Origin of the sequence: Shewanella sp. SR43-8 (genome assembly GCF_014163775.1) — a bacterium.
Taxonomy (GTDB): Bacteria; Pseudomonadota; Gammaproteobacteria; order Enterobacterales; family Shewanellaceae; genus Shewanella; species Shewanella vesiculosa.
In genome coordinates this window covers 230686-288356 of the sequence record NZ_JACJDX010000003.1, presented here as the reverse complement: position 1 = coordinate 288356, position 57671 = coordinate 230686, and the positions used below count along the sequence as shown (strand labels likewise).

Here is a 57671-nt window from a genome sequence, read left to right as displayed (position 1 = left end):
ACATATACATGGTTGCTATGATTAACGAAATCGAGGTAATCTAAAATGATTGTTTTTCAACGGAGTTGGGCTGTTGAGGGGGAATCAGAAGATAATTAACCTCAGTTTTGGATAATAAACGGTTTTCAAACAGCCTGGTGAGTAAAGCACAGTGTAGGTTTGATTTTGTAGATTTGGTATGACTCCCGTTTAAACGTTTTATCCTGTCTATTATCCGCGAGGTGAGGTTAGTTAATAATAATTATAACTTTAGACATAAATCATTACTCATTATGAGGTTTTTACATGGAAGCAGTCACACAATTTGTCAATATGGTTAACGGTATAGTATGGGGTGTTCCCATGCTAATTATGATTTTAGGTGTCGGGCTATTTCTGTCGATTGGCTTAAAATTCATGCCTATTTTAAAGCTAAATCGAGGCTTTAGATTGTTATGGGCGGGTCGTCAGGTTACAGATGATAGCGAAAAGGGTGATGTCAGCCCGTTTAATGCATTAATGACCTCATTATCAGCCACTATTGGTACCGGTAACATTGCGGGTGTGGCAACGGCGATTTTTATTGGTGGTCCGGGTGCGCTATTTTGGATGTGGTGTACGGCGCTCGTGGGTATGGCGACTAAGTTTTCGGAAGCTGTTTTGGCGGTGAGGTTTCGTGAAACAGATGCTAATGGCAACCATGTTGGTGGCCCTATGTATTACATCAAAAACGGTTTAGGCAGTAAGTGGGCTTGGTTAGGTACTGCATTTGCTATTTTTGGCTCTATTGCTGGTTTTGGTATTGGTAATACCGTACAAGCTAACTCGGTTGCGGATGCGATGAGCAGTAATTTTGGCGTGCCTAGTTGGGTGACCGGCGTGGTGTTAATGGTGCTGGTTGGTGCGGTACTGATGGGCGGTATTAAGCGTATTGCAGAAGTAGCTGGTAAGCTAGTGCCATTAATGACAGTGTTTTATATTACTGCGGGTTTAGCGGTATTGATTGTTAATGCAGCGCAAGTACCCGCGGCTTTTCTGTTAATTATTGAAAGTGCTTTTAACCCGGTCGCAGCCCAAGGTGGTTTTGCAGGCGCAGCGGTATGGGCTGCAATTCGATTTGGTGTAGCGCGAGGCGTATTTTCCAATGAAGCTGGTTTAGGTAGTGCCCCGATTGCTCATGCCGCAGCACAAACTAATAATCCTGTAAAACAAGGTTTAGTCGCTATGTTAGGCACGTTTATTGACACCCTTATTGTGTGTTCAATTACCGGTTTGGCTATTGTGGTTTCTGGTGCGTGGACATCAGGTGAAAATGGCGCGGCGTTAACCTCATTGGCATTTTCAAATGCATTGCCTATGGGAAATTATATTGTGGCAATTGCATTGGCTATATTTGCCTTTACCACCATTTTAGGTTGGAGTTTTTACAGTGAAAAATGTGTCCAATACCTTTTAGGTGATAAAGCCGTCAAACCATTTCGTCTAATTTGGACCTTAGTTGTACCGATAGGTGCAGTCAGTTCGTTAGAGTTTATTTGGTTATTAGCTGACACATTAAATGCGATGATGGCGATTCCAAACTTAATTGCGTTGGTGTTGTTAAGTCCTGTGGTGTTTGGCTTAACTCGTGAGTATTTTATTAAGCAACGAGCTTTGAAAGCTAACGCTTAAACTCGTCTAGTTAACGACTCACGTTAATATTTCGCAATTGTGGTTAAGCATGTTCATTGGTAAATAGATGAACATGCTTCCTTAAAAGGATTTTTATGAAACATCTTACTTTTGCTGTATCAAGCGCAGCGTTATTGATGGTGATGCTCTTGTCCGGGTGTTCTAATCTGTCGCTGCGAACAAATGCGGGTACCATTGCGCTTGGCAATGCCAAGATAGCAGAGATTGATACTTATACCTCTGGAGAAATATCCCGGTTCAAAGCAAAGTTTCTAGGCGATGTGACCACTTCATATTGTGAAGTCTCATCGGATCCTGATAAGTTAGATGATCTCCCTAGCTTGTCTTCAATGACTAAATCGCTCAAATTACAAGTGAAACAACGTGGTGGAAATGCCATTGTTATGAAGCAATGCGGCAAAGTTAATTACCCATCGTGTGCTGTGTATTTAGAGTGTAATGGTGAGGCGTATGTCATCGACCGAGGCATTTAGATAGATTCGTTACTTAGTGTCTATTAGTGCAATATAGTGAGCGTTACCTGCATCATTTAAAAGAAGTTTATTTTTATTTTTAATAGGTTAAGTGTGACTATCGCGCACTTAACCTATTACATTATCACTGTGGTTTATTCGAAATTGTTATCAAACTCTGAGTCTTCAAATAAGTCGACGGCAGAACTTGGAACAACATTTTTGAATTGGCGAGCAAAATGGCGTTGCACCCCTTTGAGGTCGATATTGCCTATTCCTGAGGCAAAACCAAACCAAGCATAAAGCCCGCTAATATCTTCAAACATCGGAGGTAAATACTTAGGGTGGGCAATAATACCTTCTTGATAAGCTTGGTACAGTACCGGAATATCCTCAATGGCTAATTTGCCTAAAAATAGCATAGGGATTAACTCAGGTAGCCCAGTGCTGATGGCACTACGAATAAAGTTAATATTTTCTACATAACCGCGCACGTAAGAGATGTCTTTAGTAAAAAAGCTACCGCCGCCTACCATGCCACCACGAAATACCCGTTGAGTTACCCGATAGCTGTCTTTTGAGCTTAAATTAAGGTCCCTGAAATAGCGGTACACTTCAATAAAATCAGCCCCTTTCTCTGCCATGTCTACCGCAGATACTCGATCGCTAATACGTCGAGCGCGGCCCGGATTTGAGCTTAAGGTGAGCATTTCCATGAGCACAGCTAAGCCTTCTTGCGAAGCGGTAACGCGTGGTGATCCAACGCTGAGCCAAGTGGCATGAGGTTGAGCTCGGCCATTGAGTGTGGTGCCCACATGAACCCAGCCTTCATGAACTTCATAGATATTCAGATCTGATTCGCTGAACATGGCGCGAGTATTGAGCTTAACCGTATCGCCACCGACGGCGGCATCGGACACAATACCATCACTCAATTTAACGTGAATTTCATCATTATGAAAATACTTCACTAAGCGTTCGCTGAGGACATTTACCGCTTCTGGTGCCGTTACAATCTTAGGATGGCGGCTATTCATGTGGCGCGCCGCTGGCAAAGAAAATATATGGCTTAAGCGATCGCCCAGTTGGCGTAATGTATGGCGATCGCCATGTAATTTGTGGCTGGCACTGCCGTAAAGCTCTTGGCTCAGTTTACCAAACATCGGCTTGCCACGATTATGCAGCATGTCTATTACTATGCGATATTGATCAATATTGGCCAGTAAAATTTTACCTAATTTATCGCGTTTACCTAAACCACGCTCAACGGCAGTTTTTAAACCTTGCAGGTCTGTTTGAGTTTGATCTGCGTTAAACGATAGCGGAATTGACTGATAAAAGTCATTACTAACGTTGGGTAATTGTTTACTTTTTTGCGCTAAAAAATCATCTTCAATTTGTCTTGGCCATTTTATTGAGTCTAAAATTTTAATTGGCGCTTGGATGCGAATTAATTCATCAGAAAAACGACGAATATCTTGTTGATAACGCAATAAAGAGTCAGACATTGTCTTTTCCTAATCTAGAGAAGTTGTTAGTAGTGCTAGCGGCCATATTAGCAGATGTTGATCATAAAACTGCAATGAAAAAATAACCATCTAGTCAGCACTATTTTAGTGCAATTTATCATGGCGTATAGCAATGTCTTAAGGGTGGTTTTTTTAAGTTACTAAAAATATTCAATTATTTTCTTGGCATTAAAACTGCTTTACCTAAAGTAGTAATAATTAAAAGGAAAATTTATGGCAGCGATGAGCTATTTAAGTGTGATTGAGCGTTATCATGAATATGAGCATTTAGTGCACGAGCTACTAGAGTCTATTTTGATTGGTGTGGGCGATATTAATTTATTCGAGCAACCTATATCGGCTAAAATTTTTGAAGATATGGCGATAAGCTATCCCTTCGTGGAACTGATTTATTTATTGAATGCTCAGGGCATACAGATTTGCCCCAATATCAGCGTCATTAACCAGCAGGTTAAATTAATGAATTGCGGTGACCGTGCAGATCGAAGTCAGCGGCCTTACTTTACCCAATTGACTGCGGTTGATACTGTGCATATTACTCGACCTTATTTGTCTAATTCTGGTGGTGGCTTGTGTTTGTCTGCATCACAAATGATTAAATCTGCGTCTGGGCAAGTGGTAATTGTGGTTATTGATGTCAACTTAACGCGCTTAATTGAGTTTATGATGGGTGACAGTGCTAGACGCAAAATGTCGCCTTTTTTTAAAAGTATTTATGCTGCAATTGTACTGGGCCTTTTTGTGTTAGTGAGCGTGCTAATGTGGACTGTAGTTCGTGACATTTATACCCTTTTTAGCCAAATTTCTGCTACCCATGATCCATTGCAACCCTTCGGCATTATTATTTTTCTTACCTTGGCATTAGCCATTTTTGATTTGGGTAAAACCATTTTGGAAGAAGAAGTATTGATGCACAAAGATATTTTTCGTCACAGTTCAACTCGACGAACGATTACGCGGTTTATTTCGACCATTTTGATTGCGATTTCAATCGAAGCCTTGTTGACTATGTTTAAAGCGTCGCTAGGGGAAAAGCAATATATTGAGCCAGCAATTTTAATGATGTTAGCCGTAGTGGGCTTGTTGGTAGGGCTGGGAATCTATGTCTATCTAGGGGCCAAAGCCGAGCTGCTGCTCACCCAAACCCAAGCGGGTAAGCATATGCGGCGCGAACAAATTAAAAGCGTATAACATATTGATCAGCGCCTAACATCCGCTGAGATAAAGATGATAATACAGACAGGGATAAACGCTATAAGCGTTTATCCCTATTTTTTAGAAAAAGTCATCGTCACCAATTGCTTTGCGTAATTGGGCTTGTTCGAGAAAATCTTCTAATCTTCGTTTCACTTGGCGTTTATGCTGTAAACTTTCGGCAGACTTAACGTTTCTAGGCGTCGTCATCGCATCTATTTCTGTGTCATCAGGCACTATTTCACTAATATTAGCCATCACAAAACCCTCATGTAAAATAAAAGCGTGGTATTAATTCAATGAGCATTTTCTAACTAAAAAAACGTTAATAGGGAAGTAAAATATTTTTCCTTAATTGGACAGCTATTTTTACCCTTCGTTTTGAGCTTAGCAGTAAATGTATTTCTTGCTAGTAAAACATAAAGCCAAGTGCGAAGAGTGCATGCTTAAACAAGTATTATCTATGCCATGATGTCGCCAGAGAATACTGCTTCTATCTGCTACAGATAGAAAAACGCCACCTGTTAATGAGGTGGCGTTGATATACTCATAAAGCGAGCCAGTAATGGTGTTACTCGTTATAGTGTAAACCCGTAAGAGTAGCCTAAAACAACTTTTGCATCATTGTCTGGTAAGTCAGTATCAGAAGCCATGAAGGATACGGTACCTATGTCTGTTTCAGCACTTAATGTGACGTTGTAGTCTGCATAAGTGTCACCGAACAAATCTTCAACTACATCGCCTTGTGAATAACCATAGTGGAATGCGACGCTGAGCTTTTCTGTTAACGGGAAGCTGGCATTGGCCTGGATATAGCTCCAATCTGTTTCGTCACTGGCACCAGAAACACCTGAATCAGCATTAATTACTTTAGAATAGCCAACATCTAGCCATTTCCATCCAAGAGTGAGCGCGACTTCACCAAAATCAATACTGCCACCAGCATCTGGGTAAGCATAATAAAGGTAGCTAATGTCGTAAGTTAAGTCTTCAGTAAAGTTACCACCATAACCGCCGTACAAATCTAACTCGTAACTGGTTTCATCACCGAAATCGACATTAGATACCCAAGTGCCAGCATAAAAACCAGAGTCATGAGCATAATCAATGCCACCTTGAACCGCAGCCGCATCATTAGTTTGTGTGGTGCCACGCCATAAATAGTTTGATGTTGCGCCAATATTACCCGTAACTTCAGCAAGGGCAGAGCCACTCAGTAATAAGCCTGTTGATAATGCAATTGCTTGATATAGTGATTTTTTCATCTTCATCCCTTAACGTTTTATTATCAATGAGGCATTTATGTGTCACTAAATGAACTCAATGTTGGTTTGTCTGAATATTAATTAGCGAATCGCATGCCAACTCTATTTTCTTATTAAAGTCAGCTGCTTATGTATTTATGGATCATTTTGTTGCATATTTGTTGCAACTTAATGATGCAAGCTCGCCCCTTTTTTGTGCAACAGTGCTCAGCATCCCAATATTCGTTGATGTTGAATTAAGAGATAATATTGTTTGCAGAGGATAAATATAAAAAGCAGGCAATAAAAAACCTCCATAAAGGAGGTTTCTAGCAAAAAAAGAGTAAACGAATAATTAATTAACGCTATCTTTTAGTGTTTTTCCAGCTTTAAACTTAGGCACTGTAGCTGCTGCGATTTGAATTTCTTTGCCAGTTTGTGGATTACGACCAGTACGCGCGGCACGTTGAGTGGTTTCAAAAGAACCAAAGCCAACAATAGAAATTTTATCACCATTTTTCATGGCTTCAGTTACCGCTTGTTCGAAAGACTTTAGAGCGCGGCCAGCTTCAGCTTTTGTTAGTTCCGCATTTTCAGCGATTTTTGCAATTAATTCACTTTTGTTCATATTGATATTCTCTGCTTTCCATAGAAGTGTTTTTTTAAAACATGATTAACATGCCACAAGCGATGCTGGTTTAAAAGCACTTTATCCCATAAATTCAGTATCTGTAATGGTTTTAAAGCAAAATTAGCACAAATAATGTCTTTATTTGCCTTGTTGTTACTCTTCTAAGAGCTGATAAAGAATTTTCTTAACTAACTGCGGCTCGAAAGGCTTGTCACAAAGCGCATTGACGCCAGCACTAAATACATTACTCAGATGAGTGTCGTTGGCTTCTGACGATACCATTAGGATTGGAATATGAGATTGTTGACTGTGGTTACGGATGTACTGAGTCAGTGCAAGTCCGTCTACCGAGGGCATATTGTAATCAGTGATCACTAAATCATACATATTGTCTTTCATTAGGCTAATCGCTTGTTCACCATCAACAGCCTCAGTAATTAGCTGTATGCCTAAATTGCCTATGGTGCGCTTAATAACATTTCGTGCCATTCGGCTATCATCAACCACCAATACTCTAATGCTGTGAACATCAAAGTGGGTTAAATCGAGCTCGTCATTGCTCAGTAAATCAATGGTTGAGTTAAGTGCCGTAGCTAAGTGTTCGGCATTAAATGGTTTTGGTAAAATAGCCACCACGCCTGATTGTCTAAAAATTTCTAGCTGTTCACGACGACACTCACTGGAAACCAGCATAAATTGAATATCACTCAATGCTGGAGTCATTTTAATGTACTGCAATAACTCAGTGGCTTCGCCATCGATAAAATGCAGTGCGCTGGCAATTAAGTCTGGTTTATGGCGATGGATTATCTCTTTAGCTTCAGCAATGGTTGCGGCAGTTTGGATGCTGCTGACACCTTCTTGCTGAAGGCGAGTAATAATGATCTTACGTTGAGTCTCGGAAGGCTCAAGTAATAGGATGGATAATTCACTTGGAGATAAGCTAGTCATAATTCACGTTCCACAGATATTTATTATTAGTATTATTTTTAATGTTGCATGTGTGAATAAATTGTACACTAAAAAAATGCTAGAGATGATAGTTAAGCTAGGCCTATAGCACTTGGTGTTTATTTTTGAGCAAGATAGTCTCTGGTCGCGTTCGACAGACCAACCCACCATTGAAACACCACCACACTTAACAGTAATAACCATAGCGGAATTAATGGAATATTATAGCCTCGAAATACCAGTTTGACGTCTTCAGGGGTGATTTGATAGGCAATCAACGCCGTTGTTGTCATTGCAACTAACCCTAGGCTTTGTAAGGCGACATAGCTGAGTAGCAGTACTTTTGTCCATGGCGCACGTATTAGTAAACCAATAAAAACCGGTATCACTCCCAGAGTTAATAAGTCAAAGGCTTCAAAGGTGATCGCGCGCCAAATAGCAACAAGAGTGAGTACAACATACAGTGAGATAAGGATCATCACTCTAACGGGCATTCGTTGGGCTGAATTTTGGTTCATATTGATCATCGTACTGGAGAATTTGAGGTAGAATATCGCACAAAACAGAGTGATGGGTATATTTTGATGACAGAAACACATTTTTGGGCGCTAGTGACCCGCGATAAACCTGAGCAGTCTTCTGCAGATCTCACCCTGAGTTTACGCCAGCAATTAGAAAGCTTGGACGATGAAGCACTCAAGGCATTCGATAAAATATTAGGCCAACAATTACGTCGCAGTTATTCCTGGTCGATTTGGGGAGCAGCATACATAGTGACAGGTTGCGATTCTGATGATGCTTTTACTGAGTTTAGGTGTTTTTTATTGTCGTTAGGTCAGCAATGGTACAACAAGATTATCGCCAATCCAGATAGCTTAGGGGAATTAGAACATTGGCCGTTAGTGGACGATTATGCCTACCCGTTTGTTGAAGATTATGATTTGATTGCAGGACAAGTCTACGAAGACCGCACTGGCTTAGAGCTGCCATTCTTACCCTCAGGACACAGTACTCCAGAAGGGAAAAAATTTAGCACTAAACCAAAAATTATGCGTCAAACCTATCCTTTATTGAGTGCGCGTTTTCCATTTTAGTGGACCGCTTGATCTTAGGCGTTGTTAAGCTTTGGTTCAGCTTATGAGGACTATAGTCAATTTATAGTGATGATAGCTTAATGGCTAACATTTGATTTGATGATAAGTATCGGCGTGCAAATATGGTCAAAGTTGCTTTAACAGAAGCTGAATAGCGTTATCTAAAGCAGCCGTTTAAACCTGTGTTATCACAAGCGCCTAAGTCTCAGGAGGTCAATTATGAATGTAAAATATATAATGCTAGCTTCGGTATTAGTATCCCAAATTGTTATGGCTGAAGATGCGCCACCACCTAATCCTGTTACTGAAGTTGGGCTGGTAAAAATTGAATGGCAAAATCCAAAAGATTTCAGTGATATCAGAACTTCTAACGAGCTTCAGTCACGATTTGAAAACCGTTTATTTGACACTTTAACCAAGAATATCAATAAAGAAGCCGAAAAAAACCTCAAGCCAGGACAGACACTGCAAATGACAGTGACTAACTTTGATCTAGCGGGAGACATGCGACCAACATTTGGTGCCACGCCGGGTGATTTACGTGTTGTAAAAGATTTATACCCACCCAGAGCCACCTTTAGTTACACGATTAAAGAAGGTGACAAGGTGATTATTGTTGGTGATGAGAAAATCACAGATATGAGTTTTATGTCTAACTCACATCGCTTTAATGACCGACCATTTCAGTACGAAACAACTTTATTTACCGATTGGTTACAAAAGAGTGTCGCACCTAAACTATAGCCCTTGGCGACAGTACTTAGGATTATATCGATAAGGTTGATTTAGTGCAGGGGTTGTCTGTTTTATCTGTAGTGACTTGATGAATCGTTGTTGATAACCAAATGTGCCAGTGACGCTGGTTACGCTTGATTGTCGCCATTGGGTTTTATCAATGATTGTCGCCGCAACATGTAAAGGTCATATCAACTAAGGTTGCTCCTGCATGAAGATTCCGCAGGAGCATAAAGATTATTTAGACAGTTTAAATACTTGCAGCGTTTGCAGTAAAGTCGCAAGTTTTTTGACAAAGGCTTCGAGAGTTTCAGGTGCGACATGAGTACTACTCTGCATCGCATCAAACTCAGCTACCAATTCTTGTACATAGGGCAAGAAACGGTTGCTACTTTCCGTAAATCCTTGATCTTCAGTAAAGATAGCCACAAACTTACCATGTCCTGCTTTACGCAATTCGTCAAGGCGAGCATCAGAGTCAATCGCTTGTCTATAGGCTATTTGCAGGTTTTCTTTTATCTGTAGAAAAACATTGGTGTACGGCATAATTGCCTCATAGTGCATTTGTAAATAATAAAGCTAATTATAAGGAGCCGCTATGCTGGCAACAAGGAAAAGTCCGCTTATTTTTAATATAGGGATGATTTATCGTCGTTTACAGCGATATAGCTTTAGTTTAGTGGTATTTCTACTGTGTTTTGGCTCTACATCGGCAACGGCATTGGATTCGCCAGTATTTTATAAAATTGAGTATCAACAACAGCAAGCGTATTTATTGGGTTCAATTCATATCGGTCGCCAAGATTTTTACCCATTAGGACAACATATTGAGTCGGCATTTAAACAAGCAGATGCACTCGTGGTTGAGGCCGATATTAGCCAAGGTGACACGGGAGCGCTATTACAGCAGTACGGTGCTTTGTCTGCCGATATTGCCGCAGACGTTAATGTGACACGCCAAGTTTATTGCCAAAGTCATCAAAGTTTGTGTCAGGCATTAGCACCATATGCTCCCTGGTTACAGTCAGCACAAATTAGTATGGGCCGTTTTGCGCAATTGGGTTATAGCGCAGACCAAGGCGTCGATGCTTATTTTATGGCAAATCGCAGTGACAAAGCCCTAGTTGAACTTGAAAGTATGCAGTTTCAATTTGAATTAATTTCATCATTTTCAACCGCGACCCAGATGCAAATGCTGGATGATTCGATCAACGTCAGTGATGCCGAAATGCTTGATTTAATTTATGCTTGGCGCCAAGGCGATGCCAGTGCATTGGCAACCATTATGGAATCGCAAGCGGGCGATGCCAATGAATTGCTTGAAAAATTACTGTGGCAACGCAATCACACTATGGCGCAAAAAATTATCCAGTTGCTACAACAGCGTAATTATAAACAGCTGTTTATTGTGGTTGGAGCAGGCCATATTGTTGGTCAGCAAGCCATTCCTGACTTACTTAAACAGCAAGGTGCAACGGTCACCCGTTGTACCTTTTTGCAGTGTTAAGGAGAATGTTGTGCGTCCACAAGGGCCAATAATAGTATAACTTTATGCTTATATTGGCTTTGATTGACCAAGAAAATGAACATATCGACCTAAGGATAAATATGGCTCACGTTGTGAATAAGCCAATTCCATTTCAATAAGCTGATGTTTATCGAAGTTGGGCGGGAGATTATTTTTTAAGTAATCATTAATCACCCTAACCCCAGACTGACTGATCATCGACAGTTGCCATTGGGCAAACCAAGCGCGAACATCTGCAATATACAGGGGATGGTTGGGGGTTAATCCAACCTTCTTTTTAACCTTAAAATCACGCTTAACATAGTCAAAGTTGCCTGAAATTAAACTGTGAAAGCGCAATGCTTCCTTATTAAAAAACATCAGCGAAAATAACCCATTCGGTTTTAGCAGGCTTAGTAACCCATGCAAAGTCGATTCAGCATCAGTGAGCCATTCGGCTACAGCGTGGCATAAGATGACATCAAACAGACCAAACTGCTGCACGGTTAGTGCTTGAATAGGGCTATGCACTAACTCGATTGATAATTCTGTGTCTGAGGCGGCAATCTGTTGTTGGGCTATGGCCAACATCTGCTCAGAAATATCACATAGCACCACATCATGACCCAACGCCGCCAGTTTTTGGCTCAAAAAACCAAATCCTCCCCCAGCATCTAAAATGCGTAATCGTGGTTTATTCAAGCGAGTTAATGCTGGGATTAAGTCTCGCCACAATACTGCAGCACGGATTTCACCTTTAGTTGTGCCATAGATGTTTTGCGCAAACTTTTGACTAAGAGTATCGAAATTTTTATCTTGCACGATTTAAGTTACATCACGTTATTGAGCCGATATGGAGTAACGTAATTGTCGCACTGTAGGCTGAATAAGGTAAAGACAAATCAGTGATTGTGTATAGAGGGTAAATAAAAGTTTATCGATTAATCAATATAAGCAGCAATGACAACCGACTTTAAACGCATTTTATAATTAGCGGTTTAGCAACAGTAAGAGTCTAAGGTATAATGATCGACTAACCATCTTTGCAGCGCATACTTTTTGCTGCCTATTTAGGGTACAACATTGTGAGTCACGACTACGCTATCGAATTACAGGCGATGCCTTCGCTGTTGTCTTTGTATCGAAAAATCCTATTTGGTCGTAAACCGGGATGGGATCAACAACCACTGCCGAATATTTATGTGCAAGCTTCTAATGTGGTGCTGTCGCAAGAGAAAATTCGGCAATATGCCGCTGTATGTGGTTTTGAATACGATGATAGGGTGTTACCTCCAACGTATTTATATGTGTGGGCATTTCGTTTGCATGCGATGATTTTTACTCATAAAGCCGTGACATTTCCGTTGCTTGGAATGATCCACTTAAAAAATAGTATTAGTGTATTTCGTCCTGTACGTACTGATGAAGTATTGACTGTGCAGTGCGAACTTTCGGCGAGTCGCACTACAGATGCTGGACTTGAGTTTGATTTAGTTTCAAAAGTGTTGGTTGGAGAAGAGCTCGTATGGCAAGCGTTATCAACATACTTATATCGCATTGAGTCTGCTGGGCGGCGGGCTCGTCCGCCTAAAGCGTCTGAGATGGCATGGGAAAATGTCCAGCAATGGCGTTTAACCGATGACTTAGGCCGTCGTTATGCCAAAGCTTCGGGCGATTATAACTTGATCCATTTGCATCCTTTATTGTCAAAACGCTTTGGCTTTGAGCGAGTGTTGGCCCATGGCATGTGGTCTAAAGCGCGTGCATTATCTCAGTTGATGACTTATATCAGTGATCGACCTTTTCAGGTTGATGTTGAATTTAAATTACCTGTATTTATGCCGTCTGAAGTGACATTTGCATTTGAAAGTACTGAGAATGGTAAACGTTTTCAAATACGTGATGTCAAAGGTCGTCGACCGCATTTGCAGGGTGATGTTACCTATTTATAAGCAGATAGACCTCGCTGAGGTGGCTTAAACGTCAGTGGTAAGTCAATTGCGAACATAAAAAAGCTCAGGTTAATACCTGAGCTTTTTTTATGGCAGACTTAAGGTACCGAGTGGCCCATTGCCGCTTCCCAAATGCTAAACCATTGTTGTCGATCAAGTTCAATGTTAGCTGAATTTACCGCGCTGGTGATACGTTCTAGATTACCACTGCCGATAATAGGAGCAGGGCGACTTGGATGCATACGAACCCAAGCATAAATCACTTGGCTAATGTCTTGTGCGCCAACTTGCTGAGCAATATCGTGCAGGGTATTGCGAATTCTCAGTGCTTGGGGCGTGTTCGCTGAAAGGAGATCTCCACCGCCCAAACAAGACCATGCCATTGGGGTGATGCGGTGTTGTTGACACTGATCAAGCACACCATCATGCAAGCTCTGCATGGCTAAAGGCGATATTTCAACTTGGTTAGTGATCAACGGAGCATTGAGGCGTGATTGCAGTAAATCAAATTGGCTGGTGGTAAAGTTAGATACACCAAAGTGGCTGACTTTACCTTGGGCATGCAATTGCTCGAAAGCGGCAGCCATTTCGTCAGCATTCATTAATGGATCGGGGCGATGGATGAGTAACACATCTAAGTGATCAGTTTTTAATTCAGTAAGTGAATTTTCAACACTTTGAATAATATGCGCTTTACTTGTGTCGTAATGATTAACATAACGACCATCATAGCCATCAAACAAGGGTTTAATGCCACACTTACTGATCAACTGCATTTGCTGACGTAACTGTGGTTTAAGGGTTAACGCTTCACCAAATAAGGTTTCACACTGATACATACCATATATATCAGCGTGGTCCATGGTCGTGACGCCAAGATCAAGATAATGCTCAATTAAGCCAAGCAGTTGCTGTGGCGACATATTCCAAGCATCAGCACGCCAAAATCCGGCGATAAAATCAGAAAATCTAAAAGTAGATTGGGTCATAAGTTAATTTTAACCTTAGTTAGGGGTAATAAATGCTTATTAAAGCACTTTTAGATCGGCATTAACTGATAAGCAACTCGCTATCAAAAGCCAACGAATCTTAGCAAGACAGAACAAAATCACTGAGCCAGTGTTATTTTTAGCTATTTACCTCATCCGCTAAATGGATGAGGTCAGTTAATCATTGTTGTAGCATACTTTGACACAATGTTTGACTACATTAGGCGACATAGCATGCCATTGATTTAGCTTGATTAGCTTAAGCACTGGGTTATTTTTGATAAATATGTACATCGCGTTGTGGGAACGGAATACTAATGCCTTCAGCATCAAAGCGTATTTTCACTGCACGAGTAATATCCCAGTAAACCTCCCAGTAATCATCAGGGTTAACCCAAGGCCTGACAACAAAGTCGACTGAAGATTCACCTAATGTGTGCAGTTTTACAATTGGTTCTGGATGTTCTTGCACCTTAGGGTGTTGCTCAACAATACTTTTTAAAATGGTTTCAGCATGTTCAACATTGTCGCTATAACTAATACCAAAAATCATGTCTACGCGGCGCTGATGCTCGGCAGTAATATTGTTAATGGTATCGCCCCAAATTTTATTGTTTGGCACAATCAAGCGTTGGTTATCGAGGGTTTTGATGGTTGTTGATACTAAGCTCATGTGACTCACACGACCGGTAACATTGGCTGCATTAATTAGATCACCGACATCAAATGGACGATAGATTAAGATCATCATCCCAGATGCAAAGTTTGATAATGTGTCTTGTAATGCAAAACCAATAATCACACCGGCAATACCAAAGCCAGCGAGCAAAGGCCCAAGCTCAAACCCGAGCTGTGATAAGGCAATTAATAATCCTAATGCAAATACCACCTTACTGGACAACGAAATAAAGAAGTCTTGCAGTAATTGGCTAAATTGTAATTTTGATGCTTTTACTGTTTTCGAGATGATTTTGGTGACAATTTTGGCCACTAAACTGGCTAAAAATAAAATAAATACAAAGACTAAAATTTTGAAGGTTAAGCTAGGACCATTATTAATGGTTTGATCTTTGATGACGTTAAGCCAGCCTTGTAGCAGATTAGACGCGACACTGAAGTTCAATACATCTTGGGTAATATCACCAGACACGCTAAACAAGGTTTGTTTAAAAGCCGTGACATCTTGGCCTAGTGTTTCGAGCATTCCCGCTGATACAGCTAGGCTTGAGCTACTTTGATCTAAACGTTCTTTTAGTGCCATCACCTCTGCTTTTTGTTCGGCAGTGATATCGGCCCCAGCGCTTTCAGCTTCTGAAACGGCTTTTTGTAATTCATCTTGTGTGTAATGCACTAAACTGTCGAAATGATCGGCGCGTTTGAGCATAAAATCGGTTAATTTCTGTTGTTGAATACTGACATCCATATTCAAGGTTTTAGCCCATTGCAGCGAGGTTAATTGTGCCTTGAGATAGTGGTCTCGTTCAAATTCTCGTTGTGATATAGCTAAGACAACCTTACTTTCATCACCTTGCTTGATATCAAGACGCATAAGCATAATTTGATCGTCTAAATAACTCCCGACACTGTTTAAAAAATCCAGCTGACTTTGAACTAAAGTGATTAGGTATTGCGGGTTTTCATCTGGAGTTTTGATCAACTGCGCAATTATATCGCGTAATTCAGATGACTTGTTCTTAATCCTATATTCAGTAAAGTTACGTAATTCACCTTTTGCTTTAAACAGTAGGCGGGTATCTTGATCAATTGTTTGTTGTAATCGGCTGATTTTATTTTGAGTGTCGGTTAACTGACTGGTGGTGACAATCGGTGCTGTTGCATCTTGTTCTGCGCTAGCTGTTGGCGACATAAACACCATTAAGGTGAATAATATCGTAAATAAAATCCGTAGCATGAAAGGTCGTCCTTTGGCGTTGAGTTGTGCCTATAATAGTGGAAAACGCCTATAGTAGCCAAGTACAGCAATTCTTAGGGTTATTTGTTACACTTGCCGTCATTATTGAACTGAGGAAATTATCATGTCGCTGCAATGTGCTCATTGCTATAAATCTTTTTCAATTGCGAAGGTCAATGACAGTCGTGGTAAAGGTTTGTCGGTTGAGGTGCAATGCCCTCATTGTGCTGCATGGCTTGGGCATAACAAGTTGTTATCAATTGCTAAGATGTTTGGGTTTTATGGTGGTGTAGTTGCCGCGGTAGTCGGTTATTTTTTTGATAATGTAACGTCGATCACCACGCCATTGATTATATTAGCGGTTATCATTGTTGGTTTATCGCATATTATGGACCATTTACAGCTGATCGAAGCCCCTGAAAATGATCCTAGTACAGAACCTGGTGCAAAATAGGTTAATTCACCTCAATCACTTGGCTTTCTAATGAGGCTTCAACGTAGTAAATACCGCCTAGTACAACAACAGCAACAATGGCTATTACTAAAATGATGCCAATGTTTTCACGAATAAATAGTGCCATGGTGTTTGTCCTGTAATGATGATGTTTACTCATGCATTATGTTATGGGTAATAGCTTAAGACTATCTTAAAAATAACGACTTAGTTATTTGTCGGTAGTTTATGATTTTACTGTCAATATGTCGCCATGATTTATCACAATCTAAGTGTTGCTTTTTATTGGTGGTCTTTTACACTAATGGCCACTTTTATTAACCTGATGGATTTTTACTGGTGAGTTCCCGCATCAAAATAAGACAAACTATCGCAATCTGGCTTAGTGCCATTTTGATTGTGTTGTCTGTTGCTGCGTCAGCCCATTCAGTTAGACATCTCGATGACGGTGTAAAAAATCACTGTACCTTGTGTTTTCACCAACTTCATCTTAATAAAACCCTGCAGTTTTCCAGTTTTGTGTTTGCTGTTACTAAGCAAACTTTTGAACTTCAGCAGTATACTCTACCTCCTTTCTCAACGGTTTTTCATCGCTATTACCACAGTCGCGCGCCACCACAATTCCTTTAATTCAACACATTACATTTATTAATTTTTCCGTTATCGGATAGTTCATATTGAACAGCGATAGGCGGATATTTGTTGTATTTTGGAGATTTTATGTCTGCGTTAAACACCCGTGTGTCAATTTTAGCATTAGCTTGTGCTGTGAGTTCGTATTCTGCAATGGCAGAAGATTCTAGTTTAACCAACCCTAATATAAGTGCAGTACTTGATGGTTACTATCAAACAGGTGACCGACCATTAGCTGAGCGTGCAGAAGGTTTTGGTTTAGGTGAAACTGAGTTGGCCTTGAGTGCCAATATTGATGAAATGTTTTACGGTAAAATGACCGCCATTATTGAGTCACATGACGGTGAAACAGAGCTTAATTTAGAAGAAGCCTTTATTCAAACATTAGCTATGCCTTATGGTTTATCGGTTCGTGCAGGTCGTTTTTTATCTGACATTGGCTATTTAAATAACCAACATTTACACACAGACTCATTTTCTGATCGTCCAGCTGCTTACCGTGCATTTTTAGGCGGACATTATTTTGATGATGGTATTCGTTTAAACTATGTCGCGCCAACCGATCTCTACTGGACTCTGGGTGTCGAAGCATTTAAGGGAGAAAGTTTACGTGCGGCGGATGCACATGGTGAGCGCGATTTTGATAACCTTGGGGTGTACAGTGCGTTAACCAAGATGGGGGGTGATATTGGTATAGAAAGTTCTTGGCAGTTAGGCTTAAGTTATCTTCGCAATCAAAATGGTCAAGCTTATGCCGAAGATGAGCATAATGAGGAAGAAGAGGGGCATGATGAAGAACATGCTGGACATAGCCATAGTGCTTCTTATACAGGTAAAAACACCTACATTGCTGATGTTGTTTATAAGTGGGCACCTAATGGTAACTACAAATACCAAAATTTAACTGTCAGTGGTGAATATTTTAGAGTAACTGATATTTTTGCTATGGAACCTGGTCATATTGTTGAGGCCGACCATGAAGATATTAGTAGTGATGACTATCACCAGGGCTGGTACGTCAGTAGTGTGTATCAATTTTCTCCTCGTTGGTCTGCTGGGATTCGTTATGGTCAAGTGGATACTTATGAAGTCCATGGCGATCACCTTCATTCACAACAATTGAAAGAGTCAGAAGTCAGTCTAGCATGGCACAGTAGTCATTTTTCGACAGTGCGCTTGCAATACACTCATCAGACTGGGACTAATTTCGATGGTTTTGAAGATGATAATATCCTTACTTTACAATATGTCATGTCATTAGGAGCTCACGGTGCGCATCAATACTAAATTGCTTTTAGCAGTGGCTTCAATGTCACTGCTGTTTACCGCGACAGCACAAGCGGAACTCAATGTGTTTGCATGTGAACCTGAATATGCAGCACTGACATTAGCGCTAGCACCCGATGCAAAAGTGTATTCGGCAACAACAGCGATGCAAGATCCACATCAAGTACAAGCAAGACCAAGCCTGATTGCGAAGATGCGTCAAGCTGATGTAGTGGTTTGTGCAGGGGCAGACTTAGAAATAGGTTGGCTGCCTATGCTGCAAATGAAGTCGGCTAATCCTCAGGTTAGGTCGACGGATAAGGGCTTATTTTTTGCTGCAGAGCATATTGATACCTTGGATAAGTTAGTCTCAGTGGATCGTTCAATGGGCGATGTTCATGCAAAGGGAAATCCCCATTTGCATCTAGATCCGCAGCGGATGTTAATAGTTGCACAGGCCTTGAGTACCAAATTTACTCAAATCGATCCTGACAATGCCAGTCTTTATCGCCAGTCGTTGGCCGATTTTAGTCAAGCTTGGCAAGCTAAAATACCGCAATGGCAACAGCAGGCTAAAGATTTAGCTGGTAAGAAGGTTATCGCCTACCATTCAAGCTTTCGTTATTTGTTCAAATGGATTGGCATTGAGCAAGTAGCCGATCTTGAGCCCAAGCCGGGTATCGCTCCTACGAGTAGTCATTTAGCCTCTTTGCTTGTTCGTGCGGAAAAAGGCGATGTAATGGCGATTATTGTGGCGTCTTACCAAGATGAGCGTGGGGCAAAATGGTTAGGCGAACGCGCTAATCTGCCAGTATTGGTGCTACCGATATCGGTGGGTGGCAACGAAGAGAGTAAAGACCTGATTAGCTTATACGACAGCATACTTAGCCTATTGAATAAGGTGAAATAACACTATGTTTGATGTTGAGTTACTGTCTATCTTGTTGCCTGCGTTAGCGGCAGGGTTATTGGTATTATCAACCCATGTGCTGTTAGGTCAACAAGTGCTTAAGCGTGGCATTATCTTTATTGATTTGGCTATTGCTCAAGTTGCAGCCTTAGGGGCGATAGTATCGCACATTGATCATAGGCTAGAGGATTTACCCTATGCCCATGTGTGGATGCCTGCGTTGTTTGCTCTAGGCGGTGCAGGCATTATTGCTTGGATGGCAAAGCGGTTAGTCGGTGAGCTCGAGGCATTTATTGGCTGCTTTTATGTGCTCAGTGCGGTGGCGGCAATGTTGTTATTAGCCAACGACCCTCATGGTGCTGAGTTATTAAAGCAATTAATGTCGGGGCAAATATTGTGGGTGAGTTGGTCTCAGTTAGCACTACCGGCAGTGGTTGCTGCCGGTATTCTGGGGATTATTATCGCAAAACCGCAAATATTAGATGGTGCTGGGTTTTATTTTCTATTTGCCTTAGTGATTACTTTGTCGGTGGAACTCGTGGGAGTGTATTTAGTGTTTAGCACCCTAATTTTGCCGGCTTTGGCCTTAAACCAATATCATGGTAAACCCAAACTCGCTTTGGCGTATGGGGTCGGTATTGTGGGTTATATTGCTGGGTTGCTGTTGTCTGCTAGTTATGACTTACCCAGTGGTGCAGCCATAGTGGCAACATTAGCGTTAAGTGCATTTTTATTTAGAATGTTGCTAAAACTGCGATTGCCAGTATTAGCTGGTTAAGCCACTAATAATTAACTTGTTAACCCAATGGCTAATCTTTCATAGAAAGCTTGTTACTCTGCCCCTGCTCACAGGGGCAGAGTATTTCAGCGTACATATGTAAACAAAACGTTGAGTCCCTAGACTAGCATCGCTATACTGACGCCAATTTTATTGCAGGAGTATGCTGTGCTGCTTATCGCTCGTTCAATCATTCTCGCCGTGCTATTATTTTTAGCCTTTATATTTTCGGTTGTCATTTGCCTATTTCGGCCTATGCATCGCGACAATGTACATTTTGTGGCCCGTTTTTTTGGTTCCGTTGCGCCAGTATTGGGCATTAAAGTCATTAAACGTGTTCACTCTGCGAGTGCTACTCCGCAACCTTGTATTTACTTAGCTAATCATCAAAATAATTTTGATTTATTTACCCATACATCAGTGGTGCCTAAAGCGACAGTGAGCTTAGGTAAAAAAAGTTTGCTATGGATGCCGTTATTCGGGCAAATTTATTGGTTATCGGGCAATATTCTTATTGATCGTAAAAACCGTCATAGTGCGTTTGATACTATGGCGAAAACAGTCGATAAGATGAAAAATAAACTCCTGTCAGTGTGGATATTTCCTGAAGGAACTCGTTCTCGTGGTCGTGGATTATTACCCTTTAAAGTGGGTGCTTTTCACACTGCGATAGCTGCCCAAGCACCCATAGTACCAGTCTTAGCGTCTTGTCAGAATCATATAAACCTAAATCGTTGGAACAACGGTGTGGTGATTGTAGAAATGATGGCGCCAGTAGCCACGGCAGGTTTAGATAAAAATGATGTGAAAGCATTAAATGCTAAAGTGCATCAATTAATGTCAGCACGTTTGGTCGAATTGAATAAAGAAGCACAAGCATTAATGCTACAAGCGCAATAATATTGTTATCGGTCGCCTAACATCGCTCATAAACTCGCAACTTGTGTCAGTTTGGGTATAATTGAATAAATTTTTACAGGTCCTATTTACGGAGTAATCCATGTCTGTTGAGCGTCAGTTAAAAGAACAATTTGCTGAAAATCTTGAAATTGTTGATGCCTTACTTGCCGATGGTTCAGAGCCTGATGCGGAATATACTATTGAACATCATTTTTCTGCGACCAATTTTGATCGTTTAGAAAAAGCCGCTGTTGACGCATTTAAACTCGGTTTTGAAGTGAACGATGCCGAAGAAATGGAGCTTGAAGATGGCTCGATTATTTTCTGTTTTGATGCTATCGCTAAGCATAAGTTAGAAGTGCCTTTATTGGATAAAGCCTGTGAACAGTTAATTCAACTCGCCGCCAAGCAAAAAGTAGACTATGACGGTTGGGGAACTTACTTTGTTGGTGATGAAGTTGAAGGCGACGAAGAAGACGATGAATTTGAAGATGATGAATACGAAGATGACAATGACTCAGATGATAAATTTCACTAAGTAATCATTTGCTGAATACCGTAAAAAACGCTCATCCATGATGAGCGTTTTTTTTATGGCTGAATAGCAATTATTGATAACCTATTATTTATTAATAATGCTTTGATTACGACCTTGTTGTTTAGCAAGATATAGTGCTTTATCTGCACCGGATAACCAGGTAGAGCTATTGTCTATTTCTGAATCTAAATCATTAATCCCTATACTTATAGTGACTTTTATCAGGCGATTTTCGAATGCTATTTCAGATTCTTCAATGCGTTTTCGTAACCGTTCGGTAAAGTTCAGTGCATCTTCGGCTGTGGTTTTAGATAACACCACGCCAAACTCTTCACCACCATAACGGCCGGCACAGTCGGTTTCACGTAATGCTTGTTTTAACAGATAAGCGATATGTTGGATAACTTTATCGCCAGCAGGGTGACCATACTTGTCGTTAATCAGTTTGAAATTATCGATATCAATCATGACTAAAGATGCCGCATCACCGTAACGTGAATAGCGATCAAACTCTTTTTCCATACAATCTTGCCAGTGGCGACGGTTATGTAGCTGGGTTAAGCCATCGGTTTGGCTTAATTGCTCCAGTTGCTCATTGGCCGATTTTAATTGCAGTTTATTTACCGCTATATCGGTTACATCATAGACAATAATACTGATGTGGGTGATTTGCCCTGTTAATGACGCTAATGGCAGTAAGGTAATGTTCTGATACATAAAATCAGCTCGTCCCGTTACTGGCCGATAGTTTTTAAACTTGAATACGTATGGACGTTGTTCCCAACTAATAAAAGTGCGATTTTTTAATACAAATACCGATTCCATTTTTTTCTTCAGCCAATCAGCCTGTAAATCTGGAAACTGTTCGAACAGATTTTTACCCTTAATGGAGTTCGGTGATACGCCGCTGTGGTTTTCCATAAAACCATTCCAAAGCTGGATATTATAGTCGCGATCGAGCACAACTAAGCCTACCTCAATGGTTTGCACCATATCGATTAGCCAGTGAAGCTCATTCATCGCACTTTGGTCATTTGACATAAAGAGTATCCAACATTAATCGAGTAAGTAGCCAAGCTTATAGTTAAGCGTAGGAATAGAGTCTTCAGTAAACAGCAGCAAAAGATCACATTGAATATTGTAATCTTCGATTCGATAGTTGATTTCCATCGCTAGAGTTCGTTGCCATTTGTCAGAGTTGTCGTGAATGAGTTCATTGACGCTGCAATGTCTGCCAAGTACAACCGGATGTGCCTGACTGAATTTCATGTCAAGTTGTTCAGATATACCATTTAGAAATGCTCCTATGAGCACGTTACCGGTATCCATCATCACTTCTATTTCTGTGGTGATGTCTTCTGGATTATCTAAGCCCATCAATTTGGCCATGTCTTCAAAGCTAGAGTCATGGAACAGCAATAACGCTTCACCAGCGATTCCTGCACCAATAAATCCTTGGCACAGCCCTGATACAGTTGAGTTTCGCTCGGTGGCTTTTAAGGCCATGGTTAATTCACTAACTTCTAGCACGTTCACATTTGGGATTGGTAATAATACAAATACATCTAGAAGCTTAGCGAGTAAGTCTGCGGCTCTACCCATAGCGACGTTAGCGATTTCTTGGCATGCGTCACGCATATCAACTTTCATCATTGGAGTGTCGTCAGCTTTATTACCCTGAGTAAGGGTTAAAATGCCGTACTCTTGCAAAATATGGCTGATAGCTTCTGCACTAACGGGTTTTTGAATAAAGTCTAGAGCACCTAAAGCTTTGACTCGCTCATGGGCCTTAATTTGAATATCACCTGACACCACAATGATCAGCGCGGGTAAATCTTGCTGTTGTACCGCTTGGAGTACTTCATAACCATCCATGACCGGCATGTTGAGATCGAGAAAGACAATCTCACCTTTACCTGCGCGAATGACCTCAAGCCCTTCGGCACCATTGGTGGCGTAGCTAATTTCAACGTCCCAGTCTTTGGGGAGAGTTCTTGCCATTTGTTTTCTGGCGAGTGCAGAGTCGTCGCATATTAATATTGGAATGGTCATTGTTGCTGGTCTTCCTTATTTCGCCTTTAAGAAAAAAACACCCATTAATGCAACCGCGAGTGGTATGAGGCGGATAGTTATAATTATAAGACTATTTACAGCGATTTTTTGTTCGTTAGCTCATTATACGTATTTGCTTACAATATTGATAACTTAGTTTTAACATTTAATTAAGTTGGTAACATTTGTATAGCTGTTACCACAATGTCATCAATGTCATATCAATCTGGCGTTATATTTAGTGTAGAAGCATGAAGATTGGATGGTTACGCCTAAATTAATACTGTATCAGGCTAACACTCAATGGAATATTGTTCAAAATAAAGCGTGGCAACATTTTGACCAATGCTGATTATTTGTCATGTTATTACTATTCGGCAGATAGTCCAGATATGTTAGTCTAAAAACTGGACTGACCAGTAGTAGGGTGCTTTATGGAAAAAGAGTTAATTAAGTTCAGGGTTGAGCATGGTATTGCCCATGTTTGCTTAAACAGACCCAGTAAAATAAATGCGCTTAATGTTGAGATGTTTACCGCGATAGATGCGCTTATTAAGCAGATCAGCGCTGATAAACAGATTAATGCGGTGATTTTATCCGGCGCCGAAGGCAATTTCTGTTCAGGCTTAGATGTGAAGAGTGTGGCGAGTTCACCCACCAGTGCCTTGAAGCTATTATTTAAGTGGTTGCCAGGTAATGCAAACTTAGCTCAGCGGGTGTCTTTGGGCTGGCAGCGTTTACCGATTCCTGTTATTGCGGTGTTAGACGGCTGTTGTTATGGCGGTGGCACCCAAATAGCTTTAGGGGCTGATATTCGTATTGCCACGCCACATTGTAAGTTGTCGATAATGGAAGCAAAGTGGGGGCTTGTGCCAGATATGGCTGGTTTGGTGGCATTAAGACAAATTATGCCGAAAGACAAAGCGTTGATGTTGACCTATACCGCGGATATTTTAACTGCTGAGCAAGCGCTTGAGCTAGGTTTGGTGACTCAAATAAGTGATAACGCTTATGAGTATGCTACGGCATTAGCTCAAAAAATTATGCGTACTTCGCCCGATGCCAATGCCGCCATTAAACGCAGTATCAATCAAAGTTGGAGTGCCTCTGTACGCAGTTTATTAGCCCGGGAATCGTTGAGCCAAATTCGATTGTTATTGGGGAAAAACCGGTTGATTGCTGCGATTAGACAAACTAAAAATCCACATAAGGCCTATCGCGTTCGTCAGTCTTGGTGGTAAGTAAATCGATTAGCATTAATGTATCAATGCAATAACTATCTACCGATAACGGTTCGGGAAAAGCCTTCAATTTGATTCAGGGCTTCTTCCCAGCCACTAGCATTGCTTAAATCTAAACTCATCTTATATTGGCGATAGTATCGAGCCGGTTTAACTTGATTGTAATTAAGTCGAGTAGGAGCTTGTTCAATCGAATTAGGGTGTGCATCAGCCGATTGAATATCGAGTATTGGAATCGACATAGTCACTAATTGCTCGGCAATTGATTTACGCTGACTTTGCGGGTCAATTAAATATTCGTACTCGCGATAAGGGTTGATGATGACCAGTACATCTGGCGTAGGAATTTTTTTTTCATAGAGCAAATTGATGATCATGCCGGCGCTGTCATCAAGCACAATCATAATCTTTCCGCCAGGGAACAAACTGGTGGTTGCGGGTAATTGATTTAGGGCTTCATTTAGATTGGTTTGTTGAAAATTTCTCAGTTCAAGTAACTGAGATGATTCATATTTAGGAATGCTTTTGTCACTACTTAATTGTAATTGTTCTGTGCCTGCTTTAGTAATTTCTTCAGGTTTAGTGGCATAGTTTGGTCGATATAAGCCTTTTGCTGGTGTGAGGCTAATACTCGCCCAGCCGAGGCTATTAATATTAGTCCGCAGATAGCTGGCTAAACCCGCGGCATCTGCATCTGTGTCTGACGCGGCCACAATCACCGCAGAGCCAAAGTGTTTTTTACTCTGCCAAGACCGGACCAGAATCTCACTTTGTTTACCGTCAATAGTGATAAATTTTATTTCATCAGCAGATAGGTAAGCATAAGGTTGCTGCGCTTTTACGCTCGGCATGGCCATTAATAAGCTTACTGTTACGATTAATAACAGACTTAGTCGTCCTAATTGCACCATAACCTCTCAGTAAAAAACACTTAATATGATTAGCTTAATGTATAACGATGAGTAAAAACAATGCCCTGATAAACAGGGCATTTTTTACACGACATTATTGCTACAACGAGTTAAGCGTTATACGTGGCTAACAAGCACCATACGTATTGCATCAAGCTGTAATTGACTGTTGTCCATATAGCCCGTTAATTCGACCATTTGATTACGAATATATTCTAGTTCGTCTTCACGAATGTTCGGATTAACTGCTTTTAAGGCTTCTAGTCTTTCCAATTCGCCAGTGAGTTGCTGAGTCATTTTAGCGCGGCCATCGACCACTAACTGTGCTAGCGATTGCTTGGCAAACTCTTCACCTTTGGCCAATAAAGGGTGCAAAATAGGCTGCGATGCATTAACAAGCTTACTGGCAATATGACGGTTAACCGCACTAAGTTGCTTATCAAAGCTGGCATAATCCACTTTGTCTGCCATATTTAAGCCATTTTTATCCAGCAACACTCTAATAGGAGTGGGTGGTAAATAACGGTATAGCTGACTCGCCTTTGGCGCCGAGGCATCGGCCATGTAAATCAATTCTAAAAACAGGGTACCTGCAGGTAACGCCTTATTTTTTAGAATGGCTACACTGGTGGTGCCGGTATCTGAGCCGGTGATTAAATCTAAGCCAGTTTGCACTAAAGGGTGCTCTTGCGAAATAAAGGCAATGTCATCACGTGCCAACGCCGTGGTGCGATCGAAGGTGACTGTGATGCCATCTTCATGCAGCCCAGGATACGTTGGGAACATCATATGTTCACTAGGGCGCAAGATAATCGAGTTTTCACCACGATCTTCTTGATCAACACCAATAATGTCCCATAAACGGATCACTGAACCGATTAGATGGGTATCATTATCACTGTCTGACAAGCGTTTAATTAACGCATTAGCGCGCTCGCCGCCATGAGAGTTGATCTCTAGCAGTTTATCGCGGCCTTGCTCCATTGCTTGCTTAAGCTCTTTGTAGCGATGCTGAGTATGATTGAGTAATTGGGTCATTATCTCTTCATCATCGTCGCACAGCACGTTAATCAGCTCATCAGCAAATTCGTTAAATAACACATGTCCGCTCGGGCAAGTGAGTTCAAACGCATTCAATCCTTGATGATACCAACGCATTAATCTTTCTTGGGCGGTATCGCGCAGGTAAGGTAAATGAATTTGAATATCGTTTAGCTGACCAATACGATCTAAACGGCCAATCCGCTGCTCTAGTAAGTCAGGGTTAAGCGGCAAATCGAACAGTACTAGGTGGCTAGCAAATTGGAAATTGCGACCTTCAGAACCGATTTCAGAACAAATTAATGCCTGAGCTCCGCCTTCTTCTTGGGCAAAATACGCCCCGGCTTTGTCACGTTCAATAATCGACATTTCTTCATGAAAAACCGTTGCCTGAATACCTTCGCGAGTACGTAATGCTTCTTCAAGACTTAAAGCCGTTTCAGCTTGGCTGGCAATAATCAGTACTTTTTTGCTGCGGTGAGACTTTAAAAACTCAATTAACCAATCTACTCGAGGATCAAATTTCCACCAACTGGCACTGTCGCTTTCAAAGGCTTGATACAATTTTTCAGGGCTCAATGCCTGAGCGGCTTTATCTTGTGGTTGTTTGGCGCTGCCCATCATGGCATTGACACGTTCCGCGGTAACGTATTGTGCTGGCATGTCTTGTGGATAGGCATTAAACAAACGCTTAGGAAACCCTTTCACTGAGGCGCGACTGTTACGATAAAGAACGCGGCCAGTACCATGACGATCGAGTAATTCTTGCAGTAATTCTTGACGTGCCGCTTGCTGTGATTCGGCATCAACATCCTTTGACTGGATCAAGCGGATACTTGGCTCGATGTCTTTTTCGCTCAGCAATTCGGTTAAGCTATTAATGGCGCTGTCGGGTAATTTACTGTCTTTACTTAATGCTTCAGCGGCTTCTGCCACATCTTTATAGCTTGATTCTTCTGCTAAAAAAGCATCGTAGTCATAAAAACGATCTGGGTCGAGTAGGCGCAAACGAGCAAAGTGACTTTGATGGCCCAGTTGATCTGGTGTTGCAGTTAATAGCAATACGCCAGGGACGACTTCACTTAACGCTTCAACGATTTTATAGGCGCGGCTTGGCGCATCTTCTGACCATTCTAAATGGTGAGCTTCATCGACAACCATTAAGTCCCAATCGGCATCGACAGCTTGTTCAAGACGTTTTTTCTTACGCAATAAATCAAGTGAACAAATAACCAATTGTTCGGTATAGAACGGATTATCATTGTCGGCATAAGCTTCAACACAACGATCTTCATCAAATACTGAAAAACGTAAATTAAAGCGACGTAACATTTCAACTAACCACTGGTGACGTAGCGTATCGGGTACGATAATTAAAATGCGTTCAGCACGACCTGTGAGTAACTGCTGATGAATAATTAAACCCGCTTCAATGGTTTTACCTAACCCTACTTCATCGGCCAATAATACTCGCGGCGCATAGCGACTACCGACTTCATGAGCAATCCATTGTTGATGAGCAATTAAGCCAACTCGTGGGCCTTGCTGACCGAGTAAGTCTGATGTGGCTAATTTGTGGCGTAATAACTGACATTGGTAACGTACACCAAAGCGTTCTAAGCGATCAATTTGCCCAGCAAATAAACGGTCTTGGGGCTTATTGAAACGAATATTGTGGTTCAGCATCGTCTCACGAAGACTGACCTTTTCTTTGGTTTCGCTGTGGATCCCGTGATAAATCACCAATTGATTTTTTTCTTCAAGCTCTTCAATGGTGATACTCCAACCTTCACCGCTTTCGACAGTGTCTCCGGGGTTAAAAATAACCCGGGTTAAGGGAGCTTCACTGCGAGAAAACATCCGGTTTTCTCCAGTGGCAGGAAATAGCAGCGTAACCATGCGGCCTTCAACTTGAACGACTGTTCCTAATCCGAGTTCTGACTCGGTATCACTTATCCAGCGTTGACCTAAGGCAAACGGCATCTTCTACTCTCATTTATTGCGTGAAACAAAAAAGGGGGCGTATGTTAAACCAAACCCATCCAGATTGAAATTCTAGCATTGATTTATCGTGTAGATGTTCATTTTTACACCATCTTGACATGTTAGCGTCACATTGACGTCATAGTGTGAAACAAAGGCGTTAATGATGACATTGAGTTTTTCTTCAGCCAGTGGCATATTTTATGAAGGCAGCATTGTTATGGCAATGGCCTGTTTTCAATAAAGACTTTAATTATTCCTTTAATGTTATACGTTTAGCTAAGTGATACTGATTCTATTCATTGAGAGCACTCTGGAGGCACCATGCAACAAGACGACAAAAAGTTGTTTGTACTGGATACCAACGTGTTACTGCATGAACCTTTAGCGATATATTCGTTTAAAGAACATGACGTAATTATTCCCATGACTGTGTTAGAAGAGCTCGACAGTATTAAGGACAGGAAGCGAGATGTGAGTCGTGATGCTCGGGTTGCCATACGAGCATTAGAAGATATTTTGGGGGGACCCACTACTCCGGAGCAAATTTTAAAAGGCGTTCCATTACCTACACGCGAGGAGCATGCTGAGGTATCGGGGCATTTGTCGATTTTTCCTGATCATCAAATAGAATTCATTATCGGCTCACTCCCTGGTGATAATAACGATAACCGCATTATTAATACCGCGCTGCATTTACAAAAACTTCATTTTCCCCGCACCGTAGTGCTCGTTACTAAAGACATTAACATGCGCTTAAAGGCCAAAGGCGCCGGTATTGAGCGAGTAGAAGATTATCGTACTGATCAATTGATTGATGATGTGCGCTTTCTTGCTAAAGGCTTTTACCAGTTCCCAGGTGATTTTTGGCAAAATATCGATAAAGTCTCTACCGATCGCAAAGACCGCCATACGGTTCATCAAGTACCATTGGAGCATCTTGGTAATGAAAACTTTTATCTCAATCAGTATTTAATTGACGACAGTTCCGATTTTTGCGGCCGTGTTGCCAGTAAAACAGATCAATACCTAGAGATCATTGATCGTGGCCGCGATCGCTTATTGCATCATCAAGCTTGGGGGGTTAAACCGAAGAATATTTATCAAGGCATGGCACTTGATGCCTTGCTGGATCCTGACATCGAACTGATTATTCTGACGGGGCCCGCTGGCTGCGGTAAAACACTATTAGCCATGGCGGCTGCATTAGAGCTGGTGGTTGAGCGTAAACTTTACGACAAAATCATTGTAACTCGTAACACCCCCGAAATTGCTGAGTCGATAGGTTTTTTACCTGGCACCGAGGAAGAGAAGATGACTCCCTGGCTAGCTGCAATTACCGATACCTTAGAAGTGCTCCACAAAAATGATGTTAACCCTAGCGGCAGCGTGAACTACATAATGGAAAAGGCCAACATTCAATTTAAGTCGATTAACTTTATGCGTGGTCGCTCGATTCAAAACTCAGTGGTCATTTTAGATGAATGCCAAAACCTCACCGCATCACAAATTAAGACCATGATCACCCGAATGGGTGAGGGTACTAAGCTGATCTGCAGCGGTAATTTAGCCCAAATAGATTCGACTTACTTAACCGCAGTGACGTCAGGCTTAACCTACATAGTCGAGCGTTTTAAAGACTTTGAAGGCAGCGCTAATATTTATCTCAATGGTGTGGTTCGTTCACGATTAGCTGAATTTGCTGAGGAGCATCTGTAATCGGTTAACCAATAGAAAGCGTTATCTGCACCAAAGAAGCTGATATTCTCATACATACATAAGGTTACATTGGATAACCTTATGTATTATCACTCTTTTAAATAAGTCTTAAGGTTTGTGATGTTTACTGGCCGCAGGTTAGGCAAGTCCCTTGGGCTATTAATACATGTGCTTGAGCTTATGTTCCTGATATCATAATCAATAGTTTTATATTACCGAATTTTTTGGTGTTATTCGTTCGACAGCGGGTCTTTTTTTACGCTGTATCAAGGGTGGTTAATGAAACCGACTGAGCCAGATTTACAACTAAAATCTCCTATTCAACGTAATTATAACCGAGCGGTGTTCTACACTTATATCGGGGTAATTGTGATGGCGTTACTGACGGCAGGCATTATGTTTGAACGTCAAAAAGAGCAGCAAATTCAACAGCGAGAAGAGCAGGTTGCCCGTCATGTTATGCAAATCGACTTATTGCTCGAGTCGAGTATTCGCGCTGTGAAAAGTTTACGTGATGTGGCTGTTGATCATCTACGCTTAGGTGAGTTTGTGCGTAAACAACGCTTACCAGAATATGAAAAGTTTAACGAAGATGGCCAGTATTTTACCTTAGAACCCAATTACGCTAACAGCGGCTTGCCATTTACTAACATGGGCAGGATTACTGGTGCGGGCTCACTAGAAGGACGTAGTGAGAGCTTCTACCAAGAGTTGGAAATGCTGTTTGAGCTATCATTATCTTTCCCCGTTGCCAAAGAAGCAGCCCCTAAAGCCTCATCAATTTATTATATTTCTAAACGTCGAATGATGTCATTTTACCCATGGGAAAGTAATGACTTACGCTTTAGAGATGAATTACTCAATAAGAAACAGTTTCAATTATCGACCCCGTCAATGAACCCGCAACGCAGCGTATTTTGGAGTGAGGCCTACATTGACTCAGCCCACCAAGGCTTAATTACTACGCTAGGTTTACCGGTATATTTAGACGATGAGTTTATTGGTTCAATTAATTTAGACATGACCTTGTCGTCGTTAGATAAGCAAATTCGTACTTACTTTAAAATGCCTGGTACGGTGATTTTGCTTGATCAGCAAAACAATATTTTATCTCACAGTGACTTTGATTCTAATGAGATGAATAAGGTTTATCATATTAGCCAGCGCATTCCGGCAGAGTTACATTCGTTGTCTGAATCTGAGTTATTTGATGCCCACGAAGGCATTTTACGTAACGGCTATTATATTCACAGCGTTGCACTGCATAACGCCCCATGGCGCTTGCTGTATTTGCAAGATGAAGATGATTTATTTAAAGATTCGTGGGACAAGCTGCAACTGAGCTTTTTGTTAGTGGTGCTGGCCCTGTCGCTGCTGGTTACTATTGTGCATTGGCAAACGCGTCGTGCATTCGTTAGCCCAGCTTCACGCTTGCTAACACATTTGGAAGCGTGTTCTCAAACACCAATCAGACCGCCGGAAAAAATGACTCATGGCTGGGAGCCGTGGTTTGCATTGGTGAGCCGTATTTTTGAAGAAAACCGCCAATATACTCATCATCTAGCCGAACAAAATAAACGCCTAGATAATTTAGTGGCGCGCCGAACTCAGCGTTTACGTGAAACGACTGAGCGCCGTGAACGTGAATTTGCACTATTGCGGTCATTAATCGACTCAATCCCTGAAGCGATTGTGTTTAAAGATAAAGAAGGTAAATATTTAGGCTGTAACAAATCAGCAGAAAGAATGCTGGGTTACCGCGAAAATGAGATTATTGGCTTAACCTCATCAGAAGTGGTTAGCCCAGAGCAGGGCCAGCGCATTGGTGAGGAAGATAACAAAGTATTGACCCAACAGCATTCATTACGTTACCAAGAGCGGGTGAATATTGAAGGTAAACCAGTATTACTCGATACCTTTAAACTGCCATTTTATAATCGCCGTGGCGACCTATTAGGTTTGATTTCCGTTTGGCGTGATATTACTCGTGAATACGAGGCAGCTGAACAATTGCGGATGTCTGAGCAACGTTATCATCTTGCTATGGATGCGGTAGAAGATGGATTGTGGGATTGGTACATTGATTCGGAACAGATTATTTGTAATCCGGCCTTCTATTCGATGTTGGGTTATCAAGCCCATGAATTTCCGCCATTACTCGAATCAATCGATGAATTGTATCATCCTGACGATCGTGACCGGGTGCAGGAATATCGCTCTCAGTATGTGCGTGATCCGGTTGGTACTTATGAAATTGAGTTCAGAATGCGCGGTAAAAATGGCCAGTATTACTGGGTGTTATCCCGTGGTCGCGCAGTCGAATTTTCTGAGGACGGTTGCAGTAAGCGGATGCTAGGTACTCATAAAGACATTACTCGTCAGAAGAGTAACGAAGTGGCCTTGCTCGAAGCCAAACAAGATGCTGAATTGGCCAATATGTATAAGAGTGAGTTTTTGGCTAACATGAGTCATGAAATTCGCACGCCAATGAACGCGATTATTGGCATGCTGCAGTTGGCGCAACGGACTAATTTAACCCCGCAACAGCAAGATTACCTTCATAAAGCTGGTTTCTCAGCTCAGTCGCTACTGCGTATTATCAACGATATTCTAGATTTTTCTAAAATCGAAGCCGGTAAATTAGAGTTAGAAAGAGTCGCTTTCCCGCTGGATAAAGTGCTTGATCATGTTATTGATATTAATGCCATGAAAGCGCAAGAAAAAGGCGTTGAATTACTGCTGTATGCGCCTGTCACCGCAGGACTTATCCTGTACGGCGATCCGCTACGTTTAGGCCAAGTCATCGTTAATTTATTGTCTAATGCGGTTAAATTTACCCAAACGGGTGAAGTTGAGCTGGGTTGTGAAGATGTGGGTGAGCGTGACGACCGCATTACCATGAAGTTTTGGGTACGCGATACCGGTATTGGGATCAGTAAAGACCAACAAGCAATGCTGTTTGATGCCTTTTCACAAGCCGATGGTTCAACCACACGTAAATATGGCGGCACAGGCTTAGGTTTATCGATCAGTAAACATTTAGTGTCGATGATGGGCGGCACCATGCAAGTAGAGTCCGAGCTAGGATCGGGCAGTACCTTCAGTTTTACCATTAGCTTTGAAATTGCCGAAGAACAAGTCGTCGAGCCATTAGTGGTGCCAGAACAATTAAATAATCTCACTACACTGGTGGTTGATGACAATCCAAGTGCATTACAGATTTACTCTACATTAATGACAGATTTCAGCTTTGGAGTGAATACCGCCGATAGCGGCCAAAAGGCTCTGGAGATTTTACGTAAAAAGCCGGTCGATTTATTGTTGCTAGATTGGATGATGCCAGAAATGAACGGTTGTGACGTGATTAAAGCCGTTGATCAAATGATTGAAGACGGCAGCTTAGAAAAGCGTCCGATCATTATTTTAATGACAGCTTATGCAGCAGAACCATTAGACCATGAATTACAAAAAGATTCTGTTTATGCGGTATTACAAAAACCGTTCAAAGCTTCGGCCTTGTTTGATGAAATTATTAATGCTTTTGCCAAAGAGCCAAAGCTTAATGCTATGCCGGTTATTATTGAAGCCGAACCTACTAAAGCATCCGGTTTAGTGCTATTGGTTGAAGATAACTTTATTAATCAACAAGTGGCATCTGAATTACTCAAAAGTGCCGGTTATGAAGTGGTGATTGCCGATAATGGCCAAGTGGCGTTAGATGTGATCGATTCTAAGCCGTTTGATGCAGTGTTAATGGACATTCAAATGCCAATAATGGATGGATTAACCGCTACCGCAGAATTACGCAAACGTTTTAGTAAAGAACAAATGCCGATTATTGCCATGACTGCCCATGCAATGTCCGGTGATAAAGAGAAAAGTTTAGCCGCAGGCATGAATGCCCATATCACTAAGCCAATTGTGCTTACTGAATTATTTGAAACCTTATCGCATTGGATTACATACAAACACAATCATCAAGACGAGTAGTCTTTTGACGATAGGACATTACCGACAAGGAGATTAATTATGGTCCGCCGTAGTATTTCATTGGCACTGTTGCTGGCGATTACGCCAGCAACATTATTTTCTACAGCCGCAATAGCGGCTAGCGACTCAGCCCAAACAATAATCAACAATGCTGAGGCTGCAACAGGCTTTATCAATCTATTTTACGATGCTAAATCCGCTGAGTTATACCTACAAGCAGATAAACTCAATCAACCCTTTTTATTGCTGACCAGCTTACCTCATGGTGTGGGTTCAAATGATATTGGTTTAGATCGTGGCCAATTAGGCCAAACCCGCATGGTGCAATTTGAACAGCACGGCCCTTTCATTATTTTAAAGCAGCTTAATCCTAATTTTCGTGCCTCTAGTGATAATGTCGCTGAACGCCAAGCGGTTACACAAGCCTTTGCGGAGTCGATTTTATGGCGCGGTAAAGTTGTGGCAGGTAAAACGGCAATCGTTGCAATTAATGACCTAGTGATTAATGATTTGCATGGTGTAACTGATGTGTTGGCGGCAACCAATCAAGGCACCTATAGCTTAGACAGCAGCCGTTCCGTCATTTTACCGCAAGGGATTAAATCGTTTGCACGAAATGCAGATGTTGATGTTAATTTAACCTTTACGGCTAGCAAAGCGGGTAAGCAAGTTGAGCAAGTCACTCCAGACGGTAAAATGCTGTCTGTACGGGTGCGTTATTCATTTGTACAACTGCCAGAGGCCGGTTATCAAGCCCGTAATTATCATCCTATGAGCGGTTATTTGTCTGATCAATATGCCGATTATTCTACTGCGGTTGATCAACCGCTGATACAACGTCATTTATTACGCCACCGATTACAGAAGGTCACGCCTGGGGATGCGCCTAGCAAAGTGGTTAAGCCTATTGTGTATTACCTTGATCCCGGTGTACCAGAGCCGATCCGCAGCGCCTTACTCGAAGGCGCCCGCTGGTGGGAAACGGCCTTTACTGACGCTGGCTTTATCGATGGGTTTAAGGTGGAATTACTGCCCGAAGGTGCTGACCCTCAAGATGTGCGTTATAACATGATCCAATGGGTACATCGCGCCACCCGAGGCTGGTCATATGGCGCAGCGGTTACCGATCCGCGAACGGGTGAAATTATTAAAGGTAATGTCACCTTAGGCAGTTTGAGAGTTCGCCAAGATCACCTCATCGCTAGGGGACTGATTGCTGGATGGCCAGATCGTAAAGCCGCCGCCGACGCGGCAATGGCATTATCACTTGCTCGTATTCGTCAGTTAGCCGCGCATGAGGTGGGCCATACTTTAGGACTGGATCATAACTTTGCCGCATCAACAAATGATGATGCCTCGGTGATGGATTATCCGCATCCATATGCCAGTATTCAAAACGATAAAATCGATATCGCCACCCCATATCGTGAAGGTATTGGTGAGTGGGATAAATACACCATAGCGTATGGTTATGGTGATATAAAACAAACTGACGCATTGTTAACATCGACCTTGACTAAAGGTTTTCGTTATATTGGTGAAGCTGATTCTCGCAGTGTTAGCGCCAGTAATGCATATGCCAGTTTATGGGATCGTGGTAACGATGCTGTTGCTGAGTTAGTGCGTTTAGAAACCGTGCGCCGTAAAGCGATTGACGATTTTAATTCAGATGCGTTATTAGCCGATGAGCCACATGGCGAATTAGCCGATGTGTTTGTGCCTATCTACTTGCTGACTCGTTATCAAATCGACGCCGCAGCGAAGTGGATCGGCGGAACAGATTACAGTTATCAACAAGTCGGCGCAGGTGTACGTTGGAATTATATTCGCCCTGAAATGCAATTTGCTGCACTCGATACCTTGTTGACGAGTTTGCAAACCAAGAGTTTATTAGTGCCGAATAATGTGTTGCAAGCTTTGGTACCTAAAGCGGGAAACTATGCTAAAACCCGCGAAAGTTTTGGATCAAACTTAGGTGTGATTACCGATCCCGCTGCGATGGCTGAAGTCATGAGCCGTCATATTGTGACCCAACTATTAGCGCCAGAGCGTTTAAATCGAGTCAGTCAGGCCTATATGGGTGATAGTCAGCAGCTGTCGGTGGTTAAATTAATTGATAAACTTGTTGGCGCAACCTTGTACCAAGATTTACCTAGTGGACAAGGCTTAGCAGAGCAAATGCGGGTGAACACTGTGGTGATTGATGGTCTATTAGCGACGTATCATAATCCTAAAACAGCCCCTGAAGTGAAAGCCCAGTTGGCGGCAAGAGTTGATTATATTATCAAGCAGCTTAAACGCCGCAGTAATCGTGGTAGCGATTATCAATCAGCACATTATGATTGGTTATTTCAAGGGATAACCAAAGGTATGGATTACTCAAGTTATCGACTTATTACTAAGCCTGTGGACATGCCACCTGGCTCGCCGATTTAACATAGCCCATTATTTTTACGGCAAATATTTTTAACGGCTAATAAAACGCGACCCTATCGGGTCGCGTTTTAGCTTGTGGCAGCTTTAAAACATGCTTGTTATGTGGTTAAAAATATTAAAGTGGATGCCGGCATATAGTTTCATCACTCATTATGCGCAACTTGATGATCAATCACTTTAGGGTTTTTAGGATAGAAGTTATCTGCTTTACGATCGATATGGCTAAATTGACGGGTATTCTTGTAGGGCAGTTTCATGAAGCCTGAAATCCCATGACCTTGAATTTTATTGGCATGAGCGATAATACGATCTAAACAGGCCCGAAACGAAGCTTGTTTACGTGGATTTAATAACCGTAAATAGCTATGAATTTTTAAGTGGTTTGGTAGCGCTTCAAAAATAATACAACCTGTGTGATGTATTTGGTTTAACCAGCCAAGTTCTGTCATGATTTCTGCTGGTAGTTCTAAGTTTTCTTCTGGATCTTTACCGTCTTCAAAATATGAATGCAGCCGAGATTTGTCTTCTAAAGTGGGCACATCACCGACTTCAAAAGGCATTTGCAGTTCACCGGTTATTTTATATTGGTGCTCAGTGCTTTTTCGCTCAAGATGTAAGGTATCTTTAGCATTGAAGAAACAAGCTTTAAATACTCCGATTCGTTTAATTCCCCGCGCCATAGTGACCATGTTATTCACCGCTAATATTAACGGTGCTTTGCTGTCGGGATCGTAAATGGCTAAATTGGAGTCAATAAATACCCCTGATTCTTGCCAATGGATCACGAGACCACCGACAATCGGATACTGTGCTAAACGGCCTACTGCAGCAATAAAGCCTTTTTCGGTATCAGCCATACCGGCCATAAAGTTACGATAATATTTATCCAGTTGCACATCATCCATTTTAGCAATGGGATCTTGAGTATTGTGCTCTTTTAAAAATGATTTTCGTGAACTATAACTCACGGTTTCAACCGTTTTTGAGCGCGGTTGGGCCCACACTGGAATGTCGGGGGTTAACGGCGGAGTCGATAATATCGGTAAATGCATTCTATGGCTGTGACGCAAACTTTTGAGGAAGTAATCACCAGCAAGATTGCGCCGTTCTACATCATCACTGAGCATTGCATCGAGTGTTTTTGCCAGTTCTATGGGCAATCCTATGCTGGTGGCTGGAATGACTTTGGTGCCGAAACGACTGATTTGGCCTGACGCGAGTGCATACAGGGTTGCCGCTGCGCCTTGCTCGTCAAATCTTGGTGTTGATAATGCGCCACTCAGTTGCTCGTGACCAATAAAGTAAACATCTCCCATGCGAGCATTGGTATGCTGCTGATCGCTGGATAATAAGGACATAACATTGTCATCAACCGCGCGGTTGTGTTCATCTCGCTGAGCAAATACCGCAGACCCCCAATCGATTAATGATAGCTTGTCGGTTTCAATATCATAAACTAAGTTCGATGGCTTAATATCGCCGTGTACTAGAGGCTTGCCTTTGCGCAGATAATATAAAATATTAGCCAATTGCCTGGCAATACTCACCACCATTACTGGAGGCAAGGCACCTAATCGCTGACAAATTTTGTCTAAATCTTCGCCTTGAGCCCGCTCCATGACTAATATTCCCTGCTTACCTACGCGTTCAAATTTAATTGCTCCAGGCACGTTAGGATGATGCACTTGGCTGAGCATATAGGCTTCTTCTTCCAGCCTATCTTGAACACTTTGGGGTAAATTTACTCTTGAGAATTTAAACACATGCGACTGGTTAAACTCATTGACTCCTGCAAACACAAAACCATAAGCGCCTTTACCAATAAATTCAATTTGTTGATATCCCAGCTTGCTAAGCTGTTGCTTACACAGACGAACCCAGGCTTTATGCTTACGGGCGTCATTAGCGCTTAGCAGGTAGATAGACTGCTCTTCGTTAATATAAAAGTGCTGCAGCTGCGGTGTTTGCAAAGGTTAGCCTCCATTGACTGTTAACTCATTAAACCTTGATTAACCTTACGACGGCAAGTGCTGTTATTTAAAACATGCGATTCCATTGATATATCAATAAAGTCTATTTAACCTTTTTAGCTGCAAATCACTCAAAGAGCCTATATCAGTCGCTATTTTTAACTGATTAACAGCGGCTTCCTATCTAAAAAAATCCGATATGTAAACCTTGACCTATATCAAATCAAAATGAATCAACACTGGGTATTATGGTTGCAGCAGTTAATGAATGTTTTTTGTGAGAGGTTATATGCATAATATAAATAAAGCTGAATTAATTCAGTTGTTTAATTTTCCTCGGCAGCGAATTTTACAGTCTATGGAAGTGACCCATTGTCCTCATGCGGTATTTTTTAATCAAAGTGATGAGCAATGCATAACATGTCATCAGGGTGAAGAATGTGTGTGGATTAATCATAATGATGAAATGGTCGCACTTGAGTTGAAGTCAATCGACGAATTAAAGCAGCAATTATTAATCGCAGTTGATTACATCGATTCTAATTTAAGCCCACACCATATGTCGCGAAGAAAGTGCCAATGTGAAAACTGTCGTTGGTTAAGGCAAGTACAAATGACTCTAGACGGCAAAGCCTAGGTCGCATATTGCTAAATCAGTAACGGCAGTTGCATCCCTTTTTTTTAGTCTTTAAAGTAGCCTGCACAACACTAGCAACTTGACTGAAGAATAGCATTATGGAACCCAGCTTTTGGCATGAAAAATGGCAATTACAACAAATCGGTTTTCATCTAAACCAAGTGAACCCATTTTTAGTAAAATATTGGCCGCATTTGGGCTTACCTGAAAATAGTGAGGTGTTTGTTCCTTTATGTGGTAAATCGTTAGATATGTTTTATTTGGCCGAACAGCGTCATACGGTGTTAGGCTGTGAATTAAGCTTAATCGCGGTAAAAGATTTTTTTACTGATAACGATATAGTGTATCAAGAGTCTCGTATTAATGATCACGCGGTATTCTCTGCCGAGCAAGTGACCTTATATCAAGGTGATATTTTTACTCTACCTTCCCAATTAACATCATCGATTAGCGGCTTTTATGATCGCGCGGCACTGATTGCTTGGCCTGAAGAAATGCGCCAACAGTATGTTCATACACTAGCTGCACTAGTGCCTGCTGATGTTAGTGGTTTACTCATTACCCTTGATTATCCACAAGAAACCCTAAAAGGACCACCGTTTGCTGTGAGTCCAACCTGGATTGAAACCTACTTAACAGCTTATTTTACGGTCGAGTTACTTGAGTGTGCTGACGTGTTGGCCGATAACTCTAGGTTTGTTTATAAACAGGTGCCTTGGCTTAATGAAGCTGTGTATAAATTGACTCGAAAATCATAACAATGCCCCCAAAAACCTACCGATATACTCTGTAGGTTTTTTAGGTTCAATAGTTTGTTAAGCCATTGTAGTGGAGAGCATAAGGGTTATGCTCTCAGCGTTATCAGTGGACACAAATCGATTTCAGCGTCGGCATAAATTGCCGCTAAATTTGCCAGTTCACGGACCGAGTCTAGCTGTACAGGTAGAGTAAGAGCATAAATAACGCCAAATCAAGGGTTAATAGTAACAGGCTAAGTCAGCTATTTTCTGTAGGCTACCACATGAATAATCAAAGGATCCGCAATGAATTTCAGTGATAAACCTGACCGCAGATGGTCAAAAGCCCATAAATGGGAAAAATACAAAGGTACAGATATATTGCCTATGTGGATTGCTGATACTGAGTTTCGCTGTGCAGAACCTATTTTGTCTGCCTTACATCAGCGCATTGATGATGGCCTGTTCGGTTATACCTCACCGGCTCACGATACCGATGCCTGTGAGGCCGTTGTGGCGTGGTGTCAACGTCAATATAACTGGAAGATTGATCCCAGTTGGCTAGTGTGGACTCCGGGTGTAGTGCCGGCGTTTAATGTGGCTATAAAAGCATATTGCCAAGCAGGGGATACGGTTATCGTACAAACACCCAATTATCCTCCTATATTAGCTGCAGCGGGTATTAATCATCTCAACCGAAACTGTATAGGCTCGATAAAAGTGGCAGGGCGCTGGACACTCGATTTTAATGCCTTAGAAGCGGCGGCCGCGGATCCTAAAGCCAGCTTATTTATTATGTGTAATCCAATGAATCCGCTTGGAACAGTCTTAAACCAAGCAGAACTCGACACAATTGCAGCAATATGCACAAAGCATGGCGTCATGCTGTGTTCGGATGAAATACACTGTGATTTAATTTTAGATGACGTGCCACATTTACCCGCCAGTGCGCACCCAGAGTTGGCTGAGCATTCAGTGACATTGATGGCCGCGAGTAAAACTTTCAATATTGCGGGATTAGGTACGTCTTTTGCTATTATTCCCAACGCAAAATTAAGAGCAGCCTTTAACCATGCCGCCCGTGGAATTATGCCATCGGTCACTGTGACAGGCCTTACTGCCACCAATGCAGCCTTCAGACATTGTGATGAGTGGCATCAACAACAAGTGGCTTATTTAACAGAAAATCGCGATTATTTAGTCACTGAAATTAACAAAATCGACGGTTTAAAAGCTATCGCACCCGCGGCGACTTTTTTACTCTGGGTTGATGCCAGCGGGTTGCAAGTTACCGATACGCAAGCCTGGTGTGAAGCCAAAGGTGTCGGCCCATCAGCGGGCAAAGACTTTGGTGATAAAGACTGTTTTCGCTTGAACTTCGGCTGTTCACGAGATTATTTAGTCGAAGCCATTAAAAAACTGCAGGGCAGAGACGTTTAACCGCCGGCAAAACTTTTGTTTTTTTACGGGTAATATCAATATAAAGTAAAAAAATTGACCCTTCATCCAGTAGTTACTCGTATAAATGTAGAATAAGAATTAAGGGAACGTGTTCCACGATGACATTACCTATACAAAACGCTCAAGAAATGGCTAAACGATCGACAACGTTTGTTGACTCTGGATCATTGCGCAGAACCCCTAAGCTCAACAGTGGCACCGTGGATGATAAGCGCCAAGAAATAGCGCTTTACTTCACCAACACCTTTGATACCTATACGCAACTGTTTGATTGTTTGCGCGATGATGCCGGTTTTTATCAAAAACCTATCCCCTTGCGCCACCCGCTTATTTTCTATCTTGGGCATACGGCCACTTTTTTCATCAACAAGCTACTATTGGCAAAACTGATACCCGATAGGATTAATCCTCATATGGAATCAATTTTTGCGGTGGGTGTTGATGAAATGAGCTGGGATGATCTGTCTGAAGACAGTTATGACTGGCCCAGTGTTGCTGCGGTAAAAGACTATCGCGCTAAAGTACGTGCCACAGTATTAACATTAATTGATACCTTGGACCTGGTGCTACCCATTGATTGGGACAACACCTGGTGGCCTATCGTCATGGGTATTGAGCATGAGCGTATCCACCTTGAGACGTCATCGGTACTCATTCGCCAACATGAATTGGCCAAAGTCCAGCCATTACCTCAATGGCAAGCTTGCAAAGATACTGGCCAAGCTCCAAAAAATAAACTTATCAGCGTTGCCGCTGGCTCAGTAAATCTTGGCAAATCACTTGATAGTGGCTTCTATGGCTGGGACAACGAATATGGCCAACATCAGGCCGAGGTCGCTGAATTTAAAGCCAGCCAATATTTAGTCAGTAATCAGGAGTTTCTCGAGTTTGTTGAGGACGGTGGATATGAGCAAAATCGTTTCTGGAGCGATGAAGGCCTGGCTTGGCGGCAATTTACTGAGGCGAAACACCCAGCATTTTGGCGTTGGCATAATGGCTGGTATTTGCGCTTGATGACGGAAGAAGTTGATATGGCTTGGGATTGGCCTGCTGAAGTTAACTACCATGAAGCGAAAGCGTTTTGTGAATGGAAAACAGTAGTAACGGGGCAACAAATTCGCATGCCAACTGAAGACGAATGGTATCGCTTGTGCACACAAGCGGGCGTCGAAGAGTTGGGGAATAGTGCTGCCAATGCTAACTTGCATCTTGACCATTTTGCCTCATGCTGCCCGGTAACGCGCTATCAACATGGTAATTGGTTTGATGTGGTGGGCAATGTATGGCAATGGACCGAAACGCCGATTTACCCGTTCGATAACTTTAAAGTACACCCATTGTATGACGATTTCACCACGCCGACTTTTGATGGCAAACACAACCTGATCAAAGGTGGTTCATGGATTTCAAGTGGTAATGAAGCACGCCTTAGTGCACGTTATGCATTTAGGCGTCACTTTTTGCAGCATGCAGGATTTCGCTATATTGCCTCTGAAGTGGAGGCAACGTCTCATAAGGCTTACTACGAAAGTGACCAGTTGCTGTCAGAATATGCAGAGTTTCACTTTGGTGACACCTGGTATGGCGTAGATAATTTCCCTAAAGCCTTAGCTGATATTGCACTTGAGGCAATGAAGGGTAAACCCACTGTTAAAGCCCTTGATCTAGGCTGTGCCTGTGGCCGAGCAAGTTTTGAGTTGGCGCGTGAGTTCGATGAAGTAGACGGTATTGATTTTTCTGCCAACTTTACTCGCCTAGCGGCTAAAATGGCACAGCAAGGCGCAGTGCGTTATGCCCGAGCGGAAGAAGGCGAATTAGTGAGCTATCATACTCGAACCCTGCAAGAACTAGGGTTGGAAGCTTATGCAAACCGTGTCGCATTTCATCAAGGTGATGCCTGTAACCTCAAACCCCAATTCACTGCTTATGATTTAGTGCTAGCAGCTAATTTGATTGATAGGCTCTACCAGCCAAGCCGTTTTTTGGCGGATATGGCACAGCGCATCAATGATGGCGGTTTGCTTATTATTGCATCGCCTTACACTTGGCTGGAAGAACATACACCCAAGGCAGAATGGATAGGGGGTTTCAAAAAAGATGGTGAAAACTACAGCACGTTAGATGGCTTGAAAGATCAACTATCAAGCCACTTTAAGTTGATCGGTGAGCCGCGCAAAGTGCCGTTTGTGATCCGTGAAACTCAGCACAAGTTTCAGCATACCTTGTCTGAACTTACGGTTTGGGAGCGCTTGCCTCGCTGATAAGCGCCTCAATTTCCTCTGCAATCAATTTGTGGTCTACCAGTTGTTCAAACCAACTGGTGGCCACAATATCGCTTTGCAATCCAAGCAAGGTTCCCAGCACTATGCCGCGATGTACGTTGTCGCCGCCTAAGTTAGTATTCACTCGCAGTGCTTGCCAAGGATCATGTTGGTATTTACAGGCCAGATACAAGACCACAGGCCAAGAATCTGAAATATAACATGCCCTTGAAAACACTTGGCCTACGACCTGATTGTCGGGCACGTTACGTTTTAACAGACCAGCTAAATGAGTACTCGTTAAGCCTTTACTTGCTTCAAGTAAAAGTGCTTTCGCGCTGGCCTCATCGGGCCCTTCCATCAGAGCACATAAGAGTTGTACGTAGCTATCACACACCTGCATTAAGGATTCATCAGGATGGGTTAAGGCCAGATGCGCTCGGCAGGTAATCTTTATTTCGGCTTCGCTTATGCCCTTAAGTCGTTCTGAAAACACCAAAGGCGCTATGGTTACCAATGCACCAATGGATGCAGTGTCGTGAGTTATCATCCCACAATTTTCAGGCTTGCGTCCCTGTGCTAAGTTAGCAAAAAATCCTCTATGGTAGGACTCTGCATAAGTATCGGGATGAGAGGCGGGAGTCATTGTCATAAAGTCAATGTAGGCATTAACAAATGCTTGTCGGTCGTAGCGTTGTGGCGAACTCGCCAGAGTACGCATCAGTACGCGAGCGCAATGGGCGTTAAGGGTATTTTCACCCGCCTGCATGCCTTGATGATAATGCACATTCGGTCTGTCCCAAAACTGAGCTTTATCTTTTAAAATAATATCGCCTATTACTTGCGGCGGCTGATTGTGAGCATCATGTCCCTTAGACGACCGATCATTGGATTGTCGCCCTCCTTTGTGTTTTGAGTGCAATGACATAATAGATGAAGGGTGAAACTCAGGTGCGGCTTCAAAGCGCTGAATACCACCAGTAAAAGCACGCTCGATTTCCATTGGTTGATAATACCAATGCACTGGCATGGCTAAAGCATCAGCAATAAAGCTTGTTTTAAGTGCCCAGGTAACGCGAAGTGGCTGAGAAGGGTTGTGATTCATGGTAATGCCTCTTTCACATGGTATAAAAGCACTCGCATCTAGATTAGATACAGCAACAATGGATAACCAATAGATAATTTTTACGACGTGAATATTGATTAAAAACGTCTGTGTTTATATTTGATACGTGATTTATACAAAACTAGACGTTTTTTTAAGGCAATAGGTTAAATTTATTTCGTAAGCGTAATCTTCACCCCGACAAGTACAACCGCTTTTTGAGTGTGTGGAAGATATAGATGACGTAACAGATTATGTACAGCAATCTATGATGATATATCTGTTGATTTGGCTTTTGCATCGGGGCTAAACCATTGCTGATAAAAGATGAAAGGTTTATTTTTGATATCCTGCTTGTTTATAGTTTACCCAATTATCTGTACTGATATACTCAGCTTTATCTCAATTGTTACCATAATGTGTGCCAATGTCTGTAATCACTCCCAACTTACCCCGTAGCCCTAGTTTTTTGCAGTCTCTTATCTGTTTTAGCGTGATTATCATCACCATTGCAGGTGGGCTTTTTGGTCTAGGGATCAGCTTGCATACATTGATGTTCCTGTGTCTGTTGTGGGTAGGACTCAACGCTTTTAGTCTTGGTTACGGCTATATACATATACGTGAGTTGATGACTAACGCCCTCACCAGAGCCATGCCTGCCATCTATATATTTATATTGATCGGCATGGTGATTGCCAGTTTTATGCACAGTGGAACCATCGCCACGCTGATTTATTATGGCCTTAGTTGGCTGAGTCCGAGTTTGTTTCTGGCTGTCGGTTTATTACTGTGCGCCTTGATGTCGCTAGCAACTGGAACATCTTGGGGTACCGTCGGCACCTTAGGCGTGGTTTTTATTGGCATCGGTTCTGCCATGAATATTCCCCTGCCTTTGGTTGCAGGTATGATTGTCTGCGGTGCCACCTTCGGTGATAAAATGTCGCCGATTTCAGATACCACAAACCTCGCCGCTATGAGTGCTGGCACCGATCTTTATCGACATATTTATGCCATGCTGTTCACCACAACGCCGACCTTTATCCTCACTTTCTTAATATTTTTAGTGATCGGATTGAACTATGGCGAGCAAAATATAGACTTGGCAGAGGTCACTTCAATTCAAACAGCACTTGCTAACAATTACAGCCTTACGCCGCTGATCACCTTATTACCCCTGATTTTACTCGCGGTACTGAGCATTAAAAAAGTGCCCGCTGAAGTGACTATGTCATGCAGTATTATACTTGCTGTGTTAATTGCGATTTTTTATCAGCAACAAAGTGCTATCTCTGTGCTAAATGCGCTGTGGGAAAATACGCCCGAATCAACCGGTATTGCCAGTTTAGATGCTTTGCTTGGTCGCGGTGGCATTAGCAGCATGAGCTGGACCTTACTGCTGGCGTTATTGGCTATCGCGCTAGGCGGAATTTTGCATGGCGCGGGATTTCTCAGCGCACTATTGGCCGGTATTATAAAAAGAGTGCAGCGCACCGCTACCCTTATTGCGACGACAATTATGTCCGGCTTCTTAGGTAACATTGCTATGGGCGAAGCCTATATTTCGATTATTCTAAGTTGCCAACTGTTTAAACCCAAATATGAGCAACAAAATGTAGAGGCAGCGATTCTTTCGCGCTCAGTAGAAGAAGGGGCCACTATGACCACAGGCCTTATTCCGTGGACCACGGCCGGTGCCTTTTATACTGCCACGCTAGGGGTAAACGTACTTGACTACGCACCCTATGCTTTTTTCAACTACCTTAATGCCATCATAGCAGTGGCAATGGCCGCCTTTGGCATTGGTCTTCTCAAACCAAAAACCAAACCTACGCTGACGTAAAGGAGATTAATCTTATATCAGTCAGTAGGGCTTTTAGGGTTAATACTGTAAATCTGGTCAATGCTTGAGTTGAATCGACCGCTGGGGTGTTTAACATGTATTGTAGAGAATATGGATTATTCCTCTTAAGCGTCACAGTGGCCTTTTTAATATAAAAGGCCTATTTTACGTTTGAAATATACAGGCTAAATAGTCAAACTCAGTTAACGTTAAGAGTGAGTTGTCTTACCTCTCTAGTTGTTTGCCCACTGTTTTAATGATGTTCACATACCCAATAAAATGACGTTAATCCATAACCGAAGAGTTAAATATTAGCGTTTAATTAACGTCACAATGCTAATTCTATCTCTGTCTTTCATGCGGTTTTATGAATCCAACTTAACTCAATAAAGCCTAAAATATCCTCTGTTAAGCACAAGTTTGATTTTGCATAATATGGGTATTTTATAATGTTTATTTCTAATGCTACTAGCTAGACTTCGTCTTCAAAAATGCTTTCAATGGGTAAGTTAAACAATCTGGCTGCTTTAAAGGCTAATGGTAAACTGGGATCAAACTTACCGGTTTCGATCGCATTAATGGTTTGCCTAGAAACATTAAGTAAATCAGCTAGCTGTGCTTGGGTAAAGCCTTGCTCTGCTCGGAGCACTTTTAAGCGATTTTTCATTGGTACTTCCTATGACCTAGAATTATGCCAACTAAATAGCTTAGGCTCATGATAATGACCAAATGTGAAATCTCAGCATGACCGCTTATTAGGTTAGTGGTGTCTAAATTTGAGTAGCTTAAACCAACTATTAACCCCACCCCTAGACTGAGTCCCATCGCATGTAATTGAATTTTTTGCTGTAGCTCATCTAGGCCAAGTAGTTGGCGGCGGTTGGCCATAATCATCCCAATACCAATTATAAAGTTAATCCCAATGGCCAGAGCTGTGATGGCTTGTTGTTGCCACAGATATATTGGGCCAAAGTTTGCTATGGCCATAGTGATCACCCAAGCGAAGGTCCACTTTGCTAAGCGAGCAGTGTTTTGTTTGTTGGCGTTTTTCCAGTCTCGTGGATCTGATTGTGATGACATGATTAATACTCCTTTGGTCGTGTTTGTTTGTCATTAAGTAAAGTAAGCTTGACTTAAGTTAACGCAACCTCACAATAAATGTCAAGCACGCTTTACTTTTAGTCGTGGCTTAAATTGATGATAGAAGCAAAACCCTTAACTAATCGTGTTAGTGCATCACCTTATGACATTCGATTTATTAATGAACTTACTTATGGTTTTTAGCGAATGAATAAATGAGTGATTAAATATGAATGTAAGCGCATAACTGAGGGCACTTTTAGTTGCAAGTTTAGGCGATATCACACTTACATCATGATGATTTTTGTATAGTGCTAAGTCACTCATGAGCCTCTGTGTATTTATATTGGGCTAAAGTGTTGGCTATCTTGTTGATATACATAGAAGTGTCTATGAGTATAATCGCCAAATAGCCAGTAAAAATCATTTTAATCAATTCACCTAAATTGAGTAGGACAGCTATCCCCATGATAACTAAAATTATATTAGACACAGATCCCGGTATTGATGATGTTTTTGCGATTCTATTTGCCCAAGCGCATCCAGCAATTGAACTAAAAGCGATCACCACGGTTTATGGCAATGTGACCATTGAAAATGCGACCCATAATGCGCTTTATCTTAAGCAAAAATATCAGTTACAGGCTGATATTGTCACAGGTGCGAGTAAACCTATCGTACGATCTCCGCTAGGACCTACGGTAGTTGTTCATGGCGAAGGTGGTTTTGGTGATGTCATGGTTCCTTCTGAGGTCGAAGGGCAAGCGGATCCTCGTCCTGCATATCAATATATTATCGATACAGTAAAAGCCGAGCCAGGTGAAATTACCTTGGTAGCTATCGGTCCGTTAACTAACCTTGCACTCGCGCTTCAGGCTGATCCCACGATTGTTGATTTAGTTAAACAAGTGGTCATCATGGGTGGGGCCTTTGGTGAGAACAATCACAGTGGCAATGTGACTCCATTTGCTGAAGCCAATATTCATGATGACCCTCATGCGGCTGATATGGTTTTAACCGCCTCTTGGCCTGTGGTAGTGATTGGTTTAGATGTCACCGAGCAAAGTTTCTTTACCCGAGAGTATCTTGATAAGTTGCGCGATGATGCTGGTGAGGTAGGCCAGTTTATTTGGGATATTAGCCGGTTCTATTTACGGTTTTACAGTGAAAAAGTTGGCCTCGAGGCTTGCCATGTACACGATCCATCAGCGATTGCCTATGTGATTAATCCAGCGCTTTTTACTCTCAGAGAAGGGCCAATACGGGTCGTGACCGATGGAGTCGCTGAAGGAATGACTATTCAGAAATTAGATAACCGTGTGTATCTGCATGATGAATGGATGAGTAAGCCCTCACAAAAGGTTGGTGTTGCAGTAAAAAATCTCGAGTTGTTGGAGTTATACCGCAGCAGTATCATCGAATATGCCGCACGCTTGAAACCATCCAGTTAGTGAATTAACGTAAAAGTGCAGTTGTATTTACTCAGATAACGGCGCTGTTATTGGCTGTTTTGTGCCGGCTGAACCACTGCGATGTAAAAATTGCATAGCATGCAGACTCGTTATATTGGGTGTAACCCTCGCGACTTTTAGTTAGACGTTAGCTTATGCTGTAATGAGGGAGGCTAAGTGTTATGTGCTGGCCTCCATAGCGCTGAAGACTAACCGCCCAAATGCTAATACTAGCGCTGTAAATGAATTTCCTTCACAGGACAAGGGATAGTAATGTTTGCTGCCGTTAGCGCCTTCATAATAGCTAAGTTAGTGTGATATTTTTCTTCATAGTAACGTTGTGTTGGCACCCAATAGCGTACGCCAATCTCAATACCGATAGCATTAAAGCCATTGATGCCGACCAAGGGTTTCTTTTCTTGATAAATCGCAGGTGAGGCGGCTAGTACAGCGTTTATTAATTGGATAATGTGATCGGCATCGGCTTGATAATCAATATTGAATTTATTCTCAACCAGCTTATAAGCGAATGAGTTATGTAAAATCTCGCCAATAATATGTTTGTTGGGGATGCTGATCTGCTCACCTTCTTCATTAGTTAAAATGGTTTGGCCTAATTTTATTGTCTCAACAACACCACTAACATCCTTAATTTCAATGGTATTGCCCACCACAAAAGGGCGGGTAACAATAATCGTAACGCCAGCAGCATAATTAGCTAGCATGCCCTGTAATGCCAAGCCAGCACCGAGAGAGGCGGCACCAATTGCAGCCACCATAGGTGTTACGCTAATTCCCAGTTTGCCTAAACAAATTACCGCGACCATTACGATAATGATTATTCTGACTAAGTTTGAGGCAAAATTACTGAGGGTGATATCAATGTTATGTTTTTGCAGTTGAGCGGCGACTATGCTGGCAGCTTTACTGGCAAGCCAAAGCCCCAATAAGAAAATAATAATTGCGCCTGCGATTTGAAAGCTATATTCAATGACAAACTCAGTGATGAGACTATAAACATTTTGCAGTTGTTGGAGCTCTTGATCTAAACTGGGTTCGTTCATTTAATGTTCCTTATTGAAGATCATTGAGTTGATATCAACCTAGATAATAACAACTTTTCATACTCAGGGCTAAATCTGAGGCGAGTGTAAAAGCCATCATAGTGAAATATTTTACCGGCTTCATGCGCATTATCTTCACGAATGACTATACTTTTAGGCACAAAAGCGAATCAATAATGCGGATAAGTGGGTTGGCAATTTAGACATTTTGATTAAATTGCTTTAAAGAATAAAAAACTACACTTCCTGCATAAAAATTCGTTGCGTAATGATTAGAAATATCGTTTACTGCGCATGTTTTTACACAATAGCATTGACACTTTTTTCGCCCAACTAACAGGAGGCACTGGCCTAATGAGCCAATTTCAATCGATTGATGTTGCAGATTATTATGACAAGGACACGTTTGACCGCATTAAGGCATTTGCTGAAGATAAGCCAACGCCATTTGTCGTTATTGACACCCAAATCGTTGCGAAACAATACGATGATATGGTTACCAATTTTCCTTTCGCAAATATTTATTATGCGGTTAAGGCAAATCCGGCCAAAGAGATTTTAACTTTATTGCGAGATAAAGGTTCAAACTTTGATATTGCATCCATTTACGAACTTGAAATGGTGACGTCGATAGGCGTTTCTACTGATCGTGTTAGCTACGGCAACACTATTAAGAAACGTGTAGATGTTCGTTCTTTCTATAAGCAAGGCGTTCGTATGTTCGCTTCAGATTCTGAAGCTGATTTACGTATGATTGCTGAAGAAGCCCCAGGTTCAAAAGTATATGTACGTATTTTAACTGAAGGTACCCACACCGCTGACTGGCCTTTATCGCGTAAGTTTGGTTGCCAAAATGAAATGGCTTATGACTTATTAGTGTTAGCAAAAGAGTTAGGCTTACAACCTCATGGTATTTCGTTCCATGTTGGTTCACAACAACGTGATATCGGTGCGTGGGATTCTGCTATCGGCAAAGTAAAAAGTATTTATGACCGTTTAAAAGAAGAACATGGCATCGTACTTAAAATGATTAACTTAGGTGGTGGTTTTCCTGCTAACTACATGGATAAAACTAATGAGTTAGGCATTTATGCACAGCAGATTAAGCATTTCCTAGAAGAAGACTTTGGTGATGAATTGCCTGAAATCATTTTAGAACCGGGTCGTTCATTACTTTCAAATGCCGGCGTATTGGTGTCTGAAGTGGTGTTGATTTCACGTAAGTCGCACACCGCTTTAGAGCGTTGGGTATTTACTGATGTGGGTAAATTCTCTGGTTTAATTGAAACCATGGACGAAGCCATTAAATTCCCTATCTATACTGACCGCAGAGGGGAGCTAGATAAGTGTGTGATTGCCGGACCAACCTGTGATAGCGCTGATATTATGTACGAGCATTACAGTTATGGTTTACCGGTTGATCTTGCTATTGGTGACCGCATGTATTGGTTAACTGCAGGTGCTTACACCACCACATACTCGGCAGTCTGTTTTAACGGTTTTCCGCCACTTAAAGATTATTACCTTTAACTGATTGGTTTTAGATATCATTCTTTGTAAGACAAAAGGACGCTAGTGCGTCCTTTATTTTTATCTGTGACCTGAGCTTAGTTTTATTCCTGATGGCTTTTTAACATCTCAAATATTTGTTCTTTAAGATGTAATCGCTTAGTTTTCATTAGTTTTAGCTCTGGTGTAGCATCGCTGCTACTGTGTTTTTCTAATTCGATAATTTCTGCATCAAGCTGATTATGTTCATTAAATTTTTTTAAAAAATGATTATCAGTTGTTTTAAGTGTTGTAATTAAATCTCGGTACTCTGGAAACATACGTGACTCCTTATAAGTTAAGTTGACAATGCCGATCTCATATCGAACAAATTAATGGCATTATGGTAATTGACATTGATTGTATAAAATCATGAGTCCCTGCAGCAGTATCAACAGCTCTTCCAAAGATGGCATATATTAAAGCGACTATTGTATGCGCGTGACACTCTGTGATGGTGGTTAGCTTCAGCCTAGAATCATTGCTGTTAGGTTAACTTGATGTAAATCACGTTAATGCTTTTTGGGTTAGATAAATAGATTGTTGTTTATGCCTGTCCTCCATTATGCTGAAGTCCATGTATTTGGTGGGTTATGGTCATTTATTAGTAATAATTTAACGAATCAATATTATCTATTATGAATTTATATGTGATCAAGTTAACCTTATCGTTCGAAAGACTAGGTTAAAGTCTGTGATATAAGAATTTAATATTCAAAAATGAAAGGGGTTTTCATAATGTCCGATGTATTTCACTTAGGATTAACTAAAAAAATGTTAGATGGCGCAACCTTAGCAATCGTTCCTGGTGATCCAGAACGTGTTAAGCGAATTGCCGAGCTAATGGACAATGCAACATTCTTAGCAAGTCATCGTGAATATACTAGCTATTTAGCTTATATCGATGGCAAAGCTGTGGTTGTTTGTTCAACAGGTATCGGCGGACCATCAACGTCTATTGCAGTTGAAGAATTAGCACAACTAGGTGTAAGAACATTCTTGCGCGTAGGTACCACTGGCGCCATTCAACCAAACGTCAATGTAGGTGATGTTATTGTCACCCAAGCTTCTGTACGTTTAGATGGTGCGAGTTTACATTTTGCACCGCTTGAGTTCCCAGCTGCAGCAAACTTTGAATGTACTACAGCTATGGTAGCAGCATGTCGTGATGCAGGTGTAGAACCACATGTTGGTATCACTGCTTCTTCTGACACCTTCTATCCAGGTCAAGAGCGTTACGATACTGTGTCTGGTCGCATTACTCAGCGTTTTGTTGGTTCGATGAAAGAATGGCAATCAATGGGCGTGCTGAACTATGAAATGGAATCAGCAACACTATTTACTATGTGTGCGACTCAAGGTTGGCGTGCAGCATGTGTTGCGGGTGTTATTGTTAACCGTACACAGCAAGAAATTCCTGATGAAGCAACAATGAAGAAAACTGAAGTGAGTGCCGTTTCTATTGTTGTCGCAGCAGCGAAAAAATTGCTAGCGTAAGTTAACGCTTTTAATCAGCGATTACGTAAAAATACGTATTAAAAAAGGTGCCCTAGGCACCTTTTTTGTTAGCTGATTATTATCAATTGCTACGCGGATTAGAAATGATATTGTGCAATGATTGAATAGGTATTTTGATCAATACCAGCAACACCATATTTACTCTGCCAGTAATCATATTCAAAACCGACTAGCAGCTGGTTTTGTTTGTGATCACCAAATAAACTTTTGCCTAAGTCATATTTGATTTGCGGATTAATGTGTAGGTTTTCGTCATAGCCGTTATTGTCGGCAGAAAATACCCAATCAATAAAACCATCAACAATTATATTGGCATTACCGATAGGCATGTCGATTCTAAATACCGGGGTGAATTGCCAACCATCACTGATATTGCCATTGCTTATGGCATCACGACGGTAGGTGTTTAGCTGTAAGTAGCTAAAAAATGGTACGTCAATGTCTAAACCAATACCATAAAGCATGCTGTTAACTGGGCCTTCACCTTCTTCGAAAGTCAGTGCTAAAGAGACATCTTTTATCGCACCAAAGCCAACTGGCTGACCTAATATTTTGCTCGCACTAAAACGCGGTGAAATTTCGCCATAAGTGGTGCTATCAACACCGTTATTATTGCCATTAAAATTAATAAAATCTTGGAAGACAAACCAATCGCCATATTTCCAGCCACCAGCGGTTTCCAGCGTAATAGTGGTTTGCCTTTCTGATGGTGCTAAGTCATAGTTTTCGCCATGCAAGACAGTTGCGCTAACATCCCACCATTGCACTAAATCATCAGCAAAAACATTTTGAGAAAGTATAAGTGTTGCTAATAGGCAGATTTTTTTCATTTTTCTTCCGGTTAGTTAAGTGGCCAAGTACGCCACAATGGAGCATTTTAGAGTTAATTGTAGCTCGCTTGAGTGTAAATTTGTGAGCTATTATTTCTATTGGTGCACAATGGGGCGCAATATATTCAATATTGTGATAAATCACAATTAAAACTGAGCCAAATATACAGATTTCATTGTTTTCGTGGTTAATATAATAATGTAATGCTTAATAACACTGCCAATATGATGTGACACACAGCGATGATATGTTTGCACTGTTATGGTGAAGGGGACGTGTTATTTTTATACTGGTCACTGAGGCTTAATTCACTAGCTATATAAGTTAATGTTTTTCGTTTATCTGCAGGCAATGTTGAGTTGATGAGGTGCGTATCATATTTAATAAAACAAGTTAATTTGACATAATATGTCGCAATGATTCATAAAGCTGTTATAGTAAATTTAAGGTCATTCTCATTGTATGGAGGATAATATGGAACTTTCAAATCCCATTGCAGTCTGGCTAGTACTTGGGCTGTTATTAATGCTCTCGGAAATTGTCATTCCTGGGGGCATTGTTATTTTATTGGGTGCGGCTTGTGTTATCGTCGCATCAGCACTGGCTATTGGTATTGTCGAAGGCATGGTGCAAAGTCTGACACTATGGTTTATGGCCTCTATGGTGCTGTTATTGAGTTTTCGTCATGTGACCCAACGTTTGGTCGGAGGGGATTCTCATGTGGATAATACCGACGAAGAAGTGGACCTCTATAACCAGGTCGCTATCGTAAAGCAAGCCATAGGCCCAGGTCAAAAGACCGGTAGAATTAGCTGCTTAGGCTCTAATTGGACTGCATTAGGTGATGGTACTCTGATAAAAAAGGGCACCAAAGTTAGGATTATTTGTCGAGATAATATTGCTTTTGTTGTTGAGCCTATAATTGATTCAGTATAGTGATTTTGAGTATTGTGATTTGTACTTAACCAACATTTTTATTTAATAAACTAATAATATAGTGCTGTGATAGCTATTAAGCGTCATCTAGGAAAGTCAGATTAAAAGGGAGCAGATATGTTTGTGTTAACCATTGTTTTTTTATTTGTATTATTCATTTTGTACAAATTAATGTTAATCGTGCCAATGCGAGAAGTACATGTCATTGAGCGTTTAGGTAAGTTCCGTACCGTACTCGAGCCAGGGTTTCATTTTCTTGTTCCGTTTGTCGATCGCGTTGCTTATCGACACGACACGCGTGAAGAAGTGCTTGATGTGCCACCACAAAGTTGTATTTCAAAAGATAACACCCAATTAGAGGTTGATGGCTTGGTCTACCTTAAGGTGATGGACGGTAAGCTTGCCAGTTATGGTATTGAAAATTATCGCCGTGCAGCAGTTAACTTAGCGCAAACCACTATGCGTTCAGAAATTGGTAAGCTGACATTGACACAAACGTTTTCAGAGCGTGACAGTTTAAATGAATCGATTGTGCGTGAAATTGATAAAGCATCCGATCCTTGGGGGATCAAAGTCTTACGCTATGAAATAAAGAATATCTCACCTTCGCAAAAAGTGATTCATACCCTTGAAAAACAAATGGAAGCTGAGCGTCGTAAGCGAGCTGAAATCACCTTAGCCAATGCTGAAAAAGCGGCAATGATTAATATGTCGCAAGGTGAACGCCAAGAAGCGATTAATTTATCCGAAGGTCAAAAACAGAAACGTATTAATGAGGCTTTAGGTACCGGACAAGAAATTTCGATTATTGCTAATGCCAAGGCTGAAGGCATGGAAATGATCTGTAAATCTTTAACGGTTAATGGTGGCAATGATGCAATGAATATGCTGTTAAAAGAGCAGTTTATTGGTCAAGTTGGTAAGATTTTATCTGAAGCTCAAGTCTCAGTGGTGCCTGCAGAAATGGCTAAGTTAGAAGGCTTTTTTGAAGGCATGGAACAAGTGACTCATGCCGTATCCAATTCATCAGAAAAAGGAGCACGCTAATGTCGTTTAATGGAATTGATACCGATCTTATCGTGATGGCGATTTGGGGCATTATTTTTGCTATCTTTGTGCTGAAATTATTTCAATCTATTTGCCTGGTTCCGACAAAATCAGCTTATATTGTTGAGCGTTTAGGTAAATATCACAGTACTTTAGATGCAGGCTTCCATGCTCTGATCCCCTTCTTTGATAAAGTGGCTTATATCCACGACTTAAAGGAAGAAACCATTGATGTACCGCCGCAAGAGTGTTTTTCCAGTGATGAAGTGAATGTTGAAGTGGATGGGGTGATTTATATTTCGGTTACCGATCCCGTTAAAGCCAGTTATGGCATTACTGATTACCGTTATGCTGCTATTCAGCTAGCCCAAACAACAACACGTTCAGTGATCGGAACTCTAGATCTTGATCGCACCTTTGAAGAGCGTGATGTGATTTCAGCTAAAGTGGTGGAAGTGCTCGATGAAGCTGGTTCTATGTGGGGGATTCGCGTTCACCGTTATGAGATTAAAAATATTACCCCACCTGAAACGGTTAAAAATGCCATGGAAATGCAGGTGAATGCCGAACGTGAGCGTCGGGCATTGCTGGCTAAAAGTGAAGGTGATAAGCAAAGCAAAATTAACCGTTCAGAAGGTGTGATGGCGGAAACCATTAACCGCTCTGAAGGTGAAATGCAACGCCGTATCAATGAGGCCGAAGGTAAAGCTCAAGAGATTTTGACGTTAGCTAAAGCGACGGCTGAATCAATTGAGCGCTTAGCTGTGGTGATTTCATCTGAAGGTGGGCAAAGTGCCTTGCGGATGCAACTCGGTGAGCAATATATGAGACAACTCGATGGCTTAAGCAAACCTGATAGCCGCATTGTGTTACCGGGTAACTTAGTGAATTTTGAATACTGGATGGACAGTATTGGCTTGAAAGACGATCAGAAATAGTGATCTCGGTTAAGCGCTGTTGATCGCAGGGCAGTGAACATTGATACAAAAAAGGTTAGCAAATTCGCTAACCTTTTTTTTATGGCTTATTACATATTACCGTGAGTTGTTTAGTACTCTAATTCGCCGCCATTTCGGTAAACAAATGCTCGCAAAAGGCTTTGGCCACGGAAGATTGAGGGCTTTTGGTGGAGTATACCAAGCTGATATCAGCAAAGCCGATGCTGTGTTGCGGTAAAATGTTAATCAATTGCCCCAGCTCGACAGCTTCATCCGCGATCACATGTGGCAACAATGCGATACCTGCTCCCGCTAAACAGAAGTGATACAGGGAGTTAAAATCACTGCAAATAACTTTGTAGTGCGTGGGCACATTAGCGTGTTGAAAATGCCAAGTTTGCTCAAGTTGGCCATGGGCATCTCTAAAGCCCAATAAAGAGTGGTATTGCAGATCATCGGTATTCTCTATCAGTGATGATTTTTCTAAATAACCAGGGCTAGCATAGATTTTACGCTCGAAGGTTGTCAGTTTAT

52 protein-coding genes (1 of these 52 running past the window's edge) are annotated in these 57671 nt (G+C 41.7%); 29 read left to right on the top strand and 23 right to left on the bottom strand.

The annotated features are described in order from the left end of the window. Positions 1-285: 285 nt before the first annotated feature. Complete coding sequence (locus H5114_RS05495; protein WP_124015138.1) at positions 286-1650, top strand: sodium:alanine symporter family protein; 1365 nt, start codon at positions 286-288, stop codon at positions 1648-1650. 95 nt (positions 1651-1745) lie between these two features. After that, on the top strand, positions 1746-2144 hold the full coding sequence (locus tag H5114_RS05490; protein WP_259395240.1) for a hypothetical protein: 399 nt from the start codon (positions 1746-1748) through the stop codon (positions 2142-2144). Between the two features lie 134 nt (positions 2145-2278). Here H5114_RS05490 and H5114_RS05485 read toward each other — a convergent pair whose 3' ends face one another. Continuing rightward, entirely contained in the window at positions 2279-3631 is a 1353-nt protein-coding gene (locus tag H5114_RS05485) for a flavohemoglobin expression-modulating QEGLA motif protein (RefSeq protein ID WP_124015137.1), read from the bottom strand. A gap of 234 nt (positions 3632-3865) precedes the next feature. On the opposite strand from H5114_RS05485, the gene H5114_RS05480 reads away from it, so the two are divergent. Continuing rightward, the gene (locus H5114_RS05480) at positions 3866-4843 is read left to right on the top strand and encodes a PDC sensor domain-containing protein (RefSeq protein ID WP_182696761.1); all 978 of its coding nucleotides are present in this window, start codon (positions 3866-3868) and stop codon (positions 4841-4843) included. An 84-nt stretch (positions 4844-4927) separates the two neighbouring features. Here the strand turns inward: H5114_RS05480 and H5114_RS05475 are convergent, their stop codons facing one another. From H5114_RS05475 to H5114_RS05455, 5 genes are all read right to left on the bottom strand, one after another. Then, positions 4928-5104, bottom strand: coding sequence for a PA3496 family putative envelope integrity protein (locus tag H5114_RS05475; RefSeq protein ID WP_165870035.1), 177 nt, complete (start codon positions 5102-5104; stop codon positions 4928-4930). 320 nt (positions 5105-5424) lie between these two features. Then, positions 5425-6111, bottom strand: coding sequence for a TorF family putative porin (locus tag H5114_RS05470; RefSeq protein ID WP_182722401.1), 687 nt, complete (start codon positions 6109-6111; stop codon positions 5425-5427). Positions 6112-6445: 334 nt separating this feature from the next. Next, positions 6446-6718, bottom strand: a complete 273-nt coding sequence (locus H5114_RS05465; protein ID WP_101033991.1) for an HU family DNA-binding protein — start codon at positions 6716-6718, stop codon at positions 6446-6448. Positions 6719-6874: 156 nt separating this feature from the next. Continuing rightward, positions 6875-7672 (bottom strand): response regulator, encoded by a 798-nt coding sequence (locus H5114_RS05460; RefSeq protein WP_182696760.1) that lies wholly within the window; start codon positions 7670-7672, stop codon positions 6875-6877. A 119-nt stretch (positions 7673-7791) separates the two neighbouring features. After that, complete coding sequence (locus H5114_RS05455) at positions 7792-8190, bottom strand: hypothetical protein (RefSeq protein WP_235781736.1); 399 nt, start codon at positions 8188-8190, stop codon at positions 7792-7794. A gap of 66 nt (positions 8191-8256) precedes the next feature. Here H5114_RS05455 and H5114_RS05450 point away from each other — a divergent pair, with 66 nt between their 5' ends. Then, positions 8257-8766 (top strand): DUF4240 domain-containing protein, encoded by a 510-nt coding sequence (locus H5114_RS05450; protein WP_124015132.1) that lies wholly within the window; start codon positions 8257-8259, stop codon positions 8764-8766. 219 nt (positions 8767-8985) lie between these two features. Further along, a complete protein-coding gene (locus tag H5114_RS05445; RefSeq protein WP_182722400.1) occupies positions 8986-9510 on the top strand; it encodes a DUF3016 domain-containing protein in 525 nt (174 codons plus the stop codon). Positions 9511-9738: 228 nt separating this feature from the next. Here H5114_RS05445 and H5114_RS05440 read toward each other — a convergent pair whose 3' ends face one another. After that, positions 9739-10047, bottom strand: coding sequence for a prephenate dehydrogenase (locus tag H5114_RS05440; RefSeq protein ID WP_182696758.1), 309 nt, complete (start codon positions 10045-10047; stop codon positions 9739-9741). 52 nt (positions 10048-10099) lie between these two features. On the opposite strand from H5114_RS05440, the gene H5114_RS05435 reads away from it, so the two are divergent. Then, positions 10100-11008: a TraB/GumN family protein gene (locus H5114_RS05435; RefSeq protein ID WP_182722399.1), complete on the top strand. Its 909-nt coding sequence runs from the start codon at positions 10100-10102 to the stop codon at positions 11006-11008. 48 nt (positions 11009-11056) lie between these two features. Here the strand turns inward: H5114_RS05435 and H5114_RS05430 are convergent, their stop codons facing one another. Continuing rightward, positions 11057-11830: a methyltransferase domain-containing protein gene (locus H5114_RS05430; RefSeq protein ID WP_182722398.1), complete on the bottom strand. Its 774-nt coding sequence runs from the start codon at positions 11828-11830 to the stop codon at positions 11057-11059. Between the two features lie 296 nt (positions 11831-12126). Here H5114_RS05430 and H5114_RS05425 point away from each other — a divergent pair, with 296 nt between their 5' ends. Then, on the top strand, positions 12127-12960 hold the full coding sequence (locus tag H5114_RS05425; protein ID WP_182722433.1) for a MaoC/PaaZ C-terminal domain-containing protein: 834 nt from the start codon (positions 12127-12129) through the stop codon (positions 12958-12960). 98 nt (positions 12961-13058) lie between these two features. Here the strand turns inward: H5114_RS05425 and H5114_RS05420 are convergent, their stop codons facing one another. Both H5114_RS05420 and H5114_RS05415 read right to left on the bottom strand, forming a co-directional pair. Beyond that, a complete protein-coding gene (locus H5114_RS05420; protein ID WP_182722397.1) occupies positions 13059-13949 on the bottom strand; it encodes an aldo/keto reductase family oxidoreductase in 891 nt (296 codons plus the stop codon). A gap of 271 nt (positions 13950-14220) precedes the next feature. After that, positions 14221-15861, bottom strand: a complete 1641-nt coding sequence (locus H5114_RS05415; RefSeq protein ID WP_182722396.1) for a mechanosensitive ion channel family protein — start codon at positions 15859-15861, stop codon at positions 14221-14223. A 124-nt stretch (positions 15862-15985) separates the two neighbouring features. Between H5114_RS05415 and H5114_RS05410 the strand changes: the two genes are divergently transcribed. Then, positions 15986-16315, top strand: a complete 330-nt coding sequence (locus H5114_RS05410) for a hypothetical protein (protein ID WP_182722395.1) — start codon at positions 15986-15988, stop codon at positions 16313-16315. A 1-nt stretch (position 16316) separates the two neighbouring features. Here the strand turns inward: H5114_RS05410 and H5114_RS20465 are convergent, their stop codons facing one another. Continuing rightward, positions 16317-16442: a hypothetical protein gene (locus H5114_RS20465; protein WP_259395238.1), complete on the bottom strand. Its 126-nt coding sequence runs from the start codon at positions 16440-16442 to the stop codon at positions 16317-16319. A 212-nt stretch (positions 16443-16654) separates the two neighbouring features. On the opposite strand from H5114_RS20465, the gene H5114_RS05405 reads away from it, so the two are divergent. From H5114_RS05405 to rraB, 6 genes are all read left to right on the top strand, one after another. Next, positions 16655-16945 carry an ABC-type zinc uptake system zinc chaperone gene (locus H5114_RS05405; RefSeq protein WP_182722394.1) on the top strand — a complete coding sequence of 97 codons (291 nt, stop codon included), beginning with the start codon at positions 16655-16657 and terminating at the stop codon, positions 16943-16945. 90 nt (positions 16946-17035) lie between these two features. Next, a complete protein-coding gene (locus H5114_RS05400) occupies positions 17036-18235 on the top strand; it encodes a hypothetical protein (protein WP_182722393.1) in 1200 nt (399 codons plus the stop codon). Further along, entirely contained in the window at positions 18219-19124 is a 906-nt protein-coding gene (locus H5114_RS05395; protein WP_182722392.1) for a metal ABC transporter solute-binding protein, Zn/Mn family, read from the top strand. The genes H5114_RS05400 and H5114_RS05395 overlap by 17 nt, the downstream gene beginning before the upstream one ends. Before the next feature lie 4 nt (positions 19125-19128). Then, a complete protein-coding gene (locus H5114_RS05390) occupies positions 19129-19902 on the top strand; it encodes a metal ABC transporter permease (RefSeq protein WP_182722391.1) in 774 nt (257 codons plus the stop codon). A gap of 168 nt (positions 19903-20070) precedes the next feature. Further along, positions 20071-20802, top strand: a complete 732-nt coding sequence (locus tag H5114_RS05385) for a 1-acylglycerol-3-phosphate O-acyltransferase (RefSeq protein ID WP_124015122.1) — start codon at positions 20071-20073, stop codon at positions 20800-20802. A gap of 100 nt (positions 20803-20902) precedes the next feature. Next, positions 20903-21340 carry a ribonuclease E inhibitor RraB gene (gene rraB / locus H5114_RS05380; protein WP_124015121.1) on the top strand — a complete coding sequence of 146 codons (438 nt, stop codon included), beginning with the start codon at positions 20903-20905 and terminating at the stop codon, positions 21338-21340. Positions 21341-21424: 84 nt separating this feature from the next. Here rraB and H5114_RS05375 read toward each other — a convergent pair whose 3' ends face one another. After that, positions 21425-22381 carry a sensor domain-containing diguanylate cyclase gene (locus H5114_RS05375; RefSeq protein WP_182696748.1) on the bottom strand — a complete coding sequence of 319 codons (957 nt, stop codon included), beginning with the start codon at positions 22379-22381 and terminating at the stop codon, positions 21425-21427. A 15-nt stretch (positions 22382-22396) separates the two neighbouring features. Next, positions 22397-23392, bottom strand: coding sequence for a response regulator (locus H5114_RS05370; RefSeq protein ID WP_124015119.1), 996 nt, complete (start codon positions 23390-23392; stop codon positions 22397-22399). Positions 23393-23826: 434 nt separating this feature from the next. Here H5114_RS05370 and H5114_RS05365 point away from each other — a divergent pair, with 434 nt between their 5' ends. Next, a complete protein-coding gene (locus tag H5114_RS05365) occupies positions 23827-24633 on the top strand; it encodes a crotonase/enoyl-CoA hydratase family protein (protein WP_182722390.1) in 807 nt (268 codons plus the stop codon). 35 nt (positions 24634-24668) lie between these two features. Here H5114_RS05365 and H5114_RS05360 read toward each other — a convergent pair whose 3' ends face one another. Continuing rightward, complete coding sequence (locus tag H5114_RS05360; RefSeq protein WP_182722389.1) at positions 24669-25544, bottom strand: DUF3530 family protein; 876 nt, start codon at positions 25542-25544, stop codon at positions 24669-24671. A 117-nt stretch (positions 25545-25661) separates the two neighbouring features. Then, the gene (gene rapA, locus H5114_RS05355; RefSeq protein WP_182722388.1) at positions 25662-28568 is read right to left on the bottom strand and encodes an RNA polymerase-associated protein RapA; all 2907 of its coding nucleotides are present in this window, start codon (positions 28566-28568) and stop codon (positions 25662-25664) included. A gap of 324 nt (positions 28569-28892) precedes the next feature. On the opposite strand from rapA, the gene H5114_RS05350 reads away from it, so the two are divergent. From H5114_RS05350 to H5114_RS05340, 3 genes are all read left to right on the top strand, one after another. Continuing rightward, entirely contained in the window at positions 28893-30287 is a 1395-nt protein-coding gene (locus tag H5114_RS05350; protein ID WP_182722387.1) for a PhoH family protein, read from the top strand. Positions 30288-30566: 279 nt separating this feature from the next. Next, positions 30567-34277 (top strand): response regulator, encoded by a 3711-nt coding sequence (locus H5114_RS05345; protein ID WP_182722386.1) that lies wholly within the window; start codon positions 30567-30569, stop codon positions 34275-34277. 39 nt (positions 34278-34316) lie between these two features. Beyond that, the gene (locus H5114_RS05340; RefSeq protein WP_182722385.1) at positions 34317-36713 is read left to right on the top strand and encodes a zinc-dependent metalloprotease; all 2397 of its coding nucleotides are present in this window, start codon (positions 34317-34319) and stop codon (positions 36711-36713) included. A gap of 143 nt (positions 36714-36856) precedes the next feature. Here the strand turns inward: H5114_RS05340 and H5114_RS05335 are convergent, their stop codons facing one another. Then, the gene (locus tag H5114_RS05335; RefSeq protein ID WP_182722384.1) at positions 36857-38683 is read right to left on the bottom strand and encodes a protein kinase domain-containing protein; all 1827 of its coding nucleotides are present in this window, start codon (positions 38681-38683) and stop codon (positions 36857-36859) included. 289 nt (positions 38684-38972) lie between these two features. On the opposite strand from H5114_RS05335, the gene H5114_RS05330 reads away from it, so the two are divergent. The 4 genes from H5114_RS05330 (at position 38973) to ovoA (ending at position 43779) form a co-directional block, all read left to right on the top strand. After that, the gene (locus tag H5114_RS05330) at positions 38973-39320 is read left to right on the top strand and encodes a hypothetical protein (RefSeq protein ID WP_124015111.1); all 348 of its coding nucleotides are present in this window, start codon (positions 38973-38975) and stop codon (positions 39318-39320) included. Positions 39321-39418: 98 nt separating this feature from the next. Then, positions 39419-40078 carry a thiopurine S-methyltransferase gene (locus tag H5114_RS05325; protein WP_124015110.1) on the top strand — a complete coding sequence of 220 codons (660 nt, stop codon included), beginning with the start codon at positions 39419-39421 and terminating at the stop codon, positions 40076-40078. A gap of 285 nt (positions 40079-40363) precedes the next feature. Then, positions 40364-41497 (top strand): MalY/PatB family protein, encoded by a 1134-nt coding sequence (locus H5114_RS05320; RefSeq protein ID WP_182722383.1) that lies wholly within the window; start codon positions 40364-40366, stop codon positions 41495-41497. Between the two features lie 119 nt (positions 41498-41616). Further along, positions 41617-43779 carry a 5-histidylcysteine sulfoxide synthase gene (gene ovoA / locus H5114_RS05315; protein ID WP_182722382.1) on the top strand — a complete coding sequence of 721 codons (2163 nt, stop codon included), beginning with the start codon at positions 41617-41619 and terminating at the stop codon, positions 43777-43779. On the opposite strand, the gene H5114_RS05310 is transcribed toward ovoA, so the two are convergent. Continuing rightward, positions 43751-44884, bottom strand: coding sequence for an ADP-ribosylglycohydrolase family protein (locus H5114_RS05310; RefSeq protein WP_182722381.1), 1134 nt, complete (start codon positions 44882-44884; stop codon positions 43751-43753). The genes ovoA and H5114_RS05310 overlap by 29 nt on opposite strands. 427 nt (positions 44885-45311) lie before the next feature. Between H5114_RS05310 and nhaC the strand changes: the two genes are divergently transcribed. Beyond that, the gene (gene nhaC / locus H5114_RS05305; protein WP_182722380.1) at positions 45312-46724 is read left to right on the top strand and encodes a Na+/H+ antiporter NhaC; all 1413 of its coding nucleotides are present in this window, start codon (positions 45312-45314) and stop codon (positions 46722-46724) included. 472 nt (positions 46725-47196) lie between these two features. Here the strand turns inward: nhaC and H5114_RS05300 are convergent, their stop codons facing one another. Both H5114_RS05300 and H5114_RS05295 read right to left on the bottom strand, forming a co-directional pair. Then, the gene (locus H5114_RS05300) at positions 47197-47391 is read right to left on the bottom strand and encodes a helix-turn-helix transcriptional regulator (protein WP_124015105.1); all 195 of its coding nucleotides are present in this window, start codon (positions 47389-47391) and stop codon (positions 47197-47199) included. Then, positions 47388-47804 (bottom strand): hypothetical protein, encoded by a 417-nt coding sequence (locus H5114_RS05295; protein WP_124015104.1) that lies wholly within the window; start codon positions 47802-47804, stop codon positions 47388-47390. Before H5114_RS05295 ends, H5114_RS05300 begins: the two co-directional genes overlap by 4 nt. 467 nt (positions 47805-48271) lie before the next feature. Between H5114_RS05295 and H5114_RS05290 the strand changes: the two genes are divergently transcribed. Beyond that, the gene (locus H5114_RS05290; protein ID WP_182722379.1) at positions 48272-49255 is read left to right on the top strand and encodes a nucleoside hydrolase; all 984 of its coding nucleotides are present in this window, start codon (positions 48272-48274) and stop codon (positions 49253-49255) included. A 230-nt stretch (positions 49256-49485) separates the two neighbouring features. On the opposite strand, the gene H5114_RS05285 is transcribed toward H5114_RS05290, so the two are convergent. After that, complete coding sequence (locus H5114_RS05285; protein WP_124015102.1) at positions 49486-50319, bottom strand: mechanosensitive ion channel family protein; 834 nt, start codon at positions 50317-50319, stop codon at positions 49486-49488. A 354-nt stretch (positions 50320-50673) separates the two neighbouring features. On the opposite strand from H5114_RS05285, the gene H5114_RS05280 reads away from it, so the two are divergent. Beyond that, entirely contained in the window at positions 50674-51849 is a 1176-nt protein-coding gene (locus tag H5114_RS05280) for a type III PLP-dependent enzyme (RefSeq protein WP_124015101.1), read from the top strand. Positions 51850-51932: 83 nt separating this feature from the next. On the opposite strand, the gene H5114_RS05275 is transcribed toward H5114_RS05280, so the two are convergent. After that, complete coding sequence (locus H5114_RS05275; protein WP_182722378.1) at positions 51933-52148, bottom strand: YdcH family protein; 216 nt, start codon at positions 52146-52148, stop codon at positions 51933-51935. A 457-nt stretch (positions 52149-52605) separates the two neighbouring features. Here H5114_RS05275 and udp point away from each other — a divergent pair, with 457 nt between their 5' ends. Beyond that, positions 52606-53364, top strand: coding sequence for a uridine phosphorylase (udp, locus tag H5114_RS05270; RefSeq protein WP_124015099.1), 759 nt, complete (start codon positions 52606-52608; stop codon positions 53362-53364). A 98-nt stretch (positions 53365-53462) separates the two neighbouring features. Here udp and H5114_RS05265 read toward each other — a convergent pair whose 3' ends face one another. Further along, positions 53463-54215, bottom strand: coding sequence for an outer membrane protein OmpK (locus tag H5114_RS05265; RefSeq protein WP_124015098.1), 753 nt, complete (start codon positions 54213-54215; stop codon positions 53463-53465). A 475-nt stretch (positions 54216-54690) separates the two neighbouring features. On the opposite strand from H5114_RS05265, the gene H5114_RS05260 reads away from it, so the two are divergent. From H5114_RS05260 to H5114_RS05250, 3 genes are all read left to right on the top strand, one after another. Further along, on the top strand, positions 54691-55152 hold the full coding sequence (locus H5114_RS05260; RefSeq protein ID WP_182696735.1) for an NfeD family protein: 462 nt from the start codon (positions 54691-54693) through the stop codon (positions 55150-55152). Between the two features lie 117 nt (positions 55153-55269). Next, positions 55270-56199, top strand: coding sequence for a slipin family protein (locus H5114_RS05255; protein ID WP_182696734.1), 930 nt, complete (start codon positions 55270-55272; stop codon positions 56197-56199). Then, positions 56199-57137, top strand: coding sequence for an SPFH domain-containing protein (locus tag H5114_RS05250; RefSeq protein ID WP_124015095.1), 939 nt, complete (start codon positions 56199-56201; stop codon positions 57135-57137). The genes H5114_RS05255 and H5114_RS05250 overlap by 1 nt, the downstream gene beginning before the upstream one ends. Before the next feature lie 118 nt (positions 57138-57255). On the opposite strand, the gene H5114_RS05245 is transcribed toward H5114_RS05250, so the two are convergent. Continuing rightward, on the bottom strand, positions 57256-57671 hold the 3' end of the coding sequence (locus H5114_RS05245) for a LysR family transcriptional regulator (protein WP_182722377.1). 463 nt of this gene lie beyond the right edge of the window; the window shows 416 of its 879 coding nt (coding positions 464-879); its start codon lies beyond the right edge, outside the window; the stop codon is at positions 57256-57258.

Coding starts and splice junctions, on each gene's coding strand:
- H5114_RS05455 (WP_235781736.1), bottom strand. CDS start 8,190: ATGAACCAAAATTCAGCCCAACGAATGCCCGTTAGAGTGATGATCCTT.
- H5114_RS05465 (WP_101033991.1), bottom strand. CDS start 6,718: ATGAACAAAAGTGAATTAATTGCAAAAATCGCTGAAAATGCGGAACTA.
- H5114_RS05260 (WP_182696735.1), top strand. CDS start 54,691: ATGGAACTTTCAAATCCCATTGCAGTCTGGCTAGTACTTGGGCTGTTA.
- H5114_RS05470 (WP_182722401.1), bottom strand. CDS start 6,111: ATGAAAAAATCACTATATCAAGCAATTGCATTATCAACAGGCTTATTA.
- H5114_RS05280 (WP_124015101.1), top strand. CDS start 50,674: ATGAGCCAATTTCAATCGATTGATGTTGCAGATTATTATGACAAGGAC.
- H5114_RS05400 (WP_182722393.1), top strand. CDS start 17,036: ATGTCTGCGTTAAACACCCGTGTGTCAATTTTAGCATTAGCTTGTGCT.
- H5114_RS05440 (WP_182696758.1), bottom strand. CDS start 10,047: ATGCCGTACACCAATGTTTTTCTACAGATAAAAGAAAACCTGCAAATA.
- H5114_RS05415 (WP_182722396.1), bottom strand. CDS start 15,861: ATGCTACGGATTTTATTTACGATATTATTCACCTTAATGGTGTTTATG.
- H5114_RS05445 (WP_182722400.1), top strand. CDS start 8,986: ATGAATGTAAAATATATAATGCTAGCTTCGGTATTAGTATCCCAAATT.
- H5114_RS05285 (WP_124015102.1), bottom strand. CDS start 50,319: ATGAACGAACCCAGTTTAGATCAAGAGCTCCAACAACTGCAAAATGTT.
- H5114_RS05255 (WP_182696734.1), top strand. CDS start 55,270: ATGTTTGTGTTAACCATTGTTTTTTTATTTGTATTATTCATTTTGTAC.
- H5114_RS05495 (WP_124015138.1), top strand. CDS start 286: ATGGAAGCAGTCACACAATTTGTCAATATGGTTAACGGTATAGTATGG.
- H5114_RS05350 (WP_182722387.1), top strand. CDS start 28,893: ATGCAACAAGACGACAAAAAGTTGTTTGTACTGGATACCAACGTGTTA.
- H5114_RS20465 (WP_259395238.1), bottom strand. CDS start 16,442: ATGGCACTATTTATTCGTGAAAACATTGGCATCATTTTAGTAATAGCC.
- ovoA (WP_182722382.1), top strand. CDS start 41,617: ATGACATTACCTATACAAAACGCTCAAGAAATGGCTAAACGATCGACA.
- H5114_RS05340 (WP_182722385.1), top strand. CDS start 34,317: ATGGTCCGCCGTAGTATTTCATTGGCACTGTTGCTGGCGATTACGCCA.
- H5114_RS05300 (WP_124015105.1), bottom strand. CDS start 47,391: ATGAAAAATCGCTTAAAAGTGCTCCGAGCAGAGCAAGGCTTTACCCAA.
- H5114_RS05265 (WP_124015098.1), bottom strand. CDS start 54,215: ATGAAAAAAATCTGCCTATTAGCAACACTTATACTTTCTCAAAATGTT.
- H5114_RS05450 (WP_124015132.1), top strand. CDS start 8,257: ATGACAGAAACACATTTTTGGGCGCTAGTGACCCGCGATAAACCTGAG.
- H5114_RS05320 (WP_182722383.1), top strand. CDS start 40,364: ATGAATTTCAGTGATAAACCTGACCGCAGATGGTCAAAAGCCCATAAA.
- H5114_RS05485 (WP_124015137.1), bottom strand. CDS start 3,631: ATGTCTGACTCTTTATTGCGTTATCAACAAGATATTCGTCGTTTTTCT.
- H5114_RS05475 (WP_165870035.1), bottom strand. CDS start 5,104: ATGGCTAATATTAGTGAAATAGTGCCTGATGACACAGAAATAGATGCG.
- H5114_RS05420 (WP_182722397.1), bottom strand. CDS start 13,949: ATGACCCAATCTACTTTTAGATTTTCTGATTTTATCGCCGGATTTTGG.
- nhaC (WP_182722380.1), top strand. CDS start 45,312: ATGTCTGTAATCACTCCCAACTTACCCCGTAGCCCTAGTTTTTTGCAG.
- H5114_RS05365 (WP_182722390.1), top strand. CDS start 23,827: ATGGAAAAAGAGTTAATTAAGTTCAGGGTTGAGCATGGTATTGCCCAT.
- H5114_RS05375 (WP_182696748.1), bottom strand. CDS start 22,381: ATGTCAAATGACCAAAGTGCGATGAATGAGCTTCACTGGCTAATCGAT.
- rraB (WP_124015121.1), top strand. CDS start 20,903: ATGTCTGTTGAGCGTCAGTTAAAAGAACAATTTGCTGAAAATCTTGAA.
- H5114_RS05250 (WP_124015095.1), top strand. CDS start 56,199: ATGTCGTTTAATGGAATTGATACCGATCTTATCGTGATGGCGATTTGG.
- H5114_RS05275 (WP_182722378.1), bottom strand. CDS start 52,148: ATGTTTCCAGAGTACCGAGATTTAATTACAACACTTAAAACAACTGAT.
- H5114_RS05370 (WP_124015119.1), bottom strand. CDS start 23,392: ATGACCATTCCAATATTAATATGCGACGACTCTGCACTCGCCAGAAAA.
- H5114_RS05345 (WP_182722386.1), top strand. CDS start 30,567: ATGAAACCGACTGAGCCAGATTTACAACTAAAATCTCCTATTCAACGT.
- rapA (WP_182722388.1), bottom strand. CDS start 28,568: ATGCCGTTTGCCTTAGGTCAACGCTGGATAAGTGATACCGAGTCAGAA.
- H5114_RS05330 (WP_124015111.1), top strand. CDS start 38,973: ATGCATAATATAAATAAAGCTGAATTAATTCAGTTGTTTAATTTTCCT.
- H5114_RS05360 (WP_182722389.1), bottom strand. CDS start 25,544: ATGGTGCAATTAGGACGACTAAGTCTGTTATTAATCGTAACAGTAAGC.
- H5114_RS05310 (WP_182722381.1), bottom strand. CDS start 44,884: ATGAATCACAACCCTTCTCAGCCACTTCGCGTTACCTGGGCACTTAAA.
- H5114_RS05490 (WP_259395240.1), top strand. CDS start 1,746: ATGAAACATCTTACTTTTGCTGTATCAAGCGCAGCGTTATTGATGGTG.
- H5114_RS05425 (WP_182722433.1), top strand. CDS start 12,127: ATGCCTTCGCTGTTGTCTTTGTATCGAAAAATCCTATTTGGTCGTAAA.
- H5114_RS05480 (WP_182696761.1), top strand. CDS start 3,866: ATGGCAGCGATGAGCTATTTAAGTGTGATTGAGCGTTATCATGAATAT.
- H5114_RS05325 (WP_124015110.1), top strand. CDS start 39,419: ATGGAACCCAGCTTTTGGCATGAAAAATGGCAATTACAACAAATCGGT.
- H5114_RS05295 (WP_124015104.1), bottom strand. CDS start 47,804: ATGTCATCACAATCAGATCCACGAGACTGGAAAAACGCCAACAAACAA.
- udp (WP_124015099.1), top strand. CDS start 52,606: ATGTCCGATGTATTTCACTTAGGATTAACTAAAAAAATGTTAGATGGC.
- H5114_RS05290 (WP_182722379.1), top strand. CDS start 48,272: ATGATAACTAAAATTATATTAGACACAGATCCCGGTATTGATGATGTT.
- H5114_RS05390 (WP_182722391.1), top strand. CDS start 19,129: ATGTTTGATGTTGAGTTACTGTCTATCTTGTTGCCTGCGTTAGCGGCA.
- H5114_RS05410 (WP_182722395.1), top strand. CDS start 15,986: ATGTCGCTGCAATGTGCTCATTGCTATAAATCTTTTTCAATTGCGAAG.
- H5114_RS05460 (WP_182696760.1), bottom strand. CDS start 7,672: ATGACTAGCTTATCTCCAAGTGAATTATCCATCCTATTACTTGAGCCT.
- H5114_RS05435 (WP_182722399.1), top strand. CDS start 10,100: ATGCTGGCAACAAGGAAAAGTCCGCTTATTTTTAATATAGGGATGATT.